The organism is Algibacter lectus, assembly GCF_900112395.1.
In the GTDB taxonomy this organism is placed as follows: domain Bacteria; phylum Bacteroidota; class Bacteroidia; order Flavobacteriales; family Flavobacteriaceae; genus Algibacter; species Algibacter lectus.
Genome location: NZ_FOLN01000008.1, coordinates 173,015 through 215,664, shown reverse-complemented (window position 1 = coordinate 215,664; position 42,650 = coordinate 173,015). Strand labels below are relative to the sequence as shown.

Here is a 42,650-nt window from a genome sequence, read left to right as displayed (position 1 = left end):
TGACTTTGATATTTTAGAAAAGGCAATTAAAGAAGTACCAGCGTTTTTTTATTATTTAGTTAATGAATATAAACCAATTGAGAGAGCCAGCCGATTATGGCTAGACCCTAAAACGTTTCAAACAGATGCGGCAAAGAAAATGCAGGCGAATGCACGACCTCAACTAATTAAGGCAATAATTGAAAACCTCACAGATTATTTTTTAGAAAATGAAACTAAAAACGAGGTTTATTTTACCGCAGATCAATTTATTTCAGCCTTTGGAAGGAATGAGCGTTGGAACTCGAGTTGGTTCGCCAGAGACGTTAAAAAGCACTTTAATAAAAAATCCTATGCTAAGCGTAAACGAAACCCTTTTCACAGTATAATTATTTCATCTTATAGCGGCAATACTACCAGTATTAGCAACGACATAAAACAACGTAGATACTATCATTTTACTAAGGACGAAATATATAATCTAAATGAGGATTTTGAGCTACCAACAGAAAAAACTACAATTACAGACAGCGAGCTTGAGAAACTATTTAATTAATGATACAAGCGTTACGCATTGATACAAGCGTGATACACCCTAAAAAAACGTTCAATCCCTTGCTATTACTAGCCTTGTTACACTGTTACACTTATTATTATAATATATAGTATATAGGTATAGGGTATAAAAAATACAAGGGTTTGAAATAGGGTGTAGCAGTGTAACATGTGTTTAAGTATTTATAAATCAATTAGTTAATAAGTTACATAAGTGTATCACGCTACACCTTTAGTCTGAATAATTAACAAACTCCTAACTATTTACAAATTTCAATAAATAAAATGCACTATACACGCCCGCCTTGATATTTGCCACTAATCCCCACAATACGAATAACATATTAAAACATAACAGCCGTATAAAAAATAAGAGCGGCAAAAATGAAAGCCCTTATCTAAGGCAAAATATAACAATGAGAAATAAAGAATTATTACAACACGATCAAGAATATGAACAACGATTCATTAAAAATATACAATTAGTTCCGGAAATACTGGAAGCAGCAAAAAATGAACTTTCAAAACAAAAAGTAAAGCATAATTTAAAATTAAGCGATCTTCAAAACGGTGAATTTGTTAAACATTTTACCAATTATCACGAAAGCCAAAAAAACAAATTTATCCCCGATGCAGATCATAACGAATATTTAAAGTTATGCGGCATTAATGCAGATAAACTAGCAGACATGGAAACACGTTACAAAAAGCTACTAGATATTAAGTATCCTTTTTACACTCACAACCACGATTATTGGCAAGGTATTGAAGGTAGAGCTGGCCGCTTAAATCCTGGTTTAGTAGAGAAGCTAAAAGAAGCACCCACCAAAAAGGTTTACAATTTAGATGACTTTTTGAAAATCTCAAAAGATAGCTATAAGGTAACTGTTAATCCTGAGCTGTTTAAACTGTACTTAACTAACGAAAATCAAGCCACGCAAATTGAAGAGGTCAAAGAAATAGTAAAAATTGCTAAGAAGCGCAAAACTAATATAAATGATACTTTAAAAATGACTGGATCAATTGTTAAGAGCCTAAGCAGTGATTATAAAATAACTTTCGATAATGAACAAATTTTAAATATTAAGTAGATGCAAGAGATAACATTAAAAGAACGTACACGCGCTGAATTAGAAGTACAGATGGTTAAAAATGCTGAATTTGGTTTTTTACCAGTTGGTAACGTCGTAAAAAATCAAAACGGTTTATTTGAAATTAAAATAATAAAATCATGATACAATACAAAGTAATTAAAGCTTATGAGCCCGAAGATCTAGAGAGTAAAATAAACAAAATGGCTCTCGATGGTTTTAAAATTAACAGTAGCCCGTTTGTTTATGATGCTGGTTTGCTAGTGTTAATGTATCGGGATTAAAAATTTGTTTTCTGTTTGTCTATTAAAGGCTTGTTATATATTTATTTTATAGCAAGTCTTTTTTTATTTTGTAACAAATTCAAAGGTGTTACATCTTAACACAACCTACCATTAACCCTTTATTTATAGCTATTCTTAACAACAAATCTTATTAATAATCATTACAAATAACATCAGATGTAACAAGGTTGAAATATATGCGGACTGTATATAAAATGCAGCAGCAAAACACATTGCGGAATATTGAGTACTTTTCTAAGTACCTTTTTAACCATCACGTTATCAAGTAGTTACACTTAAACCAATCTACTAAGAAGTATTAACCATTAGCCATAAGCAAAGCACCACCACCACACCAGCCAATATATAAAGCGTTTAGATCTTATAATTATGTATAATCATTGCCACACAAACAAAGCATTTAAGACCCTTTTATATATGTATTCGTATATTATAGCCACAACAGCAGGAACAGCAAACAACGCTATAAACTAAATAAAAAAAATATTCTTATCTTTAATCTATGCTTGGCGAAAAAAAGAAAAAAGAGTTTAAACAATATGATCCTAATTGGTGGGCTATACAAAGGATGAAATACGGCTTAGTTATTATGCTAATATTTGGGGTTTGTGTTGGCGCTTATGAGTTAATAAAGATGTTTTTAAAATGACCCTATACGAATTTAATATACTTGATTTAAACGATCGTATGGAAGCCGTAAACCAAAACGGTGCATTTTTAAATAATCATATCACAGAATCGGAAAAATGCAATCTTTACGCAATTGATTTATTTTTTGTTGAGGTTGTTTATAATTCTAGCCTAAACAAGATCACAGAAATAAACAGTTTTAAAACTGGCTATCTACTAGATAAGTATACAAAAAACTTTTAGCGGCAAATGATAACGGTACTATAAAAAAAGATATTAACAATTCTATTTTAAAAAGATACTTAATGCAACTGGTTAACATAATCGTACCATTTATCGTACCAATTCACTATAACCATTAACAGCAAAAACCGCTAACTAACTGCATAACAATTAACTAACGGTTTTTATTCGTGACCGCGAAGGGATTCGAACCCCCAACCCTCAGAGCCGAAATCTGATATTCTATCCAGTTGAACTACGCAGCCTTATTTCCGCGCAAGCGAAAAAATTTTTATATTTTTTTAAGACAATTTTGCTTTTACTATATTAGAAATGGTTTTACCATCTGCTTTCCCAGCAAGTTCACTACTTACCATACCCATAACCTTACCCATATCTTTCATACCTTGCGCTCCTACTTTTTCAATAGTTGCAACAACTACTTTTTCAATTTCCTCATCAGATAATGCTTCTGGTAAAAACTGAGAAATAACCTCTGCTTCTGCTAATTCTGGAGCAGCTAAATCTTCTCTACCTTGTTCTAAATAAATAGCAGCACTATCACGACGCTGTTTTACTTGCTTCTGAAGTATTTTAAGCTCTTGATCTTCCGTTAACTCTTCTTTTGCACCACTTTCTGTCTGAGCTAATAAAATAGCCGATTTAACAGCGCGTAAAGCTGTAAGAGCAGTTTGATCTTTTGATTTCATTGCGGTTTTAAGCGCCGTCATTATGTCTTGTTGTAGAGCCATTTTTTCAATTTATTTAATATGCGAAGATAAAAAAAACTTAGTATTAAAATACCCGAATCCCGATTAGTTTTAATAGTAAACCCTATAATAAGCACAATAAAAAACCCGAAAAGTATGGTTAACTTTCCGGGCTTATAATTTAGTTAAGTTTAGTGATATGCACTAATCTACATTATCGTGAAGAAACGAGTTATTTCTTCTTACTTGTAAATCATCATTATCATCTAAACCAATACTTGTTCTTGAAAAATCGTTATCAGATGAATGTTTAGAATCTTCTAAATTTACACCTTGACGTTTGTAAGCAGGCACTTTTTCTATGTCGTCAATTTTTGCATTATTGAATTTATAGTTGAAGTCCTTCATTTTACGACGACGTTCAGCCGCACGTTCTTTCAGTAATTCTGAAATTGGCGTATTCATCGGGTCAATATCCTCTTCTTCGTCGGGAAGGCTATGCTTAACAACTTCTTCTTTTTGAACCACTTTTCTTTCGAAAACGATATCTTCTTCTATTTCTTCTACAATCTCCTGACTTGAAGTTTGTTTTTTGTTAGATGAAGATTCTACCTCAGAAAAATCATCTAACGTATATCTAATATCACCATTTTCATTTGGCTTTGCAGCAGATACTTCTACGTGATCGTTAACAGCGATGTCTTTAATATCATCATCGTCTAAACTAAACGTTACTTTTTTCTCTACAACTTCTTCCTTTTTCGGTTCCTTTTTAGTCTCGTTACTAATTGGTAAATCGAAGGTTAAAGTAATTTGTTTTTCTTCTTCAAATTCGTCTGCTAATACTTCAATCTCGTTGTAGTCTTCATCTTGATTGTTAACAGAATTTATAATGAAATCGTCTTCATCTTCAACATTAACACGAACTTCATCATAAACAACATTCATGTTTTTTAAAATTTCTGAGGTAGGAATTAAATTAATATTTTGTGGCGGCGATGATAATTTATCCTTTCTTATCACGCTTTTTTCCAAAAAAGTGAATTCCTCCTCTTCATCTAAATCCAACGTATGTTTTACAACTTTAGGCTCTTCTTTTTTCTCTACTACAACTGGTGGAGCAATCACTTCAGGCGCAACTTCTTCTTTAACCGCTTTAGCTTCTACTTCTTTCTCTTCACTTAAAGAATGAATTACTTTTTTAGTTTCAGTATTAGAAATTTCGTCTTGTTGTTCAATATTAAAACCCGTTGCTATAATAGTTACAGCAATAGATTCGTCTAAAGATTCATCTTCACCAACCCCCATAATGATGTTAGCACCATGGCCAGCTTCATTTTGGATATGATCGTTAATCTCACCTATTTCATCAATAGTAATTTCTTGTACACCAGAAACAATTAAAAGCAGTACATTTTTAGCTCCTGTAATTTTATTATCGTTTAATAATGGTGAATCTAAAGCCTTGCGAATAGCATCTTGCGCACGGTTTTGACCCGACGCTAATGCAGACCCCATAATAGCTGTTCCACTATTACTTAATACGGTTTTAGCATCACGTAAATCGATGTTTTGTGTATAGTGGTGTGTAATAACTTCGGCTATACCACGAGCAGCGGTAGATAACACTTCATCTGCTTTCGAGAACCCTGCTTTAAAACCAAGATTTCCGTAAACTTCACGAAGTTTATTGTTGTTAATTACAATTAATGAATCAACCATACCACGCAATTTCTCAATACCTTTTTGAGATTGCTCGATACGCATTTTTCCTTCAAACTGAAATGGCATTGTAACTATACCAACAGTTAAAATATCCATATCTTTAGCCATTTTAGCAATAATAGGTGCTGCACCAGTACCTGTACCACCACCCATTCCGGCTGTTATGAATACCATTTTAGTATTAGAATCTAACATTTGAGAGATGTCTTCAAAACTTTCTACTGCCGATTGCTCTCCGATATCAGGATTTGCTCCTGCACCAAGACCTTCGGTTAAGTTTAGACCTAATTGTATTTTGTTTGGCACACCACTGTTTTGCAAGGCTTGTGCATCGGTATTACATACGTAAAAATCGACACCTTTTATACCTTGTTGAAACATGTGATTGATAGCGTTACTACCGCCACCACCAACGCCAATAACTTTAATAACATTTGATTGATTTTTAGGTAAATCAAATGCGATGTTTTCGAATTCTTTGTTGCTGCTCATAAACTCTGTTTTACTGGGGTTTTGTACTAAATATTTTTTATTCAATGGATTTCTTAATCTATACTTTTACTCTGCGTTATCTAGAAAATCTTTAACGCGATCGGTTAATTTATCAAGAAAAGAACGTCTTTCTCTAACCGGTTCTGCTTTAATTTCTTCTTCTACGTCTTCGGTAGGATGTTCTACTTCTTCCTCTTCAACGACAGCTTCTTCTTCTACCTGCTGTTCTATTTTTTTACGTTCTTGACGCTTTAAGCCATCTAAAACCAAGCCTACTGCTGTTGCAAAAAGCGGACTAGTAACATCTTCATTACTATCGCCTGCTAAATGCTCGTTAGGATACCCTATACGTGTATCCATACCTGTAATATACTCTACCAACTGCTTTAAGTGTTTTAACTGGCTTCCTCCTCCTGTTAACACAATACCTGCAATTAGATTTTTCTTTTGCTCTTCGTGACCGTAATTTTTAATTTCGACATAAACCTGCTCTATAATTTCGACAACACGAGCGTGAATAATTTTTGAGAGATTTTTTAATGTAATTTCCTTTGGTTCACGACCGCGTAAACCAGGAATAGATACAATTTCGTTATCCTTATTCTCGCCTGGCCATGCTGAACCAAACTTTATTTTTAATAATTCGGCTTGTTTTTCAATAATTGAACAACCTTCTTTTATATCTTCAGTAATAACATTTCCTCCAAAAGGAATAACTGCGGTATGGCGAATAATACCATCTCTAAAAATAGCTAAATCGGTTGTACCACCACCTATATCAATTAAAGCAACACCAGCTTCTTTTTCTTCTTGACTTAAAACGGCATTAGCTGAAGCTAAAGGTTCTAAAGTGATACCTTCTAAATTTAAATCGGCACTTTGTATACAACGACCAACATTACGAATAGATGATACCTGCCCAACAACTACATGGAAATTAGCTTCCAAACGACCACCGTACATCCCGATAGGCTCTTTTATTTCGGCCTGACCATCTACCTTATATTCTTGAGGCAAGACATGGATAATTTCTTCACCAGGTAACATAACTAACTTATGCACTTGGTTTATTAAACGATCTATATCCTCATCGTCAATAACACGATCTGAGTGTGGTCTGGTTATATAATCACTATGTTGTAGGCTACGGATATGCTGTCCTGCAATACCAACCGTTACACCGTCAATTTTTAATTCGGCAGCCGCTTCTGCTTCTTGAACTGCTTGCTGAATAGATTGAATGGTTTGTGTAATATTATTTACTACACCACGGTGCACGCCTAAACTTTTAGACTTACCTATGCCTAAAATTTCAAGTTTGCCGTATTCATTTTTACGACCAATCATAGCCACAATTTTTGTGGTTCCTATATCTAATCCTACTGATATGTTATGCTCCATGGCTTATATTTTGGTACATACTACTTGGTTATCGAATTGCAAATTTACTTTGCTATAATTATCTAGCGTCTTTTCTTTGATGTTTTTTTGATAAAATGCCTTCAAATTATTAATTTTTTTGTCTAATAAGTTTAAATCACCCAATTGCACTAAAAACTTACACTGTCTTAATTTTAAAAACAGCTTATTATTAGCATTTTGATGAATTTCTATAACGTTCATTTTTAAAAACTCGTCTTCTCTAATTTTTGTTGCTATTTTAAAGATATTTTCTAAGTTATTCTTCTCAACATAACCCGTAACAAGCGGTACTCTAGCCGAATAATTACTAGATAAAGGCATATAAAAGCCTCGATCGTCGATATAATAAGACGCATTTGTACTAACTCTTGCTATTGGTGTTTTTTGTTTTATTTCCGCGTTAAGCGTTCCGTTTACTGCAACATACACTTCGGCACTCTTAATCATGGGGTTCGATTTGAGTACATTTTCCAACTTATTCAAATCTAAAGTTTCTTTGGCAACGTTTTGAGTACCACCGTAATTTTGTGTTAACAACTTACTAACAGTCTCATTAGTAACAAATAAGTTGTCTTCTCCCGTAAATTTTATAGCAGGCTCTGTAATCAATCTAGCATTATTTCTTCCCGATGCAAAAGCAAATAGAAAAACCACCAAGCAGAACAAAGCTACCATTTTTATGTAATTCCAATTAACTTTCAAAACTCAACTCTTTTTTAATATGTTTTACTTGTTCTCCAATATCTCCAGCTCCTATAGTTAAAATAACTTGAGCTTCACTTTTTTTAATTTCAGCTAGCAGGTTTGCTTTACTCACCAACTGCTTTTTATCACTTTTAACCTTACTCAACAACCATTCCGATGTTACACCTTCCATTGGTAATTCTCGTGCAGGATAAATATCTAAAAGCATCAACTCATCGAACTGAGATAAACTTTGAGCAAAATCGTCAATAAAATCTTTAGTCCTGCTGAATAGATGCGGCTGAAAAATAGCCAACACGCTTTTACCTGGATACATTTCGCGAACCGCTTGATGCACAGCATTAATTTCTGCTGGATGATGCGCATAATCATCGATATACACCAAACTATCCGTTTTAATTTGATAAGTAAACCTACGCTTAACACCTTTGTAAGATGCTAACGCTTTGGCGAGCTGTTGGTACGGGCAACCATATTCTACAGCCATCGCCAAAGCCAATAATGCATTAGACAAATTATGTCTTCCTGGTAGGTTAAACTCCAAATTTTCTAGCACTGTAGTTGGTGTTTTTACATCAAAAACATACGCGCCATTTATTATTTTTATATTTTGAACAGCATAATCAGAATTATCCTCAATACCGTATGTAATTCCTTTTAAAGGCAATCCGTTTTTAACAAACAGTTTTCCGTTGGGTTTTAATCGTTTTGTAAAATCTTCAAAAGTCTTTTTTAATTCTGAAGCATCACCATAAATATCCAAGTGATCGGCATCCATAGATGTTATCCCTGCGAAATCCGGAGACAAGGTCATAAACGAACGATCGAACTCATCGGCTTCTACAACAGAAACCCTTGTTCCTTTTAAAATTAAATTAGAGTTATAGTTTTCACTTATACCTCCTAAAAAAGCAGTAAGTTCAACATGGCACTCATGCATTAAATGCCCAAGAATACTTGTTGTTGTGGTTTTTCCGTGAGTTCCAGCAACGGCTAAACAAACTGTGTTTTCTGTAATTAAGCCTAAAATTTCAGAACGTTTTAATACGTTGAAATTATTCGATTTAAAATAATTTAATTCCGAATGATTTTTCGGCACTGCTGGTGTATAAACCACCAATGTGTTTTCTAAATTTAAAAAAGCCGAATCAATCTGCTTTACATCATCATCAAAATGGACTTGCATACCTAACTCTACCAAAGTATCAGTAATTGCAGTTTGAGTTTTATCATAACCCGCCACAAGCTTATTATTCGCATTAAAATAGCGCGCTATAGCACTCATGCCAATACCACCAATACCAATAAAATAGATGTTATGTATATTATTTAAATTCATTTATTTCTTTAGAAGTTTTTCAACCTCATTTACTATATCTTTTGTTGCATTTACTAATGCCAATTCTTTTATGTTTCGTCCTAATTCTGCTTGACGAACGGGTGCTGCAATAAGTTGCGAGAACTTATTTTGAAAATCGGCATCCAAATCTTCCTCTTTAATAATCATGGCCGCATCTTTATCTACGACAGCCATAGCGTTTTTGGTCTGATGATCTTCAGCAACATTTGGCGATGGAATAAAAATCACTGGTTTTCCAACAATACAAAGTTCCGAAACAGAACTCGCTCCCGCTCTCGAAATCACCACATCTGCAGCAGCATAGGCTAAATCCATGTTGTTTAAAAACTCATGAACTTGCACATTTTTTATATTACCATAAATTTTATATTGTTGGTAATATAATTTACCACATTGCCAAATAATTTGTACATTCTGTGTGTCGAGAAAATCTAATTTCTTCTCGATTAATTGATTAATGCGTCTCGCACCTAAACTACCACCAATAACCAAAAGAGTTACTTTACCCGGTTTTAAATCGAAATGCTTTATCGCCTCTTCTCTTTTGGTATCAATATCTAACAAACCTTGGCGCACCGGATTGCCAGTTTTTATAATTTTATCTTGAGGAAAAAATCGTTCTAAATTATCATAGGCTACACATATTTTTTTAGCTTTTTTAGCTAAAAATTTATTTGTAATTCCTGGATACGAATTTTGTTCCTGAATTAAAGTAGGCACTCCTTTAGAGTTTGCAATTTGCAATAATGGTCCGCTTGCAAATCCGCCCGTTCCAATAGCCACATCCGGCTTAAAACGTCTCAGAATTGTATTAGCTTTCCACAAACTACTAATTAACTTAAACGGAAACATTAAATTCTTAAAGGTTAGCTTACGCTGAATACCCGAAATCCAAAGTCCTTTAATATCAAAACCGGCTTGTGGTACCTTTTCCATTTCCATACGATCGCTTGCACCAACAAACAAAAATTGAGCATCAGGATAACGCAACTTTAATTCGTTTGCAATAGCGATAGCCGGATAAATATGTCCGCCTGTTCCACCTCCAGATAATATAATTTTATATGGTTTCATTCCTTTTTAAACTTTTCCTCGCAAAGGGAAAATTTCTTTTCTTTTTTAATTCAATATTTATATAGCCTCCGAAAGAATCTCTAACGGATTATCTTCATTTATTTCTTTTTCCTTCATTTCTTCACGCTTAGCACTTACGCTAAGTATAATACCTATAGCTAAACAGGTCATCCAAATAGATGTTCCACCACTACTAACTAATGGTAACGTTTGCCCCGTTACAGGAAATAGCTCTACAGCAACAGCCATATTTATTAAAGCTTGAAAAACAATAGGCAACCCAACGCCTAACACCAATAATTTCCCGAAAATAGTATCCGATTTTTGAGAAACAATTACCACTCTAAACAATAACCACATGTATAAAATCATGATTGAAAAACCTCCAATTAAACCGTATTCTTCAATAATTATAGCAAAAATAAAATCGGAAGACGATTGAGGCAAAGCATGTTTCTGAATACTCTTACCTGGTCCAACACCAGTAATTCCTCCAGAAGCAATAGCTATTTTCGCTTTTTCTATTTGATAATCGGCATCAGTATCTTCACTATCAGAATAATTCTTAATTCTATTCTCCCAAGTTGTTACTTTAACATTTAAAGGCCCTGTTGTTAATTTAGCTACCATAATAAAGAGTATTAAAGCAACTAAGCCCGAACCCAAGATAATAGCCATATAACGCACGGGATAACCTCCTAAAAACACCAAAATCATTACCATTAAAAACATAATAGCAGCCGTAGAAAAGTTAGACGGTAAAATTAAAGCCAGCACAATAAATACAGGTGCCCAAAGCGGCAAAATAGAAGCCTTGAATGTTATGACTTCATCTTTTACTTTCGACATATATCGCGCCACATAAACCATTAAAACCACAAAGGCCAAAGTAGATGTCTGGAAAGACAAACCTACAACCGGTATTTTAATCCATCGACTCGCACTTGCACCACCCATTACCGTGCCTTGAGCCATGGTAATTAATAACAAAACCCCAACCACAGGTAGCATCACTAATGACAGCCCCTTAAAATAACGGTACGGAATTTTGTGCACTCCATACATAATTGCAAACCCTAAAACCAAATGCATAAAGTGTTTTACGAACGAAATAAATGTATTTCCATCGTATTTACTATATGCCAAATCGCTCGCCGCACTGTACACAGGCAGAAAGGACAATATAGCTAGTAGCGCTACAATGGCCCAAATTAATCGATCTCCCTTTATATTTTTAAATAGCGTTTGCATTTACTTTTTTTCTTATCTCGCTTTTCTATTATTCCGCTTATTATACAGCATTAAGTGTTTTATAAATTTCTAACCGCGTTTTTAAACTGACGACCTCTATCTTCGTAATTTTCAAATAAATCGAAGCTTGCACAAGCCGGAGACAACAATACGTTATCGCCAGATTCAGCTAATTTATAAGCAATTTTTACTGCTTCACTCATAAACTGAGTTTCAACAATAACATCCACCATATTTCCAAAAGTGCTCATTAAAGTCTCGTTTTCTGCACCTAAACAAATAATAGCTTTCACTTTTTCGTTTACAAACTGAAACAACTCTTGGTAATTATTACCCTTATCTACACCTCCAACAATCCAAACTGTTGGTGCACTCATACTCTCTAAAGCAAAATATGTAGCATTTACATTGGTTGCCTTAGAATCGTTGATATACTGTACTTTATTTATTTTTAAAACTTGCTCTAATCTATGTTCTACACCCTGAAAGTTTTCTAAACTCTCACGAATGGTTTGTTTTCTAATTTTTAGTAAATGCGCAACAGTAGAAGCCGCCATAGCGTTCTTTACGTTGTGTTTTCCTTCTAATGCTATTTTGTTTGTTGGCATAATTATTTGGGTGTTATCTATTGTTATTTTAATGTTATTTTCTTTGTCTAAATACGCGCCATTCTCTATTGTTTTCACTAATGAAAACGGCAATAATGTTGATTGAACCGGATTCTTTTTTAAATAATCTACAATCACCTCGTCATCGGCATCATAAATTAAATAATCGTCCTTACTCTGGTTTTTGGCAATTCGAAATTTAGATGCGATATAATTTTCAAATTTATAATCGTATCGATCTAAATGATCTGGAGTAATATTTGTTATTACAGCTATTTTAGGTTTAAAGTCGATAATATCATCCAACTGAAAACTACTAATTTCTAGCACGTAATTATCAAAATCTTCTTCTAGAACTTGCTTAGCAAAACTATCGCCAATATTACCAGCCAACCCCACATTCAATTCTTCTTTTAAAATGTGATGCGCCAGTGTTGCCGTTGTTGTTTTACCATTACTTCCCGTAATACCAATAATTGTTGCATTGGTATATTGGGCTGCAAATTCAATTTCCGAAACCACCTTAATTCCCTTTTCACGAATTTGTTTTACCAAAGGCGCTTTATCAGGAATACCAGGACTTTTCATGACGATGTTAGCATTCAGAATTTTTTCTTCAGAATGATTCTCATCTTCCCATTCAATATCATTTTGTACAAGAACTTGTTTATAATTTTCTTTTATTTTTCCCTTATCGGAAACAAAAACGTCGAAGCCTTTAGTTTTAGCCAAAAGCGCAGTTCCTACACCACTTTCTCCTCCTCCTAATATGACTAGTCTTTGTTCTGCCATTTCTTTATCATTTTATATAATCTACGCTTTCGCGGAAACCATACATTTACTATCTAATTTTTAATGTTACAATTGAAAGAATAGCTAGCAAAATACCAACAATCCAGAATCGTGTTACAATTTTACTTTCGTGATATCCCGATTTTTGATAATGATGATGCAATGGCGACATTTTGAAAATGCGTCGGCCTTCACCATATTTCTTCTTTGTATACTTAAACCAACTTACCTGCATTACTACCGATAAGTTTTCAGCTAAAAAGATTCCGCAAAGCACCGGTATTAACCATTCTTTACGCACCGCAATAGCAATTACAGCAATAATACCTCCAATAGTTAAACTACCTGTATCTCCCATAAAAACCTGTGCCGGATAGGTATTATACCAAAGAAAACCAATTAGCGCACCTACAAAGGCAGCGATATAAATTGTAATTTCTTCAACACGTGGGATATACATAATATTGAGATATTCTGAGAAAATAATATTACCAGAAACCCAAGCAAAAATCCCCAATGTAAGCACAATAATAGCCGATGTTCCTGCCGCGAGACCATCGATTCCATCGGTTAAATTAGCACCATTTGAAACTGCGGCTATTATAAAAATGGTAACTAGAATAAAAATAATCCAAGCGTACTTTTCTAAATCTGGACTAATCCATGTGATTAACTTCGCATATTCAATCTCGTTTCCTTTCACAAAAGGAATGGTTGTTTTAGTCGATTTCATTTCGGCCGCGAACAACTTCGACGGCGCTATATCCGGATTTTCTACCAATAATGCTCGTTGTTGCTCTATTGGCAATTTTTCCTTCATAGTAACATCTTGATGAAAAAACAATGTGCTACCCACTATAATTCCCAAACCAACTTGTCCTAAAATTTTAAAACGCCCTTTTAAACCGTCTTTATCATTTTTAAACTTCTTTAAATAATCGTCTATAAAACCAATAATCCCCATCCAAATAGTGGTTACTATTAATAAAATGATGTAAATATTTGAAAGCTTTGCTAATAACAACACAGGGATCAACGTTGCTAGAATGATAATAATTCCACCCATTGTAGGTGTACCGGCTTTTTCCTTTTGACCGTCTAAACCTAAATCGCGAATGGTTTCTCCCATTTGCTTTCTAGATAAAAAGCTAATTATTTTTTTACCGTAAATTGTTGAAAAAAGCAAAGCAAAAATCATAGCCAATGCTGCTCTAAAGGTTAAAAACCCAAAGAGTGATGCCCCAGGAAACTGGAACTGTTTTTCTAAATATTCGAATAAGTAATACAGCATTCTTTATCTATTTTAATTACTTCTGTAATTGCTTTAATATCTCTTGCACGGTTTCATAATCATCAAAATGAAAACGTTCTCCTTTAATTTCCTGATAATCTTCATGCCCCTTTCCTGCGATTAAAATAATATCGTTAGGTTGCGCCATTTGGCAAGCCGCTTTAATGGCTTGTTTTCTATCTGAAATCGTTAAGGCCTTTTTATAATTTTGAGGTTCTACCCCTTTTTCTATATCGTCTAAAATAGCTTGTGGCTCTTCACTTCGCGGATTATCACTCGTAAAAATTACCTTTGTGCTTAACGCCGTAGCGATATGCCCCATTTTTGGACGCTTTGTTTTATCACGATCTCCACCACAACCAACAACGGTAATGAGCTCTTCATTTTTAGTACGAATACTATTTATAGTTTCCAATACATTTTTCAATGCATCAGGTGTGTGTGCATAATCAACAATCGCTGTTATTTTTTCATCTGAAATTAAATACTGAAATCGTCCGCTCACGCTTTCCAAATCACTAATTAAACGAAGGATTTCTACTTTTTCGAGCCCTAACAATTCCGCTGTAGCATAAATAGCTAATACATTATAAGCATTAAAATTCCCGATTAACCGTGTCCAAACCTCACTATCATTCACCTTAAGCAATAAACCGCTTAATCTGTTTTCTAAAATTTGTGCTTTATAATCAGCATAGCCTTTTAAGGCGTATGTCTGTTTTTTAGCTTTTGTATTCTGAAGCATAATTGCTCCATTTTTATCATCGGTATTCACTAACGCAAAAGCTGTTGATGGTAGACCGTCGAAAAAACGTTTTTTAACATCGCGATACTCTGCAAAAGTGTTATGATAATCTAAATGATCGTGCGATAAATTGGTAAATATCCCGCCTTCAAAATGTAACCCTTCTGTTCTAAATTGATGAATACCGTGCGAGCTAACTTCCATAAAACAAAACTCGACACCTGCAGCATTCATCTCCTTTAAATACTTATTAATAGTTAAAGAATCTGGCGTAGTGTGGGTTGCTTTATACTCTACAGTATCTACCATAATTTTTACAGTTGAAAGCAAACCAACCTTAAAACCGGCGTTTTTAAACAACTGAAACAACAAACTAGCAACTGTTGTTTTTCCGTTAGTACCAGTAACACCAACAAGTTTTAAATTCTCGGATGGCACACCATAAAAATTAGATGCCATAATAGCCATAGCTTTACTAGAATTATCAACTTCTACATAAGTTATACCATCAACAACATCTTCCGGAGTCGCTTCACAAACTATTGCAGTCGCACCATTTTTAATAGCCACATCTATATAATTATGCCCATCCACAACACTGCCACGGATAGCCACAAACACATCACCTTTAACAATGTTGCGCGAATCGAAATGAATGTTGTTTACATCCATGCTCGTGTTTCCAACAACAGCATTTAAAGTAACCTTATACAATATGTCTTTTAATAAACTCATGATGCTTTTAATGTAACCGTTTGATTGTTTTTTAACTTGGCACTCTTATTTATTGATTGTTCTTTCACAACGCCGTTTCCGTTAAGTTTCACCTTAACCTTCACATCCATATTTTCTAAAAGCGCTAATGCGTCCATAGCAGGCAAGCCTACAACATTCGGCATAATGGTTTTGTATGTTTTTGTAGTTTCGTAAAACTTATTATACTCATCTTCTACAGAAGCAACTTTTACATCTAAAGAATTTACTTCATCTATTAAAGGCGTGTCTGTAAATATTTTTTGCGCAATACGTTTAAAAACCGGCCCTGTAACATCGGCCCCGTAATACCCTTTTTTTGTACTTGGTTTATGAATAACTACAATGCAAGAATATTTTGGGTTTTCCGCTGGAAAATAACCTGCAAAAGACGAAATATATCTTTTATTATTTTTCCAATCAGCCATCCAATACTCTGTTTGCGCCGTTCCCGTTTTCCCTGCCATTGAGAAATTTGGAGAATACAACTTGCTTGCTGTACCTCTCACCACTATGTTTTTTAATATCTCTCTAATTTCACCTAAAGTCTTATCAGAACAAATCTTTTTATTAATTACTTCCTTCTCAAAAACCTCAATTTCTTCATCAAACTCCTTAACTGCTTTTATAAATCTTGGCTTTACCATTTCACCATCATTAGCAATTGCATTATAAAAAGCAAGTGTTTGCAACGGCGTTAAACTTAAGTTATAACCATAAGCCATAGACGGCAAAGCATTTCTACTCCATTTTTTATCACCTGGCTCTGGAATATCAGGATCCCCCTCACCTTTAATTGAAACACCCAAAGGCTTATCAAGATTCCAATCCTTAATATGATCTATAAATTTCTTAGGATTTTTAGAATAATTCTCATCGATAATTGTAGCTAAACCAATATTTGAAGACACCTCTAAAGCTCTTGCTGCCGAAATTTTACCGAAACCACCATGATGAGAATCATAAATTGTTCTTCCGTAAAAACGCTTAGATCCTTTTCTAGTATCTACAACCGTTGCCGTATCAATCACCTTATCTTCTAGAGCAGCCATAAGCGCCATAACTTTAAAAGTAGACCCCGGCTCGTGCGACTCCCAAACGGCATAATTTCGTTTTTCGTAATATTCGCCACTCTTGGTTTTTGCTAAATTCGAAATAGCTTTTATTTCGCCAGTTTTAACATCCATAACTACCACACAACCATGCTCAGCCTCGTAATACTCCAACTGCCCCAACAACGAATGATGTGCGATATCTTGAATATTTACATCAATAGTCGTATAAACATCATAACCATCTTTTGGCTCCACTTGGTTATAATCGGTAAGTGGTTTCCATTTGTTTTTTCCTATTTTTTGCTTTAAACGCTTACCATCGGTACCACGTAAATATTTTACTCCAAAAGCACCATCGATTCCGGCACGCGTTACATTTCCTTCGTCATCAAATCGCTCGTAACCAATAGAACGTTGTGCAATAGCACCCATTGGAAATTCACGCTTTGTTTTCTGACTTACAATAAGCCCCCCCGGAATTGCGCCTAATTTTAAAAGCGGAAACCCTCTAAAACGCACATAATCGGTATAATTAATGTTTTTTGCTAATAGCAAATATTGATTTTTATTCGCACGTGCTTTTCTAATAGACTTCTCGTAATATGATGATGATTTTCCTGAATATTTAGAAAGCGAATCGGACAACGGCCCAACAAATTCTTCGAACTTTTTAGTTGGCGACACTACCGCATCTATAGCAATATTGTACTTCGGGATCGATGTCGCCAACAAACCACCATTATCAGAATACACGTTACCACGATTTGCAGGAATAGTAATATTTTGAACATCACGTTTTTCAACTAGCGCTCTATATTTATCACCTTGCAAATACTGAATACTGAACAATTTAAACAGCACAGCAAGCCCGAACACAAACATGCATCCCGCTACAAAATATAGTCTATTTAATATGCCCTTATCGTTTACAGCCAAGGTATTCTAATTATTTTGAGATTTTACTTTTATCTTTTTTGCTGGCGTTGTGGAAGTCGCCAAACCTTTTTCTTTCATTTTTGCCAACACAGTCGATTCCATTTTTAAACGCTGCAATTTAGAACGACCATCCACAAATGCCGAACGCATTTCTTTTACTTCATTATTAAGTTTAGATATTTCGTAAACTTTTTTATCTGCACTATGCGAGCTCGCTATCATAACTATCGCTAAAGCGGAAACAAATAAAATCATGCGCCAATTCTTAAACGAATCGTCACTGACTAAAAATGTTCCTTTTAATATGTCGTATATATTATTTTTCACCTTTAATGACTAAAATATGATGTTTTCAAAAAAGCGGAAAAACCACTCTTATTATTAAAGACACAAAAACCTCCTTTTTCAATTCGGTATTGGATCTAGCACTCTCGTTTTATTTATTTGAAATTAAGCCTTTGTAGCAATCCTTAACTTTGCACTTCGTGCTCTGTTGTTTATTTTAATCTCTGCAGCAGTAGGCACTATTAAGCCACCAACCTTTTTTAGCGGCACTTCAAAATTGCCAAACATATCACGTTCTGGCTCTCCCTCAAACAGTCCGTTTCTAATAAATCTTTTTACCAACCTATCTTCTAAAGAATGATACGATATAAAACTTAACCTTCCGTTTTCATTCAAAATCTCAGGTGTTTGAGATAAAAACTCTTTTAGAGCTTCAATTTCTTGATTCACCTCTATTCTAATAGCCTGATATATTTGAGCTAAAACTTTATTCTCATGTCTTGGCGGTAAAAATTTTCGCAAAACAGATTTCAATTGTTCACTTGTAACAATAGATTCACTTTCACGATGCGCAACAATTAAACTAGCCATAGCAGGCGCCGCACGCAATTCACCATACTGCAAGAACACATCTTTCAATTGTCCTTCTTCGTATTCATTAATAACATGAAATGCCGACAATGCCTTTTCTTGATTCATCCGCATATCTAAATCAGCCTCAAACCGAGTAGAAAAACCACGTTCTGCAACATCAAATTGATGTGACGATACGCCAAAATCTGCCAAAACACCATCCACTTTTTTTACACCATGAAATCGCAAAAAACGTTTTATAAATCTAAAATTCTCGTTTATCAATGTAAATCGAGTATCGTCAATTGTATTTTCAAGAGCGTCCAAATCTTGATCGAACGCAAATAATTTTCCATTCTCACCAAGTCGCTTTAAAATCTCCTTACTGTGTCCGCCACCACCAAAAGTAACATCAACATAAACGCCGTCAGGTTTAATATTTAAACCATCTACCGTTTCTTTTAATAATACTGGATTATGATATTCCATAGTCTTCATCATCTTGCCCCATAACTTCTTCGGCTAAATCTGCAAAATCGATTGCCGCATCATCAATGGCTTGTTCATATAAATCTTTATCCCAAATTTCAATAATATTGATTGCCGAAGCCACTACAATATTTTTCGAAATGTTAGCAAAAACTGTTAAATCTTTCGGCACTAATAAGCGCCCATTAACATCAACTTCAATAATTTTTGCCCCTGCAGTAAATCTTCGAATAAAATCATTGTTCTTTTTCTTGAACTTATTAAGCTTATTCATTTTCTGCATTAACGCCTGCCATTCTTGCATTGGATACAACTCCAAACACTTCTGAAAAACCGATCTTCGCAAAACAAAACCATCGTCTAGCACCGACGCAAGCTGCTTTTTTATCGCAGCAGGCATCATAAGTCTGCCTTTGGCATCAACTTTACAATCGTATGTTCCTGTTAATAAGTCCAATAGTATTTCGCTATGGTTTAAACGTTTAAGATTCAAATATATTGAAAATTTTACCACATTTTACCACTTTACCCCACTTTGTTAACAAGTTTTTGACGAAATACATCCTACAATCGACGAGATCAATAAAAACGGTAAGCAAACTTGACTATTCTTTAATTAATTTTATAAGAAAAATCTTAATTCAAAACACTATTCTTGACGCAGAAAAATTATTCTTTTTTCAGAAGGAATTAAAACCTTTGAAATATCAATGAAATAACTATATTTGTTTCTCATGCAATGAATACTGATTAATGACGCATAGTTTAAAAAAAGAAGGTAATTACAGCTATATTGAAGCCGGAGAGGGTACACCAATTATTGTGCTACACGGATTAATGGGCGGATTGAGTAATTTTGATGCCGTAACTGATTTTTTTAGCCAAAAAGGATATAAAGTCCTGATCCCCGAACTCCCAATTTACAGCATGTCACTGCTTAAAACTAACGTAAAAAGCTTTGCCAAATACCTACACGAATTTATAATTTTTAAAGGTTATGATGAGGTTATTTTATTAGGAAATTCGCTTGGCGGACACATTGGCTTGTACCATACAAAAATGTTCCCCGACACTGTAAAAGGCTTAATAATAACCGGAAGCTCTGGCCTTTACGAAAGTGCTATGGGCGGAGGCTACCCAAAACGCAGCGATTACGAGGTGATTAAAAAGAAAGCACAAGATGTTTTTTACGATCCCGCAGTTGCCACCAAAGAAATTGTAGACGAAGTTTACGAAACCGTAAATAACCGTAATAAGCTAATAAAAACTTTAGCTATTGCCAAAAGTGCTATTAGGCATAATATGGCAAAAGATTTACCTAACATGAAAACGCCCACTTGTATTATTTGGGGTAAAAATGATAGCGTAACGCCACCTGAAGTTGCCGAAGAATTTAACGAACTTTTACCTGATTCTGAATTACATTGGATTGACAAATGTGGCCATGCAGCCATGATGGAACACCCTGATGAATTCAATAAAATCATGGATGCTTGGTTAGAAAAAAGACAATTCTAGACACTTTTCTAGCATAAAACATTCCCAACATTAAACACATTAAGATAGATGCATATTAAATCGGCCGAATTTGTAATGAGCAATTCCGAAGTTGAAAAATGCCCAAAAAGCAGACTGCCGGAGTACGCTTTTATTGGCAGAAGTAACGTAGGAAAATCGTCGTTGATTAATATGCTAACTAGCCGAAAAAGCTTAGCTAAAACATCTGGACGACCAGGGAAAACACAGCTTATTAATCACTTTTTAATTAATAAAAACTGGCACTTAGTAGATTTACCAGGTTATGGCTATGCTCGTGTTTCTAAGAGCTCTAAAAAGGTGTTTCAAAAATTTATCACTAATTATTTCGGACAACGAGAACAACTTGTTACAGCGTTTGTTTTAGTTGATATTCGACACACACCTCAACCTGTAGATTCTGACTTTATGATATGGCTTGGAGAAAACGGGATTCCTTTTTCTATCATCTTTACTAAAGCCGACAAACTAAGACCAAAAGCTATTCAAGATCACGTTAATGCCTACAAAGCTATTTTATTAGAAACCTGGGAAGAGATGCCTAACTATTTTATTACATCATCATCTAAAGACATAGGAAAAGACGAAGTTTTAGGCTATATCGATGATCTTAACGAAAATATGGACTTAGACAGCCGCCAATAACTTCACTTATAAGTTACGCCTCTTTTTTCTTTAGTTGACAGCCTTTTATTTTTATATTTGACTAAGATATGTGATGATTTATTATATCCTAATATAAACTGCAACACAACCGAAACCTAGAAAAAAGAAGAAAAATTCATTGAGATTTCCCAAACAGACACCCCAAAAAAAAGGGGTTTGACATACTTAAACTTATCGGAATTCAAGAAAACAATAAAAGCTTGTTGCGAAATATAATGTTGTAACGCAAACAAGAAAAACACTCTCGTCTTTTATAATTTTTCAAATCCTAAATCTAAAAAAAGAAATAAGTTTATTACTAGCTGAGTAGGATCCGGAAAAGCATCTAATTGTATATAGATTAGAACAACTGCTACGTTCACAGTTTTTAAAAATCACTATGTTGGACTTAGCTAAAGGTAGTTGAGTATTTGCTTACTTCAAGTTACAAAACAAACACAAGTTTAAAATCGCGAACGTATGAGAATTATTCTATCATTTGCCCTTTCAACTTTAACGCTGCTTTCTGATAACCAATATTTTTAACATATTCATTAGCGATATCATCATAAACAAGATAGCCTAAATTTTCATTAAAGTAAAGATTAAACAAAGCTGTTGCGCTATATGCTCCAACCATCGTAGCTCCCGCAAACACATTCACATCTCCGCTTTGGTTAGGCTGCGCAAAATCCGATTGATCTGTAAGCGTTGTACTAAAAGCATTATTTAAGCCTGCTTCAGGAGTCACAACATCTACATATTCGGTGGTTCTAAGTGCTAGCCTAATAGGATAGTTTCCAACATTTGTCCATGTAGAAATTCCCAGCCCACTATAACTAACATTTACCTGTGAATCAGGTATTTCAATTTCGATATTATTAAATACAATAGGCCGTTCTGTATCAACAATTATTCTATAAACTTTAGAGTCTGAATTATCGGAATTTGCAACTTTAAAATCTATCGTGTTTGGATAACTAAAATCAATAGATTCTTCTAAACTCACATTATAAGCATGAAAAGCTTCATTATTTATTCTATACTCAATACTAGCACCTTCAAATTCTATTATGGGCGATATATTAGAATAGTCTACAGCCGAAGGAAACAGACAAACAACTAAAGAATCTAACGGTTGCGTATGTGCTTTTATAACAGAAAACGTATGGTTGCTAGACAACATTTTAAAACTAGTTATAGCCAATTTTTCTGCAATAACCTCATTATCTTCCGATTTATCAGAATCATCATTAGAACTACATGATGATAAAAAAACCAGAGCAATAATTAAAAAACTAAACGCGTGATACTTTTTAATGTGTTTCATTCTATTAAAATTTGATTACATAAGTTAAGCCTACCGTTTTTCATAAACCATGCCAAAAACAACAAGATCTCAACCTTTAACATCTAACGCATCGCGTAACGCGTTACCTATAAGCATAAAAGCCATTACCAAACTCATTATACAAAGCCCTGGAATTAAAGCCAAATAAGGCTTCCCTAAAATGATATAATTGTAGTGATCTTTTATCATAGCACCCCAACTAGCCATTGGTGGTTGCGCACCAATACCCAAAAAGCTCAAACCACTTTCTATTAAAATAGCTGCGGCAAAGTTTGCTGCTGAAATTACAATTACCGGTGCCATAATATTCGGAAGGATATGTTTTGTGATTATTCTGTAATCACTAAAACCTAAAGCTCTTGCTGCTGTTACATATTGCATTTCTTTAGTGCTAATTATTTGCCCACGAACTACTCTAGCCACTTCCACCCACATGGTTAAACCGACAGCAATAAACACTTGCCAAAAACCTTTGCCTAATGCTAAAGTAATCGCTATTACCAAAAGCAGAGTAGGTATAGACCAGGTTACATTTATAATCCACATAATAACAGCATCTACCTTACCACCAAAATAGCCCGCAATACTCCCCATAAAAATGCCGATAACTAATGAAATAAACACCGCTACAAATCCAATAAAAAATGAAATCCTAGCACCTACTAGCACGCGACTCAACAAATCACGTCCATATTTATCAGTTCCAAAAAGGAATGATTTTTCTTTTATAAACGATACAGCATCACTATTTGGAAACCGACTTAACTCCATTGTTTTTTTCACACCTTCCAAACCATCCGAAGCATATTCAGTATAAATCAAAGTCTCACCATCTATATGATATTCTGAAATAGGAATTTCAGAATCTGTATTCTTCTTCCCAAAAAAGAGTTTATCAAACATATTCTGATTGACTTTCAACTCTGAGGGGATAGTAAGCATTGTTACTGTATAGCCTGGCCTTTTAGAATGAATTGATAAATGCATTTGGTTCGCATATTGAGAATTATCGGGTGCAAAGGCATATGCAAACACCGAAACAACACCAACAAAACCAATAAAGCATAAACTAAAAACACCCCAAAAATTCTTTTTAAATTTTTGGAGTGCTAATTGTTTTAGTGAGCTAGATTTTGAACTCATATATTTTATTTCTTCTAATTTTTAGCTTGAGCGTGTGTAGAAGCAACTTTTTCTATTGGAAAGTTTTTTAAATCTTCTAAAACATTTAAAGCTTCCTCGACATAAACATCTTGACTTAAGCTCTCATGCCAACGCACGCGCTTTTCTTTTAAATCTGTAGTATCCTTATCAAAAAGTGATTGCTCGTATTTTGTTGAGTTAAAAGTTAAATTAGTTTTATAATCTGAAATAGCATCAAAACGTTTTGCTTCTTCCTCATTTCTATCCAATTGCTCTTTATACTTTTCAAAATTTAATGAAAACTTAGTGTCATCTATTTTACTTTTCACCCATTTAGCATTTTCATCAATAAGCTTTAATTGAGCATTATTCGCCATACGCGCTTTACTATTTGCTACAATTGTATTATAATCGAAATAACCCGTCCAAGGCTTGTAATCGGCCGCATCAATTTCATCATAAGGTAACGGATTATCTTTATCCTTTTCACCTACATCAATATAACTAAAACGTCCTGGTACTTGCACATCACTTTTAACACCCTCTAACTGTACAGAACCACCATTAATTCTATAATATTTTTTAGTGGTTAACGCTATAGCTCCAAGATCTCCTCCTGTATTACTACGTAAAACATTATTTAAATCTATGACATTTTGAACGGTACCTTTACCATAAGTTTGTTTACTCCCTATAATAATAGCACGCTTATAATCTTGCATGGCCGCCGCCATAATCTCTGATGCTGAAGCTGAAATTTCGTTTACCAAAACAACCAAAGGTCCATCCCAAACAATAGACTTATCACTATCCTTTAAAACTTCTTTTGCTTGCCCTGTAGATCGTACCTGAACCACTGGTCCTTCTTCGATAAACAAACCTGCCATATCTACAACAGTTGGTAAAGATCCACCACCATTGTTACGCAAGTCTAATACCAAACCTTCAATACCCTCTTTTTTAAGACGTAAAATTTCTTCCTTTACATCTTTAGCTGCATTTATATTTTTATAATCCTGAAAATCAGCATAAAACGCAGGCAAATCAATCACTCCAAAACGACCACCTTCTTTTTCAACAACCGATGATTTCGCATAAGTTTCCATCAACTCTACCACATCTCTAGTAATAGTTACATCTTTAACCGTACCATCCATACTTTTAATAGTAAGCGTTACCTTAGTCCCTTTAGGCCCTTTGATATATTTAATAGCATCGTTAATACGCATACCAACAATATCTACAGCAACATCTTCATCTTCTTGTTTTACTTTTAAAATAACATCTTCAACTTCTAAAAGCTTACTTCTCCAAGCTGGCCCTCCAGAAATTAATTCTACAATTTTAATGTAATCCATTCTTTTTTGTAATCTCGCTCCAATACCTTCAAGTTTTCCTGACATACGTTGGTCGAAATTCTCTTTACCTCTTGGTGCTAAATAATATGTGTGCGGATCAAACTCTTCTACTATCGTATTTACGTAAACCGCAAACCAATCATCACGATCTAAATCATCAACACTATCATTAAAATAAATATCGATAGATTTTAAAGTCGCTTCACGAGCTTCTTTCTCGATAACTTTATCCGTTTTCATAACATACTTCGGATCTTTTTCCTTGGCACGTTTTTCTTCTTCGTAAATATCATCGTAATTAGAAAGTGTCGAAAACTTTAATTGCTGTCTCCAACGAGCTTTCATTTCTCTCCTATTCTTTACATAACCAGTATTTTCATAATCAGTATCAAAATCTTCATCAACAGTATAATCAAAAGGCTTCGCCAAGATATCGTGATAAATCTCTTTTGCTTCACTTATACGCTCTAAAACACGCTCGTGAACCAAATTAAAAAACGAAATATCTACCGATTTTAATTGATCGTCTAAACTTGTTCTATATTTTTCAAACTCTTTATAATCCGAAGCGTAAAAATATCTTTTTACAGGATCTACAATCTCTAAATAATCGGAAAACAACTCTTCCGAAAAGGCATCATCAAAAGCAATAGGATCAAAATGTCCGCGCTCAATAACAAAGGTTATAAGTTCTATTAGTTTTTTATCTTTATCTGGATTATCGAATTTTTTAGAAGTAAAACTACACGAGGCAAAAGCCAAAACCATTAACAACGATAGTACTTTAAAATTCTTTTTCATAATATTCTTCATCTTCTGTATTTCAAAATTCTTTAGGGAATTTTATATCATTTTACTAAAATAGAGAAAAAACTATGCCAACAATCGGTTTTTGCTACTAATTTTTTGTTAAACAGAAGAAATAAGACGTTTACCATCGAAATTATGTATTTTAGCATTATAATTTAAGAACAAATTATGTCGAAAAAACCCCTTATTTTAATTACGAATGATGACGGCATTACTGCTCCAGGAATTAGAGCTTTAATTGAAGTTATGGTTAATTTAGGCGATGTTTTTGTAGTAGCTCCTGATAGTCCGCAAAGTGGCATGGGGCACGCTATTACGTTAGACGCTATGCTTTTTGCTCAAAACGTAGAAATTAGTAAAGGGCCACAAAAAGAGTTTAGCTGTTCTGGAACACCTGCCGATTGCGTAAAAATAGCCATTAGAGAATTACTGCCACGAAAGCCAGACCTTTGTGTTTCGGGAATAAATCATGGATCTAACTCTGCCATAAACGTTATTTATTCTGGCACCATGAGTGCCGCTATTGAAGCAGGTATTGAAGGTATTCCGGCTATTGGTTTTTCTTTACTCGATTACGCATGGGATGCTAACTTTGAAGCTTCTAAACCTTACGTAAAAAAGGTTACCGAAAATGTACTAAAATCAGGCTTACCCAAAGGAGTTGTTCTAAATGTAAACATACCAAATGCTAAAAGTGGAGACATAAAAGGCATCAAAATTTGTAGACAAGCAAAATCGAATTGGGTAGAATCTTTCGATAAACGCAAAAATCCACAAGGGAAAGATTACTATTGGCTTTCGGGTAAATTTGTAAACTTAGACAACGGTGAAGACACTGACGAATGGGCGCTTGAAAACCACTATGTTTCTGTAGTTCCCGTACAGTTCGATTTAACCGCACACCACTTTATACAACAACTAAATACTTGGAATTTAAAATAGATGAAAAAAGAAATTTTTATAGGCATGCTCGTTGGATTAATAGCAAATGCTGTTGGCTTAATTTTAACCGCAACGCTACTTGGTAGAGGTGACGATTTTACAACTGTAATTAAAGCTGCAGCCGCAGAAGGCTTTTTAGGAAAACTAATTAGCTTAGGTGCGGTTTTAAACCTTATTAGTTTTTTTATTTTTATAAGAAGAAAAGAAGATTATCGCGCCAGAGGTGTTTTATTAGTCACTGTTTTTATTGCTGTGTTTACGTTTCTTTTTAAAATGCTTTAGAAATTAAAATCACCCCAACTTAAAAGTTATAGCACATGAAATATTACATAATAGCAGGTGAAGCATCGGGAGATTTACATGGCTCAAACCTAATGAAAGCCTTGTTTCAAGAAGACCCAAATGCCGAGATTAGATTTTGGGGCGGCGACCTCATGCAATCCGTTGGCGGCACTTTAGTAACTCACTACAAGGAACGTGCTTTTATGGGGTTTATAGAGGTTATTATGAATCTTCGAAAAATATCTAAATTTATAAGCTTTTGTAAAGAAGATATTACTGACTATAAACCAGACGTTGTTATTTTTATTGATAATTCGGGCTTTAATTTACGCATTGCGAAATGGGCCAAAGCTGCCAATTTTAAAACACACTATTATATTTCACCACAAGTTTGGGCCTCTCGAGCAAGTCGTGTTAAAGATATAAAACACGATGTGGATGCCATGTATGTTATTCTTCCTTTTGTTGAGGATTTCTATAAAATGTACGATTACAACGTTCATTTTGTTGGCCACCCACTTATTGATGCTATTGCCAACCGTGAGCAAGTAAGCGAAAAAGCATTTAGAGAAACACACCAACTTAGCGACAAACCTATTATTGCCTTATTACCCGGAAGCCGAAAGCAAGAAATCACAAAAATGCTATCGGTAATGCTTAGTCTTGTTAACGATTTTAAAACCTACCAATTTGTAATTGCCGGGGCTCCCAGTCAGGATTACAGTTTCTATAAAACCTTTATTAAATCGGCTAACGTAAAATTTATTGATAATAAAACTTACGATTTGTTAAGTATTTCGACAGCAGCTTTAGTCACCTCAGGAACGGCTACACTAGAAACCGCATTATTTAAAGTACCACAAGTGGTGTGCTATAAAGGCAGCGCAATATCTTACCAAATTGCTAAACGCATTATTACATTAAAGTTTATATCCTTAGTCAATTTAGTCATGGACCGCGAAGTGGTAACAGAGCTTATTCAAGGGGATTTTAATAAAAAAAATCTTAAAAAAGAGTTAGAGCGTATCTTGGACAAAGAAGGCCGAAAAAAACTCTTTTTAGAGTATTATGAATTGGAAAAAGCCCTTGGCGGAAAAGGCGCTAGCGAAAAAACCGCAAAATTAATATACAACGCCATAAAAGGTTAATCTTTATATGAAAAAAATCATTTTTATACTCGCCCTATTCATTAGTTTTAGCAGCTGTAAATCTTCAAAACGATCTAAAAGAAGTTCAAATTCCTCTTCTAAAATAATAACAAAAAAATCGGATGCAAACGAAAATGGTCGAGTAGTTATTTCTTCCGAAGAAAAAAAATATACACCAAGAAACGCAAATAGCAGAAGAACCAAAGCCGACAACATTATTGAATATGCTGAAAGTTTTGAAGGCGTTCGATACAAATGGGGTGGCACTACAAAAGCAGGAATGGATTGTTCGGGCTTAATTTACGAATCGTTTAGAGCTTATGACGTTAATTTACCCAGAATTTCCCGAGACATGGCCAAGCGTGGCGATAAAATCAATTTAAAAGATGTTCATAAAGGCGATTTGTTATTCTTTAAAACCGGCAATAGAAGAAATGCAATTAACCATGTTGGACTTATTGTCTCTATAGAAAACAACGACATTGAGTTTATACACGCCACGAGCAGCAAAGGCGTAATGACTTCTTGGATAAACGAAACTTACTGGCATAAAGCTTTTTACGAAGCTCGTCGGATTTTATAAGATATTTTATATCTTAGTTTAATTATGAAAATCCTCAATTTTACCATAATTAAACTAACCATTTGCCTAGTGATAGGCATTTTAATTGGGTATTTTATTCCCATTCCAATAATGATGGCTATGTATTTTACACTAGCTGCATCATTACTGTTAGGCTTCACTTATTTTATATCTAGAAAACAGTTTTTTAAAACTATTTGGTTTGGGATTACTGCTTTTACCTTAATGATTTCGATTGGAATTCTCACTGTAAACATCCATAATCAACAAAATTTTAACAACCATTACAGCCAATATCTTTTAAATGAAGATGACTCTGCTCATGCTATCACTTTCAGAATTCGAGAAGTTTTAAAATCCAATACTTTTTACGACAAATATATTATTGATGTTTTACAAGTTGACACTAACCGAACCCAAGGAAAACTACTACTAAGCATAGCAAAAGACACTTTAAAACCGACACTTAACGTAGACGCTATATTCTCTACAAAGAACAATTTTAAAAGCTTAGGCTATCCGTTAAATCCTTTTCAATTTGATTACGAATCGTATTTAGAAAAGAAATACATTTATCACCAAGTCAGCTTAAAACCTACCGAGCTATTTTTAATTAGCGATAACACACATACGGTATTTGGATACGCAAATGCTACTCGACAATTTATTAATTCAAAATTAAAAAAATATCATTTTAAACCCGACGAACTCGCTGTAATTAATGCGCTTTTTCTGGGGCAAAGACAAGACCTCAGTGAAGACATTTATAGCGATTACAGAAATGCAGGAGCTATACATATATTGGCTATTTCAGGACTCCACATTGGAGTTATACTAATTCTCCTAAACTGGGTTTTAAAACCGATGGAACGCTTAAAATTTGGTAAACTTCAAAAAACAATTTTAATACTTATCATTCTATGGAGTTTTGCGGTAATTGCTGGCTTAACAGCATCGGTAACTCGAGCAGTAACCATGTTTAGTATTGTTGCCATTGCAAACAACTTAAAAAGGCCAACTAATATATACAACACTTTGGCTATTTCAATTTTCGTTATTTTATTACTGAAACCACTCTACATATTCGATGTTGGTTTTCAATTGAGCTATATGGCTGTATTTGCTATTGTCTACATAGACCCGATGATTTATAAATTATGGCAACCAAAAAACAAATTACTAGATATTTATTGGCATACTATTACTATAAGTATCGCGGCTCAATTTGGTATTGCTCCGCTTCTACTCTTTTATTTTCATCAATTCGCGGGACTATTCCTGTTATCCAGCATCATTATTATTCCGCCGTTAGCTATTATTTTAGGTCTAGGAATTGTTGTGATTCTAATGGCATCTCTAAATATATTACCTCCATTTTTAGCAGACTTTTTTAGATATATTATTAGCGGCATGAATTATATTATGAGTGTTATTTCTCAACAAGATTCATTTATCTTCAACGATATTCATTTTACCATCTGGCATGTATTAACGTCTTATCTTATGATTTTTTCAATAATACAAATCTGTAAAAATTATAAGTTTTCTATTTTAAAATGGGCGCTTTTAGCTGTAATTAGTTTTCAGTGTGCTCTTATTTACACAAATTTCAGAAAACCTTCTAATCAATTTGTGGTGTTTCATAAAAGTCGCTTTAGCATGATTAGCAACACGATGCAAAACAAATTAAGCGTAGCTCATGATTTAGATAGCATGGCCCTTTTAAAAAATTCAACTATAAAAACCTATACCGTAGGCCATTCTATTAACAACATTGAATACAATAAACTTCAATCTATTTATCTGTTGAAAAACAAAAAACTTTTAATTGTAGATAGCTTAAACACCTACCATGTCAAATCGTTTAATCCCGATTATGTTCTACTACGTCAATCACCCAAAATAAACCTAAATAGATTAATCGATTCTATTCACCCCAAATACATAATTGCAGATGGCAGCAATTATAAATCATACACCAAACAATGGAAAGCTATTTGTAAAAAACGAAAACTCCCTTTCCATGACACGCATGAAAAGGGAGCTTTTATAATTGAATATTAGAATCTATTCAGGACTACTATAACTACCCTTTAAATTCTGCTTTAAACGCATTGTAATACGTATTAAATTCATCTTGTGTTTTAATATTTTTGTGATCGTCGTTTTTAAACATTTTTAAATACAACTCTAATTGCGGAGGTGTTTGATATCCTCTTAACGGCGTAATAACCTCAGCTGTTTCATCAAAGAACAAAACTGTTGGATAGGCGTTTATTTGGAAATAGCGCGCTAATTCGTGCGCAGAATTACGCCTATTTGCTTTTGCCGGGTCGTAATTAGGGTTACCGTATGCTTTATCTTTATACGTTACCACATCATTTCCTTCTCCATTTAATTTAACAGCATAATAATGTTTATTTACATAGTCTGCTACTTCTTTATTTTGAAACGTATTTTTATCTAACATTTTACATGGCCCACACCAGTTGGTATAAATATCCATCATAATTTTTTTTGGCTCTTTCTTTTGAAGCGCTATAGCCTCATCTAAAGTTAACCAGTTAATTTCTTGTGCGCTTACGTAAACCGTAGTAATAAGCGTCAATAAAAACACGAATGTTATTTTTTTCATTGCAATTAATTTTAATGTATTCAGCTTCATATTTATTATTTAAAACTGTTAACCTGTTACAAAAGTAACAAAAGCCGTACCTAACTTACAAAAAACGCCCCTAAAAAAGGAGCGTTCTTATATATTTTAACATTTTATTTTATTATCGTACACCATGCATAAGCCTTTTAAGTAAAGGATTCAGCACTAATGAAATTAACGCAAATATTGCCGGAACAATAGTAAATATCAAGAAAAAACTACTTAGAGAATACTCTGCAGTAATCTTATCAATCATGCCTCCCATAGTTCCCGCTGCTTTTTGACCGATAGCAATGGCTAAATACCAAATACCGAACATAAACCCAATCATTCTACCCGGAACTAATTTACTTAAGTATGATAAACCTACCGGAGAAATACACAATTCTCCCATAGTATGTAACAGGTAAGCCAATATTAAGAACACCATACTAACCGATGCTGTTTTTGCGCCTTGCGGAATACCCAATGTACCAAAAACTAACACACCAAAACCTAAACCTAAAAGCAATAAACCAATACCATACTTTGTGGCTGCACTCGGGTTATATTTACTTTCCCACCATCTAGAAAATAATGGTGCTAATGTAATTATGAAAAATGAATTTAAAATACCAAACCAAGTTGCAGGTACTTCAGTAGCATCTTTACTGAATTCATTATTAATTTTATAATAAACAATATACCATAGAAACACAAAAGACAAGCTCAGAATTATATTTGACAATAAGATTTTCTTATATGTTTTTTTGAAAAGCAAAAGTAAAACATAAGTGATAATTGCTAATGGACCTACAGTTAATATTAAATCGATAACTTTAAAAATTGTTGCAGAACTACCAGTAAGGGCACGCTCTGTATAATCTCTAGCAAAAAGCGTCATAGAGCCTAAAGCTTGCTCGAAAGCTGCAAAGAATATTACTGTAAATACAGCAAAAACAGACACTGCAATAATTTTATCGCGCACAATTCTAGAATATCGAGAAATACGTGTTATTATTAAATATAAAAACAGAACTAACGCCGTTAAAACAGTAACACTAGAACCATCTAAACCTCCTAATTTGAAGTTTAACAAATTAACGTTTCCTATCTTAGAAATTGGATCGTTTAAAAGATATAAAAAGCCTCCTAGTGCAGATAAAATTATCAACACCTTATCTACAGAAGTAAAAGGATTTAACTTCTCAACATGCTCTGTTGCATCTTGTTCTTTAGGATTTCTTTCATTAATATTTTGAGGCAATTCTACTTCATGCACTTTAGATGGTTTTTCACCAATTTGTCCAAAAAAGTCTTTTGCTAACCAAAACTGAATTAGACCAAGTAACATAAAGATACCTGCCAGTCCAAAACCATAGCTCCAACCAATATTTTCTGCTAAATAACCACAAAGCATCATTCCGAAGAAAGCTCCAGCATTTACACCCATATAATAAATAGTATAAGCGCCATCTTTTTTAGACTCTTTGCCTTTGTACATTTCAGAAATCATAGAAGTCATATTAGGCTTAAAAAAACCTGTACCAACAATTAATAAAGCCAAACCTAAATACAAAGACCAAGGTGTTTCAAAAACCATAGATAAATGACCAAGCATCATGAAGAAGCAACCAATAATTACAGCCCATTTATAACCCGTAATTTTATCGGCGACCCAACCACCAATAATAGGGGTTAAATACAGCATAGAACCATAAGTTCCAATTAAAGCCAAAGCATGCTCACGAGGCCACTCCCAACCTGGATTAGTGCCAAGCATAGGTGCAGTTAAAAACAATACTAAAAGAATACGCATTCCGTAGAATGAAAAACGTTCCCACATTTCTGTAAAGAAAATAATAAACAAACCTGCAGGATGCCCTATTACTTTGTCTTTAAATAGATTTTCAATATCTGTATTCATAAAAAGAATATTTAATGGTTATAATGAAGAAAACCCTCAAAAGAGGGTTATGTACTTTTTAGTTTTCAGCTAATTCGAAACCTTCAGCTTCTTCGTTTTTTAAAACGCGTTCGCTTTCTTCCGCTCCATGAGTTAACCGTTTTAATGGCTTCAAAATTATTATAAATAATACACCAATAACTACAGTAAAAATTACAATTCCTGCAAAAATATTAAGCTCTCCAAATTCACTTGCAGATTCACCTATAACACCAGCGACTTTATTACCAAGACCAGTGGCAGCGAAATAAACTCCCATCATTAATGAAGCGTATTTAACAGGCGCTAATTTTGTTATAAAAGAAAGCGCAACTGGCGAAATACAAAGCTCTCCAATGGTATGAAATAAATAAGCTAACACTAACCAAATCATGCTAGACGTTCCAGATTTTTCAAACTCCATGGCTGCAAATACCATGAATAGAAAACCAAAGCCCATGATTATAATACCTGCTGCCATTTTAAATATAGAAGAAGCTTCTCTTCCTTTTAGTTTTCGTTTAGCCCAAATACCAGCTACAGTAGTTGCAAGAAGAATAATAAATCCGGCATTTAAACTTTGAAACATAACTGTTGGTATTTCCCAACCAAACAACACTCTATCCGTCTTAGTATCTGTATATAAATTAATTAACCCTCCGGCTTGCTCAAAAGCGCCCCAAAAGATAATTACCATAATGAATGATAGCAGTAACACAACAAAACGATCTTTATACACTTGCGTATCTAAATCTTTATAAATCATCATTAATAAAGACGCTATTGCTGTTAAAAACAAAAACAATAGACCATAACCCCAGCCCATAGCATACCAACCAAATAAAGATGCCGCTAATAATACACCTGCAAACATTAATTGTTTTGGAGAACTAAACAACTCAGAATACAACTGACCGTAAGACACCTCGTTTTTATCATTTGTGCTCGGTATAAAGTTACCGACCTGAGATAAATATTTTTGACCAGCGATATAGTTTATTAATCCAAGAACCATAACAACACCTGCTAACCCGAAACCAGCATGCCATCCCCATTTTGCAACAACACCACCAACAATCATAGTTGCTAAAAGCGACCCTAAGTTAATACCTATATAAAAAATACTAAATCCTTTATCACGTCTAATATCACCTGCCTTATACAAGCCACCAACCATAGTAGAAATGTTAGGTTTTAATAAACCAACACCTAGAATAACTAAACCTAAACCGGTATAAAATGCCCAAATATCAGTAAGTACTAAAACGGCATGACCAATACATAAAATAACGGCTCCATATAGGACGGCTTTTTTCTGACCAATCAATTTATCTGCAATCATTCCTCCTGGGATAGACATTACATAAACCAGCATAGTATACCAACCGTAAAGCGCTAAAGCTTCTTGGTCTGTCCAGGCTAAACCTGCACCTCTAGCATCTCCCGTAGTTTGCGTAGTCATATACAACACCAATAAGGCACGCATACCGTAGTATGAAAAGCGTTCCCACATTTCGGTTAAAAATAAAATATACAGTCCTATTGGTTGTCCAAATAACTCCTTTTGATGTGGTTGCAATGCCTTAGCTGCCATAAATTTGTTGTTAGTTAATTATGCTTTTATTATTTCTTGCTTATTTTATCACCTAGATTTTTATCTAAAAAGTTGGTCATTTTTGTATATAAATGCAACCTTGTATTACCACCATAAATACCATGGTTTTTATCTGGATAAATCCCCCAATCAAATTGTTTGTTTGCTTGCACTAAGGCTTCAACCAAACGCATTGTGTTTTGCACATGCACATTATCATCTCCAGAACCATGAATTAAAAGAAAATCTCCTTTAAGTTTTTCAACATGATTTATAGGCGAATTTTCATCATAACCACTTGAATTCTCTTGTGGTGTTGCCATGTAACGCTCTGTGTAAATAGAATCGTAAAAACGCCAGCTACTTACCGGCGCAACAGCTATTGCCATTTTAAAAACATCATTCCCTTTAAACAAACAGTTACTACTCATAAAGCCACCAAAGCTCCATCCCCAAATACCAATACGCTCGGCATCTATATAAGGTAAAGCCGCTAACTGCTTAGCCGCAGCAATTTGATCTTCAACTTCGTATTTCCCTAATTCATTTTGAGTTACTTTTTTAAAATCAGCACCTTTAAACCCAGTTCCTCGTCCGTCAACACAGGCTACAATATAGCCTTTTTGCGCCAATAATTGATACCAATAATCGTTAGAACTTATCCAACTATTTGCAACTTGTTGCGAACCTGGTCCAGAGTACTGAAACATTAATAACGGATACTGTTTTGAAGGATCAAAATCTGTAGGCTTAACCGTCCACATATTTAAATCGTTTCCGTTTATAGCAATTGTGCTAAATTCTTTGTTAGAAATTTTATATTCTGAAAGCGTTTTGGATAGCGCTTCATTATTTTTTATCAACTTAATCACCTTACCAGAAGAAGCACTGTTTAAAGTATATCTTGGTGGTGTTGAAGCGTTAGAAAATGTATTTATAAAATATGAAAAATCGGCACTAAAATCGGCCCCATTTGTTCCTTCATCTTGGGTTAGTCTTGTTTTGCTCCTACCGTTTAATTTAATAGAATAAACATCACGATTTATCGATCCATTTTCTACCGATTGATAAAAAATAGTTTTCGCTTTTTCATTAAAACCATAGTAATTGGTTACTTCCCAAGCTCCTTTAGTTATTTGGTTTATCAACTTACCATCTTTACTGTAGTGGTAAATGTGATTATAGCCATCCTTTTCGCTCGTCCAGATAAAACTATTATCTTTCAAAAACGTTAAATTATCGGTAACATCAACATAAGCTTTATCTTCTTCAATTAGCAATACACTAGTTTTATTCTCAGCAGCGTTATAAGCTAATAAGTCTAATTTATTTTGATGACGATTTAAAACCTGGGCACTTAAAACATCAGCGTTTTTAGTCCATTCAATTCTCGCTATATATTCAATCTTTTCTCCTAAATTAACTTTAGCTGTTTTTGTCGTTTTCAAGTTATAAACATGAAGTGACACATTAGAATTAGCTTCACCAGCTTTAGGATATTTAAACACTTCTTGTGTTTGGTACAGCCCCTTACCATAAACATCCATCGAGAATTCAGGCACGTTGGTTTCATCAAATCTAATGTATGCTATTTGAGTTCCATCGGCATTCCAATCGAAGGCGCGAACAAAGGCAAATTCTTCCTCGTAAACCCAATCTGTAATACCATTAATAATTTTATTTTTTACACCATCAAAGGTTATTTGAAAAGTTTCAGTTGTTACTAAATCCTTAATATATAAATTATTATTTCTGGCAAAAGCTACTTTATCTCCGTTAGGAGACAACGTTGGCTCTTGTATTTTTTCTTCAGAAATTAAAGTTAAACTTTTACTTTTTACATCGTAGATATAATAATGCCCAAGTACTGAATGACGGAAGATGGACTCCTCGTTTGTGGCTAATATAATTTGACTTTCATCCGCACTAAACGTGTAATCCGTAAAATAATCTACACTCGGTAAATCACTAGAACTAACCAAAGTATTTACCTTTTCTAAGGTTTTATAATCGTAGATATCTATAGAAGTACTTCGTGCTTCACGATTAAAATTTAAAACAGAATATTGCTGACCATTAGCCATAGAATGTAAAGCATCCAGCCTTTCAGTTCTAAATGTTCCGTTCCATATTTCTTCTAGAGTAACCTCTTTATTTTGAGCAGATAATACGGCTGTAAAAAAAAGACAAATTTGAAAGCTGAATCTTAGGTATTTCATTAAAATTGATGTTTATTTCTCATAATACCGGCAAGTTTAGTAAAAATACTTCAAAAAAACGATAATATTAACACATAAATAACTAGTAAAACTCAAGTTCACGATTAATTATAAGAAGAGTATTATCTTTACACCGTTAAATGAACAAATTATGAGTAAAACGATTGCTGGATTTTCAAAATTATCTAAATCTAAAAAAATTGACTGGATTGCAAATACCTATTTTGCCAATGCAGAAAACACGAAAGCTGTTTTAAAACAATACTGGAATGATAACGAAAAGCTACAGCAATTACATGATGAGTTTATAGAAAACACCATTAGTAATTATTATTTACCACTTGGTGTTGCTCCTAACTTTTTAATAAACGAAACGCTTTACGCCATACCAATGGCTATTGAAGAAAGCTCTGTTGTAGCCGCAGCAAGTAAAGCTGCAAAATTTTGGCTAGACAGAGGTGGTTTTAAAACTACTGTAATTTCTACTACAAAAATTGGACAAGTTCATTTTATGTTTCATGGTGATTATGAAAATCTAAAATCGTTTTTCGACACCGTAAAACAAAAATTAATTACCGAAGCTAAGCCACTTACCAAAAACATGGAAGCTCGTGGCGGTGGTATTCTAGATATTGAATTACGAGATAAAACAGCCGATATTGAAGGCTACTACCAACTACACGCCTCTTTTGAAACGCTAGATGCCATGGGTGCTAATTTTATAAATTCTTGTCTAGAGCAATTTGCAAAAACCTTTAAAAATGAGGCTTTATTATTTTCTGGTTTTTGTGAAGAAGAAAAGCATCTAGAAATAGTGATGAGCATCCTTTCTAACTACGTACCCGAATGTTTAGTGCGTGCCGAGGTAAGTTGTAAGGTGGAAGATTTAAGTGAAAATAAAGCCATTTCTGGTAAAGCTTTCGCTGAAAAATTTGTGAGAGCTGTAAATATTGCAGAAGTAGAACCTTATAGAGCCGTGACTCATAATAAAGGTATTATGAATGGTATTGATGCTGTTGTACTTGCCACCGGAAACGATTTTAGAGCTGTAGAGGCTGGCGTACATGCTTATGCTTCTAGAAACGGAAAATACAGTAGCTTATCGCACTCTAAAATTGAAAACGGCATATTTACCTTTTGGATGGAAATACCATTAGCTTTGGGTACCGTTGGCGGATTAACAGGCTTACACCCTTTGGTTAAATTAGCTTTAGAATTACTCCATAAACCATCGGCAAAAGAGTTGATGTCTATTGTAGCAGTTGCAGGATTAGCACAAAACTTCGCAGCATTGCGTTCGCTTACAACTACTGGTATTCAAAAAGGACACATGAAAATGCACCTTATGAATATTTTAAATCAGTTTGAAGCTAATGATGCAGAAAAAGTGATTCTAGTTGAACATTTTGCAAACAATCCTGTTAGCCATAGTGCTGTTGTAAATGCTATCAATAATTTAAGAAAGGAATAGACAGAAAGATTCCGTCTAGAGATTTCAATAAAAAGAAACCGCTTATTCTTTCAAGAAACGTAATGATTCTTCATTTTTAAAATTCAAAACATAAAAACCTCTATCTAAACTTTGAATATCAATTCGATCTTTACCACTAGAAACAACACCTTCCTGAACTCCTTGTCCTAGTACATTTAGAATACGGTATGTTTTAACTTCTTTTAAATTAGAAATAGAAATATAATTTTTAGCAGGCACCGGATATACGGATAATTTACACTCTACATTCGCTAAATTATTTACTGATAATGTAGACGACTCTAAAAACAAAGTAGATTCTTTTTGAATATTATAATCAGCTAGCGTACGTCCATCCTCTAAAGTCTGACCGTTGTATTTTAAAACTTGTTCATTTGGAGGTATACCTTCCTTATCTTGAATTTTTGCTTTTACATTATCAATTGTATCATTTGCTTCAACCTCTAAGGCTATAGTCTTACCATCACTAAGTTTAACAAAAATTTGCATCGCCATAACATTTAAAGACAAAAACAGAAATGCAATTAAAGTGTACTTTTTCTTCATAGATATATTTTTAATGGAAATTGTGATTTTTATTATTTCAATGAAGCCCATATTCTAGCCTCATGTAACAAAAAGGTGTTTTAAATCATACTTAAAAGCTTATCCATACTATCAAAAGTTTGGGTCGCTTCATCTTTTAATTGGTTATTATAATCGTGAGCTACGTAGCCAAAAACATCGAATCCACCAGCTTTTGCCGCACGAACTCCTGATATACTATCTTCAATTACAACACATTCTTCTGGCTTAAACCCCATAGTTTCGGCTGCCCATAAAAACACTGCTGGATCTGGTTTCCATTTTTGGATTTTATAGCAACTAAATATTTTATTTTCGAAGAAAGATAACAAACCGGTAAGCCCTAAATTAAGTTCTATTTTATCTTCTGGACCGCTAGACGCAACACAGAATGGCCTATTTATATTTTTCAGAACCCCCTTAACACCTTCAACGGGTTTCATATCTTTTTTAAAAGCTTCAAAACTGCGCTGTCTGTATTCACTCTCTAAAGAATCTGGTAATTCTTTTTGTGCTAATTCAGAAATCATACGTTTACAGGCATCGAAGAAACTTCCTTTAAAATGTTCCATTCCGTAAGCTAAATCAATATTCGCTCCATATTCATTTGCGATATCTACTAACACCTGTATGCTTAAAGGTTCACTATCCACCAAAACACCATCGCAATCGAAAATGACACATTTATATTGTTTCATAAAACTTTAATATTTAATAATTTCGAACTCGCTTCGTCTGTTAAGCTGGTGCTCATCTTCTGTACAATTTAGCATAGGGCACGGCACAATAGGCTCCATTTCTCCAAAACCTTTAAACGATAATCTACGAGCGTTAATATAACCTTCCAAAGCTATGTAATTTCTTGTAGATTCTGCACGACGCTCTGATAAAATTTGATTGTATTTTGCACTACCACGACTATCGGTATGTGCACTAATTTTTAAATATATATCAGGATAACGTTCTAATTTCGCAGATAATTCGTCTAATATTTTTTTAGAATCTGCTCTAATATTCCAAGTACCAAAATCGAAATAAATAGGTGCTAACTTAAAAAACAATTTACCATCTTTCTCTATAACCGGTGGTCCATCGACATCGGTAAGCAAAGCAAACCTCGTTGGATCTTCTTCTTTTAATTTCTTATCTATTTTCTTTTCTGTAATTATAGCATCCACAGGGTCTACAACTACAGGTGGTGGTGGCGGGATTTGCTTTAAATACAATACATGTTTTTGATCTTGTTTTTCTAGAACTTCTACTGGGAGTGTTTTTGCATAATACCCTTCACTTTCAGCTTTAAGCTCGTAATGATCTGCTAACAAATTCATGTTAAAAACAGAAGTATCATCTAAGGTATTGCTATAAATCTCTGCTTTTTTGCGGTTGCTTAAAAAAACTTGAGCGTTAGGAATATATTCTTTTGTAACAGCATCTCGAATTTCAAATGTATTGATATACTCTCTAATAAATATTGGCCCCGATTGTTTAAACTTGAAAATATTATCGTCTTTTTTATTTCTATTCGAAGCAAAAAAGCCTTCATTTTCGTTGTAATAATTTATTCCGAAATCATCGTATTGAGAATTGATTGGCACACCTAAATTTGTTGGCGCAGTAAATACATTATCCACCAACTCCGAAACAAAATTATCCAACATACCCAAACCTAAATGTCCGTTAGACGCAAAAAACAAATGTCCTTCTTCTGATATAAAAGGAAAATGCTCCCTATTCTCTGTATTTATTTCAGCTCCTAAGTTTACGGGCTCGCTAATTTCATCTTCACTTAAAGTAACGTAATACAAATCGAAACTTCCAAAACCCCCTTCTAAATTAGACGAGAAGTATAATTTGCTACCATCTGGACTTAAAGCTGGGTGCTGATATGAGAATCCGTTTTTATTAAACGCTAATTTCACTGGCTTCAACCATTTTCCATTCTCTTTTACCCATTTATAAATGTGAATATCATTGGTTTTGGCATCGTTAAATTCACGCTTACCATCTACAATATTGCTTCTTGAAATATATAAGGTATTACCATCTTTACTAAAACAGAAATTTCCTTCGTGATATTTAGAATTGATAATTTTCGGTAATGCTTTTGTATAGCCAACAGTATCAAGATCTTTGTTTACAGCAGTTACATAAATATCTAAAAATGGCTGATGCGTCCATTTATAAGTTTTTCCGAATAATTGATTTACATCTCTATCGGAAGTAAAATAAACACTATCCCCAAACTTTACCGCTCCAAAATCTGAAGCTTCAGAATTGAAATGCGCTTTTTCAATTTTATAATCTGGTGTTTTAAGTTTGAAAGCTTCAATGGTTTCGATAGATTCGGCAACATCTAACGTTGCAGAATTATTCTCTTTATACAATTTTAAATACACCAAAGCAACCTCATAATCTCCCAAGGCAGAAAGTATTTGATACAGCTTGAAGTTGTATTCATTGTTGTAGCTTTTATCCTTTTCGCCAAATCGACCTTTTACCAATTGCTTTAAATGTCGGGATGCTAATCGATACTGAAACGTATTGTAATAACATTCCGCTATATTTTCTAGATCTTTTTTATGACGTTCCTTTTCTAAGGCCGTTTCGTAATATTTTGCTGCGTTGATGTAATCTCCTTTTTCGAAAAAACGATCGCCTCTAGATTTTTGGCCAACGGCCAACTGAGACATAAAACAGATTGCAAAAATTAAAGTTATTTTCTTAATCATATTAGTAGAATCTTGGAGATGAATATTTTTTACTTAAACCTAATACATCAAACCTATAAAGCAAAACAAACTCGTGACTTCCATTGTTGTAACTTTTTAATTGGCTCGTATTAAAATCGTGCGAATAACCGATGCGTAAATCTGGTGTTATGTTGAAAACAGCCAAACCAGAAACAGCGTCTTGATATCGGTAAGACACCCCTAATTCGAATTTATTATCATAAAGAACATTTGCAGAAACATCAAAAGACAAAGGCGCTCCTCCAGCAAATTTCATAACAGTTGATGGTTTTATTTTAAACAAATCATTCAATTCATAAATGTAACCTGCAATTAAAAACCCATGAATACTGTTGTTGTATATCACACCATCATTAACACTTAAATCGGCAGGAATTAAATTTGGTGACGATAACCCGACGTAATAATTTTTATGAAATAAAAAGGCTCCTGCTCCAATATTTAAAACCGTTTTATTAGTGTTTCCAAAAGAAGGATCGGCAGACACATTACTACCAATAGCACTAAAATTTAAATGATCGAAGCCGGCTTTTAATCCAAAAGACAAATTAAGCTCTTTATTTAAATTAATTTTATAAGCTGCATCTACATTAAATACGTTT

38 protein-coding genes and 1 tRNA gene (1 of these 39 cut by a window edge) are annotated in these 42,650 nt (G+C 34.0%); 13 read left to right on the top strand and 26 right to left on the bottom strand.

The features are described 5' to 3' along the window. From BM246_RS20035 to BM246_RS14670, 5 genes are all read left to right on the top strand, one after another. The coding region (locus BM246_RS20035; RefSeq protein WP_231961867.1) for a hypothetical protein at positions 1 to 535 on the top strand (535 nt) is incomplete at its 5' end. Between the two features lie 415 nt (positions 536 to 950). Continuing rightward, positions 951 to 1,625 (top strand): hypothetical protein, encoded by a 675-nt coding sequence (locus BM246_RS14675; protein ID WP_074938918.1) that lies wholly within the window; start codon positions 951 to 953, stop codon positions 1,623 to 1,625. Continuing rightward, positions 1,626 to 1,769 carry a hypothetical protein gene (locus BM246_RS20030; protein ID WP_175489807.1) on the top strand — a complete coding sequence of 48 codons (144 nt, stop codon included), beginning with the start codon at positions 1,626 to 1,628 and terminating at the stop codon, positions 1,767 to 1,769. It abuts the gene before it with no gap. Further along, positions 1,766 to 1,909, top strand: coding sequence for a hypothetical protein (locus tag BM246_RS20025; RefSeq protein WP_175489806.1), 144 nt, complete (start codon positions 1,766 to 1,768; stop codon positions 1,907 to 1,909). Before BM246_RS20030 ends, BM246_RS20025 begins: the two co-directional genes overlap by 4 nt. Positions 1,910 to 2,575: 666 nt before the next feature. Beyond that, positions 2,576 to 2,803 carry a hypothetical protein gene (locus BM246_RS14670; protein WP_074938916.1) on the top strand — a complete coding sequence of 76 codons (228 nt, stop codon included), beginning with the start codon at positions 2,576 to 2,578 and terminating at the stop codon, positions 2,801 to 2,803. Positions 2,804 to 2,974: 171 nt separating this feature from the next. Here BM246_RS14670 and BM246_RS14665 read toward each other — a convergent pair. The 15 genes from BM246_RS14665 to mraZ all read right to left on the bottom strand — a co-directional run bounded on the left by BM246_RS14665 (position 2,975) and on the right by mraZ (position 19,505). Beyond that, positions 2,975 to 3,048: transfer RNA gene (locus BM246_RS14665), tRNA-Arg, on the bottom strand. Between the two features lie 36 nt (positions 3,049 to 3,084). Further along, positions 3,085 to 3,534, bottom strand: a complete 450-nt coding sequence (locus BM246_RS14660) for a GatB/YqeY domain-containing protein (protein WP_042497092.1) — start codon at positions 3,532 to 3,534, stop codon at positions 3,085 to 3,087. A 162-nt stretch (positions 3,535 to 3,696) separates the two neighbouring features. Continuing rightward, positions 3,697 to 5,709, bottom strand: coding sequence for a cell division protein FtsZ (gene ftsZ / locus BM246_RS14655; RefSeq protein WP_074938914.1), 2,013 nt, complete (start codon positions 5,707 to 5,709; stop codon positions 3,697 to 3,699). Positions 5,710 to 5,775: 66 nt separating this feature from the next. Then, a complete protein-coding gene (gene ftsA, locus BM246_RS14650) occupies positions 5,776 to 7,110 on the bottom strand; it encodes a cell division protein FtsA (protein ID WP_074938911.1) in 1,335 nt (444 codons plus the stop codon). Positions 7,111 to 7,113: 3 nt separating this feature from the next. Then, positions 7,114 to 7,833, bottom strand: a complete 720-nt coding sequence (locus BM246_RS14645) for a cell division protein FtsQ/DivIB (protein WP_074938909.1) — start codon at positions 7,831 to 7,833, stop codon at positions 7,114 to 7,116. Beyond that, on the bottom strand, positions 7,823 to 9,175 hold the full coding sequence (gene murC, locus BM246_RS14640) for a UDP-N-acetylmuramate--L-alanine ligase (protein ID WP_074938907.1): 1,353 nt from the start codon (positions 9,173 to 9,175) through the stop codon (positions 7,823 to 7,825). Before murC ends, BM246_RS14645 begins: the two co-directional genes overlap by 11 nt. After that, positions 9,176 to 10,270, bottom strand: a complete 1,095-nt coding sequence (gene murG, locus BM246_RS14635) for an undecaprenyldiphospho-muramoylpentapeptide beta-N-acetylglucosaminyltransferase (RefSeq protein WP_074938905.1) — start codon at positions 10,268 to 10,270, stop codon at positions 9,176 to 9,178. Positions 10,271 to 10,327: 57 nt separating this feature from the next. Continuing rightward, entirely contained in the window at positions 10,328 to 11,521 is a 1,194-nt protein-coding gene (locus BM246_RS14630; protein ID WP_042504236.1) for an FtsW/RodA/SpoVE family cell cycle protein, read from the bottom strand. Positions 11,522 to 11,580: 59 nt separating this feature from the next. Next, on the bottom strand, positions 11,581 to 12,921 hold the full coding sequence (gene murD / locus BM246_RS14625) for a UDP-N-acetylmuramoyl-L-alanine--D-glutamate ligase (protein ID WP_074938903.1): 1,341 nt from the start codon (positions 12,919 to 12,921) through the stop codon (positions 11,581 to 11,583). Between the two features lie 49 nt (positions 12,922 to 12,970). After that, on the bottom strand, positions 12,971 to 14,212 hold the full coding sequence (gene mraY, locus BM246_RS14620; protein ID WP_074938901.1) for a phospho-N-acetylmuramoyl-pentapeptide-transferase: 1,242 nt from the start codon (positions 14,210 to 14,212) through the stop codon (positions 12,971 to 12,973). 16 nt (positions 14,213 to 14,228) lie between these two features. Further along, on the bottom strand, positions 14,229 to 15,692 hold the full coding sequence (locus tag BM246_RS14615) for a UDP-N-acetylmuramoyl-L-alanyl-D-glutamate--2,6-diaminopimelate ligase (protein WP_074938899.1): 1,464 nt from the start codon (positions 15,690 to 15,692) through the stop codon (positions 14,229 to 14,231). Beyond that, on the bottom strand, positions 15,689 to 17,647 hold the full coding sequence (locus BM246_RS14610) for a penicillin-binding protein (RefSeq protein WP_074938897.1): 1,959 nt from the start codon (positions 17,645 to 17,647) through the stop codon (positions 15,689 to 15,691). Before BM246_RS14610 ends, BM246_RS14615 begins: the two co-directional genes overlap by 4 nt. Positions 17,648 to 17,707: 60 nt before the next feature. Continuing rightward, positions 17,708 to 18,028, bottom strand: coding sequence for an FtsL-like putative cell division protein (locus BM246_RS14605; protein WP_042497085.1), 321 nt, complete (start codon positions 18,026 to 18,028; stop codon positions 17,708 to 17,710). 123 nt (positions 18,029 to 18,151) lie between these two features. Continuing rightward, positions 18,152 to 19,048, bottom strand: coding sequence for a 16S rRNA (cytosine(1402)-N(4))-methyltransferase RsmH (gene rsmH / locus BM246_RS14600; protein ID WP_074938925.1), 897 nt, complete (start codon positions 19,046 to 19,048; stop codon positions 18,152 to 18,154). Further along, positions 19,035 to 19,505, bottom strand: a complete 471-nt coding sequence (gene mraZ, locus BM246_RS14595; protein ID WP_042504463.1) for a division/cell wall cluster transcriptional repressor MraZ — start codon at positions 19,503 to 19,505, stop codon at positions 19,035 to 19,037. Before mraZ ends, rsmH begins: the two co-directional genes overlap by 14 nt. 296 nt (positions 19,506 to 19,801) lie before the next feature. On the opposite strand from mraZ, the gene BM246_RS14590 reads away from it, so the two are divergent. Together BM246_RS14590 and yihA are read left to right on the top strand one after the other, a co-directional pair. Continuing rightward, positions 19,802 to 20,566 (top strand): alpha/beta fold hydrolase, encoded by a 765-nt coding sequence (locus tag BM246_RS14590; protein WP_074938895.1) that lies wholly within the window; start codon positions 19,802 to 19,804, stop codon positions 20,564 to 20,566. 48 nt (positions 20,567 to 20,614) lie between these two features. Beyond that, the gene (gene yihA / locus BM246_RS14585) at positions 20,615 to 21,229 is read left to right on the top strand and encodes a ribosome biogenesis GTP-binding protein YihA/YsxC (protein ID WP_074938893.1); all 615 of its coding nucleotides are present in this window, start codon (positions 20,615 to 20,617) and stop codon (positions 21,227 to 21,229) included. Between the two features lie 487 nt (positions 21,230 to 21,716). Here the strand turns inward: yihA and BM246_RS14580 are convergent, their stop codons facing one another. The 3 genes from BM246_RS14580 to BM246_RS14570 form a co-directional block, all read right to left on the bottom strand. After that, positions 21,717 to 22,559, bottom strand: a complete 843-nt coding sequence (locus tag BM246_RS14580; protein WP_042497081.1) for a hypothetical protein — start codon at positions 22,557 to 22,559, stop codon at positions 21,717 to 21,719. Between the two features lie 69 nt (positions 22,560 to 22,628). Further along, a complete protein-coding gene (locus tag BM246_RS14575; RefSeq protein WP_074938891.1) occupies positions 22,629 to 23,723 on the bottom strand; it encodes an ABC transporter permease in 1,095 nt (364 codons plus the stop codon). Between the two features lie 14 nt (positions 23,724 to 23,737). Beyond that, positions 23,738 to 25,882 carry a carboxy terminal-processing peptidase gene (locus BM246_RS14570; protein WP_074938888.1) on the bottom strand — a complete coding sequence of 715 codons (2,145 nt, stop codon included), beginning with the start codon at positions 25,880 to 25,882 and terminating at the stop codon, positions 23,738 to 23,740. 177 nt (positions 25,883 to 26,059) lie between these two features. On the opposite strand from BM246_RS14570, the gene surE reads away from it, so the two are divergent. The 5 genes from surE (at position 26,060) to BM246_RS14545 (ending at position 30,910) form a co-directional block, all read left to right on the top strand. Continuing rightward, entirely contained in the window at positions 26,060 to 26,833 is a 774-nt protein-coding gene (surE, locus tag BM246_RS14565; protein WP_074938886.1) for a 5'/3'-nucleotidase SurE, read from the top strand. Beyond that, positions 26,834 to 27,115, top strand: a complete 282-nt coding sequence (locus tag BM246_RS14560) for a hypothetical protein (RefSeq protein ID WP_042497073.1) — start codon at positions 26,834 to 26,836, stop codon at positions 27,113 to 27,115. Positions 27,116 to 27,150: 35 nt separating this feature from the next. After that, positions 27,151 to 28,263 (top strand): lipid-A-disaccharide synthase, encoded by a 1,113-nt coding sequence (lpxB, locus tag BM246_RS14555; RefSeq protein WP_074938884.1) that lies wholly within the window; start codon positions 27,151 to 27,153, stop codon positions 28,261 to 28,263. Between the two features lie 7 nt (positions 28,264 to 28,270). Further along, complete coding sequence (locus BM246_RS14550; protein ID WP_074938882.1) at positions 28,271 to 28,846, top strand: C40 family peptidase; 576 nt, start codon at positions 28,271 to 28,273, stop codon at positions 28,844 to 28,846. 69 nt (positions 28,847 to 28,915) lie between these two features. After that, the gene (locus BM246_RS14545) at positions 28,916 to 30,910 is read left to right on the top strand and encodes a ComEC/Rec2 family competence protein (protein ID WP_231961866.1); all 1,995 of its coding nucleotides are present in this window, start codon (positions 28,916 to 28,918) and stop codon (positions 30,908 to 30,910) included. Positions 30,911 to 30,932: 22 nt separating this feature from the next. Here the strand turns inward: BM246_RS14545 and BM246_RS14540 are convergent, their stop codons facing one another. The 4 genes from BM246_RS14540 to BM246_RS14525 form a co-directional block, all read right to left on the bottom strand. Next, entirely contained in the window at positions 30,933 to 31,481 is a 549-nt protein-coding gene (locus BM246_RS14540) for a thioredoxin family protein (RefSeq protein ID WP_074938924.1), read from the bottom strand. A gap of 142 nt (positions 31,482 to 31,623) precedes the next feature. Further along, on the bottom strand, positions 31,624 to 33,408 hold the full coding sequence (locus BM246_RS14535; RefSeq protein ID WP_074938878.1) for a peptide MFS transporter: 1,785 nt from the start codon (positions 33,406 to 33,408) through the stop codon (positions 31,624 to 31,626). A gap of 58 nt (positions 33,409 to 33,466) precedes the next feature. Beyond that, a complete protein-coding gene (locus BM246_RS14530; RefSeq protein ID WP_042504262.1) occupies positions 33,467 to 35,020 on the bottom strand; it encodes a peptide MFS transporter in 1,554 nt (517 codons plus the stop codon). A 29-nt stretch (positions 35,021 to 35,049) separates the two neighbouring features. Continuing rightward, positions 35,050 to 37,239, bottom strand: a complete 2,190-nt coding sequence (locus BM246_RS14525) for a S9 family peptidase (protein WP_074938876.1) — start codon at positions 37,237 to 37,239, stop codon at positions 35,050 to 35,052. A 151-nt stretch (positions 37,240 to 37,390) separates the two neighbouring features. Here BM246_RS14525 and BM246_RS14520 point away from each other — a divergent pair, with 151 nt between their 5' ends. Continuing rightward, on the top strand, positions 37,391 to 38,710 hold the full coding sequence (locus BM246_RS14520) for a hydroxymethylglutaryl-CoA reductase, degradative (RefSeq protein ID WP_074938874.1): 1,320 nt from the start codon (positions 37,391 to 37,393) through the stop codon (positions 38,708 to 38,710). A gap of 42 nt (positions 38,711 to 38,752) precedes the next feature. Here the strand turns inward: BM246_RS14520 and BM246_RS20020 are convergent, their stop codons facing one another. The 4 genes from BM246_RS20020 to BM246_RS14500 form a co-directional block, all read right to left on the bottom strand. Further along, the gene (locus BM246_RS20020) at positions 38,753 to 39,277 is read right to left on the bottom strand and encodes a ubiquitin-like protein (protein ID WP_175489805.1); all 525 of its coding nucleotides are present in this window, start codon (positions 39,275 to 39,277) and stop codon (positions 38,753 to 38,755) included. Positions 39,278 to 39,357: 80 nt separating this feature from the next. Further along, positions 39,358 to 39,993: an HAD family hydrolase gene (locus BM246_RS14510; RefSeq protein WP_074938872.1), complete on the bottom strand. Its 636-nt coding sequence runs from the start codon at positions 39,991 to 39,993 to the stop codon at positions 39,358 to 39,360. A gap of 6 nt (positions 39,994 to 39,999) precedes the next feature. After that, positions 40,000 to 42,027, bottom strand: a complete 2,028-nt coding sequence (locus tag BM246_RS14505; RefSeq protein WP_074938870.1) for an OmpA family protein — start codon at positions 42,025 to 42,027, stop codon at positions 40,000 to 40,002. A gap of 1 nt (position 42,028) precedes the next feature. Then, a protein-coding gene (locus BM246_RS14500; RefSeq protein WP_042504268.1) for a PorP/SprF family type IX secretion system membrane protein crosses the window boundary here: on the bottom strand, positions 42,029 to 42,650 show its 3' portion. The gene runs 290 nt beyond the window's last position; 622 of the gene's 912 nt are visible here — the last part of the coding sequence; its start codon lies off the right edge, out of view; its stop codon occupies positions 42,029 to 42,031.

Coding starts and splice junctions, on each gene's coding strand:
- BM246_RS20025 (WP_175489806.1), top strand. CDS start 1,766: ATGATACAATACAAAGTAATTAAAGCTTATGAGCCCGAAGATCTAGAG.
- surE (WP_074938886.1), top strand. CDS start 26,060: ATGTCGAAAAAACCCCTTATTTTAATTACGAATGATGACGGCATTACT.
- BM246_RS14570 (WP_074938888.1), bottom strand. CDS start 25,882: ATGAAAAAGAATTTTAAAGTACTATCGTTGTTAATGGTTTTGGCTTTT.
- BM246_RS14575 (WP_074938891.1), bottom strand. CDS start 23,723: ATGAGTTCAAAATCTAGCTCACTAAAACAATTAGCACTCCAAAAATTT.
- murC (WP_074938907.1), bottom strand. CDS start 9,175: ATGAATTTAAATAATATACATAACATCTATTTTATTGGTATTGGTGGT.
- lpxB (WP_074938884.1), top strand. CDS start 27,151: ATGAAATATTACATAATAGCAGGTGAAGCATCGGGAGATTTACATGGC.
- BM246_RS14505 (WP_074938870.1), bottom strand. CDS start 42,027: ATGATTAAGAAAATAACTTTAATTTTTGCAATCTGTTTTATGTCTCAG.
- BM246_RS14675 (WP_074938918.1), top strand. CDS start 951: ATGAGAAATAAAGAATTATTACAACACGATCAAGAATATGAACAACGA.
- BM246_RS14520 (WP_074938874.1), top strand. CDS start 37,391: ATGAGTAAAACGATTGCTGGATTTTCAAAATTATCTAAATCTAAAAAA.
- BM246_RS14530 (WP_042504262.1), bottom strand. CDS start 35,020: ATGGCAGCTAAGGCATTGCAACCACATCAAAAGGAGTTATTTGGACAA.
- BM246_RS14580 (WP_042497081.1), bottom strand. CDS start 22,559: ATGAAACACATTAAAAAGTATCACGCGTTTAGTTTTTTAATTATTGCT.
- BM246_RS20020 (WP_175489805.1), bottom strand. CDS start 39,277: ATGAAGAAAAAGTACACTTTAATTGCATTTCTGTTTTTGTCTTTAAAT.
- BM246_RS20030 (WP_175489807.1), top strand. CDS start 1,626: ATGCAAGAGATAACATTAAAAGAACGTACACGCGCTGAATTAGAAGTA.
- ftsZ (WP_074938914.1), bottom strand. CDS start 5,709: ATGAGCAGCAACAAAGAATTCGAAAACATCGCATTTGATTTACCTAAA.
- BM246_RS14610 (WP_074938897.1), bottom strand. CDS start 17,647: ATGTTTGTGTTCGGGCTTGCTGTGCTGTTTAAATTGTTCAGTATTCAG.
- murG (WP_074938905.1), bottom strand. CDS start 10,270: ATGAAACCATATAAAATTATATTATCTGGAGGTGGAACAGGCGGACAT.
- BM246_RS14510 (WP_074938872.1), bottom strand. CDS start 39,993: ATGAAACAATATAAATGTGTCATTTTCGATTGCGATGGTGTTTTGGTG.
- BM246_RS14590 (WP_074938895.1), top strand. CDS start 19,802: ATGACGCATAGTTTAAAAAAAGAAGGTAATTACAGCTATATTGAAGCC.
- BM246_RS14560 (WP_042497073.1), top strand. CDS start 26,834: ATGAAAAAAGAAATTTTTATAGGCATGCTCGTTGGATTAATAGCAAAT.
- BM246_RS14535 (WP_074938878.1), bottom strand. CDS start 33,408: ATGAATACAGATATTGAAAATCTATTTAAAGACAAAGTAATAGGGCAT.
- BM246_RS14630 (WP_042504236.1), bottom strand. CDS start 11,521: ATGCAAACGCTATTTAAAAATATAAAGGGAGATCGATTAATTTGGGCC.
- BM246_RS14540 (WP_074938924.1), bottom strand. CDS start 31,481: ATGAAAAAAATAACATTCGTGTTTTTATTGACGCTTATTACTACGGTT.
- mraY (WP_074938901.1), bottom strand. CDS start 14,212: ATGCTGTATTACTTATTCGAATATTTAGAAAAACAGTTCCAGTTTCCT.
- BM246_RS14615 (WP_074938899.1), bottom strand. CDS start 15,692: ATGAGTTTATTAAAAGACATATTGTATAAGGTTACTTTAAATGCTGTT.
- murD (WP_074938903.1), bottom strand. CDS start 12,921: ATGGCAGAACAAAGACTAGTCATATTAGGAGGAGGAGAAAGTGGTGTA.
- ftsA (WP_074938911.1), bottom strand. CDS start 7,110: ATGGAGCATAACATATCAGTAGGATTAGATATAGGAACCACAAAAATT.
- BM246_RS14660 (WP_042497092.1), bottom strand. CDS start 3,534: ATGGCTCTACAACAAGACATAATGACGGCGCTTAAAACCGCAATGAAA.
- BM246_RS14550 (WP_074938882.1), top strand. CDS start 28,271: ATGAAAAAAATCATTTTTATACTCGCCCTATTCATTAGTTTTAGCAGC.
- BM246_RS14670 (WP_074938916.1), top strand. CDS start 2,576: ATGACCCTATACGAATTTAATATACTTGATTTAAACGATCGTATGGAA.
- yihA (WP_074938893.1), top strand. CDS start 20,615: ATGCATATTAAATCGGCCGAATTTGTAATGAGCAATTCCGAAGTTGAA.
- BM246_RS14525 (WP_074938876.1), bottom strand. CDS start 37,239: ATGAAATACCTAAGATTCAGCTTTCAAATTTGTCTTTTTTTTACAGCC.
- rsmH (WP_074938925.1), bottom strand. CDS start 19,048: ATGGAATATCATAATCCAGTATTATTAAAAGAAACGGTAGATGGTTTA.